The organism is Paenibacillus taichungensis, assembly GCF_047302525.1.
Taxonomy (GTDB): domain Bacteria; phylum Bacillota; class Bacilli; order Paenibacillales; family Paenibacillaceae; genus Paenibacillus; species Paenibacillus taichungensis_B.
In genome coordinates, this window is sequence record NZ_CP168020.1 from 6,799,596 (window position 1) to 6,857,266 (window position 57,671).

Annotated in this window: 50 protein-coding genes, 1 tRNA gene and 1 other RNA gene (2 of these 52 cut by a window edge); 44 read left to right on the forward strand and 8 right to left on the reverse strand. The window is 47.1% G+C overall.

Annotation, left to right across the window (positions count from 1 at the left end; all coding sequences use genetic code 11):
* From ACDJ58_RS30740 to ACDJ58_RS30825, 18 genes are all read left to right on the forward strand, one after another.
* Positions 1-1,013, forward strand: the 3' portion of a protein-coding gene (locus ACDJ58_RS30740) for an ATP phosphoribosyltransferase regulatory subunit (protein WP_413374436.1). Its footprint begins 181 nt before the window's first position; the window shows 1,013 of its 1,194 coding nt (coding positions 182-1,194); its start codon lies beyond the left edge, outside the window; the stop codon is at positions 1,011-1,013.
* 1 nt (position 1,014) lies between these two features.
* Entirely contained in the window at positions 1,015-1,674 is a 660-nt protein-coding gene (gene hisG / locus ACDJ58_RS30745) for an ATP phosphoribosyltransferase (RefSeq protein WP_064641175.1), read from the forward strand.
* A gap of 107 nt (positions 1,675-1,781) precedes the next feature.
* Positions 1,782-3,086 carry a histidinol dehydrogenase gene (gene hisD / locus ACDJ58_RS30750; RefSeq protein ID WP_413374437.1) on the forward strand — a complete coding sequence of 435 codons (1,305 nt, stop codon included), beginning with the start codon at positions 1,782-1,784 and terminating at the stop codon, positions 3,084-3,086.
* The gene (gene hisB / locus ACDJ58_RS30755) at positions 3,079-3,708 is read left to right on the forward strand and encodes an imidazoleglycerol-phosphate dehydratase HisB (RefSeq protein WP_413374438.1); all 630 of its coding nucleotides are present in this window, start codon (positions 3,079-3,081) and stop codon (positions 3,706-3,708) included. Before hisD ends, hisB begins: the two co-directional genes overlap by 8 nt.
* A gap of 3 nt (positions 3,709-3,711) precedes the next feature.
* Positions 3,712-4,332 (forward strand): imidazole glycerol phosphate synthase subunit HisH, encoded by a 621-nt coding sequence (gene hisH / locus ACDJ58_RS30760; protein WP_413374439.1) that lies wholly within the window; start codon positions 3,712-3,714, stop codon positions 4,330-4,332.
* A gap of 113 nt (positions 4,333-4,445) precedes the next feature.
* On the forward strand, positions 4,446-5,180 hold the full coding sequence (gene hisA, locus ACDJ58_RS30765; protein WP_413374440.1) for a 1-(5-phosphoribosyl)-5-[(5-phosphoribosylamino)methylideneamino]imidazole-4-carboxamide isomerase: 735 nt from the start codon (positions 4,446-4,448) through the stop codon (positions 5,178-5,180).
* Positions 5,181-5,248: 68 nt separating this feature from the next.
* Positions 5,249-6,010, forward strand: a complete 762-nt coding sequence (gene hisF, locus ACDJ58_RS30770; protein ID WP_072735753.1) for an imidazole glycerol phosphate synthase subunit HisF — start codon at positions 5,249-5,251, stop codon at positions 6,008-6,010.
* Positions 6,003-6,731 carry a bifunctional phosphoribosyl-AMP cyclohydrolase/phosphoribosyl-ATP diphosphatase HisIE gene (gene hisIE, locus ACDJ58_RS30775; RefSeq protein WP_413374441.1) on the forward strand — a complete coding sequence of 243 codons (729 nt, stop codon included), beginning with the start codon at positions 6,003-6,005 and terminating at the stop codon, positions 6,729-6,731. Before hisF ends, hisIE begins: the two co-directional genes overlap by 8 nt.
* Before the next feature lie 11 nt (positions 6,732-6,742).
* Positions 6,743-7,567 carry a histidinol-phosphatase HisJ gene (gene hisJ, locus ACDJ58_RS30780; RefSeq protein WP_413374442.1) on the forward strand — a complete coding sequence of 275 codons (825 nt, stop codon included), beginning with the start codon at positions 6,743-6,745 and terminating at the stop codon, positions 7,565-7,567.
* Between the two features lie 81 nt (positions 7,568-7,648).
* Positions 7,649-8,596: a ribose-phosphate diphosphokinase gene (locus tag ACDJ58_RS30785; RefSeq protein WP_063566509.1), complete on the forward strand. Its 948-nt coding sequence runs from the start codon at positions 7,649-7,651 to the stop codon at positions 8,594-8,596.
* A 291-nt stretch (positions 8,597-8,887) separates the two neighbouring features.
* The gene (locus tag ACDJ58_RS30790) at positions 8,888-11,140 is read left to right on the forward strand and encodes a helix-turn-helix domain-containing protein (protein ID WP_413374443.1); all 2,253 of its coding nucleotides are present in this window, start codon (positions 8,888-8,890) and stop codon (positions 11,138-11,140) included.
* Between the two features lie 334 nt (positions 11,141-11,474).
* The gene (locus tag ACDJ58_RS30795) at positions 11,475-13,076 is read left to right on the forward strand and encodes an extracellular solute-binding protein (RefSeq protein WP_413374444.1); all 1,602 of its coding nucleotides are present in this window, start codon (positions 11,475-11,477) and stop codon (positions 13,074-13,076) included.
* 132 nt (positions 13,077-13,208) lie between these two features.
* The gene (locus ACDJ58_RS30800) at positions 13,209-14,105 is read left to right on the forward strand and encodes an ABC transporter permease (RefSeq protein WP_063566506.1); all 897 of its coding nucleotides are present in this window, start codon (positions 13,209-13,211) and stop codon (positions 14,103-14,105) included.
* A gap of 62 nt (positions 14,106-14,167) precedes the next feature.
* Positions 14,168-15,040 carry a carbohydrate ABC transporter permease gene (locus tag ACDJ58_RS30805; RefSeq protein WP_413374445.1) on the forward strand — a complete coding sequence of 291 codons (873 nt, stop codon included), beginning with the start codon at positions 14,168-14,170 and terminating at the stop codon, positions 15,038-15,040.
* Between the two features lie 94 nt (positions 15,041-15,134).
* Positions 15,135-16,886, forward strand: a complete 1,752-nt coding sequence (locus ACDJ58_RS30810) for a hypothetical protein (protein WP_413374446.1) — start codon at positions 15,135-15,137, stop codon at positions 16,884-16,886.
* Positions 16,887-17,078: 192 nt separating this feature from the next.
* Complete coding sequence (locus tag ACDJ58_RS30815) at positions 17,079-18,812, forward strand: tetratricopeptide repeat protein (protein ID WP_413374447.1); 1,734 nt, start codon at positions 17,079-17,081, stop codon at positions 18,810-18,812.
* A gap of 170 nt (positions 18,813-18,982) precedes the next feature.
* The gene (gene trxB / locus ACDJ58_RS30820) at positions 18,983-19,942 is read left to right on the forward strand and encodes a thioredoxin-disulfide reductase (protein ID WP_413374448.1); all 960 of its coding nucleotides are present in this window, start codon (positions 18,983-18,985) and stop codon (positions 19,940-19,942) included.
* Between the two features lie 160 nt (positions 19,943-20,102).
* On the forward strand, positions 20,103-21,134 hold the full coding sequence (locus ACDJ58_RS30825; protein WP_413374449.1) for an AI-2E family transporter: 1,032 nt from the start codon (positions 20,103-20,105) through the stop codon (positions 21,132-21,134).
* A 170-nt stretch (positions 21,135-21,304) separates the two neighbouring features.
* Here ACDJ58_RS30825 and ACDJ58_RS30830 read toward each other — a convergent pair whose 3' ends face one another.
* The 4 genes from ACDJ58_RS30830 to ACDJ58_RS30845 are packed head-to-tail and all read right to left on the reverse strand — an operon-like array spanning position 21,305 to position 24,739.
* On the reverse strand, positions 21,305-21,907 hold the full coding sequence (locus ACDJ58_RS30830) for a response regulator transcription factor (protein ID WP_413374450.1): 603 nt from the start codon (positions 21,905-21,907) through the stop codon (positions 21,305-21,307).
* Positions 21,904-23,037 carry a sensor histidine kinase gene (locus ACDJ58_RS30835; protein WP_413374451.1) on the reverse strand — a complete coding sequence of 378 codons (1,134 nt, stop codon included), beginning with the start codon at positions 23,035-23,037 and terminating at the stop codon, positions 21,904-21,906. Before ACDJ58_RS30835 ends, ACDJ58_RS30830 begins: the two co-directional genes overlap by 4 nt.
* 9 nt (positions 23,038-23,046) lie before the next feature.
* Positions 23,047-23,784, reverse strand: a complete 738-nt coding sequence (locus ACDJ58_RS30840; RefSeq protein WP_413374452.1) for an ABC transporter permease — start codon at positions 23,782-23,784, stop codon at positions 23,047-23,049.
* A 1-nt stretch (position 23,785) separates the two neighbouring features.
* Positions 23,786-24,739, reverse strand: a complete 954-nt coding sequence (locus tag ACDJ58_RS30845) for an ABC transporter ATP-binding protein (RefSeq protein WP_413374453.1) — start codon at positions 24,737-24,739, stop codon at positions 23,786-23,788.
* Positions 24,740-25,101: 362 nt separating this feature from the next.
* Between ACDJ58_RS30845 and ACDJ58_RS30850 the strand changes: the two genes are divergently transcribed.
* The 7 genes from ACDJ58_RS30850 to ACDJ58_RS30880 all read left to right on the forward strand — a co-directional run bounded on the left by ACDJ58_RS30850 (position 25,102) and on the right by ACDJ58_RS30880 (position 31,843).
* Complete coding sequence (locus tag ACDJ58_RS30850) at positions 25,102-26,052, forward strand: ROK family glucokinase (protein WP_090811674.1); 951 nt, start codon at positions 25,102-25,104, stop codon at positions 26,050-26,052.
* Between the two features lie 51 nt (positions 26,053-26,103).
* Entirely contained in the window at positions 26,104-27,003 is a 900-nt protein-coding gene (gene rapZ / locus ACDJ58_RS30855) for an RNase adapter RapZ (protein WP_053782949.1), read from the forward strand.
* 13 nt (positions 27,004-27,016) lie between these two features.
* Positions 27,017-28,003: a gluconeogenesis factor YvcK family protein gene (locus ACDJ58_RS30860; RefSeq protein WP_063566496.1), complete on the forward strand. Its 987-nt coding sequence runs from the start codon at positions 27,017-27,019 to the stop codon at positions 28,001-28,003.
* 6 nt (positions 28,004-28,009) lie between these two features.
* Entirely contained in the window at positions 28,010-28,948 is a 939-nt protein-coding gene (gene whiA, locus ACDJ58_RS30865) for a DNA-binding protein WhiA (protein ID WP_413374454.1), read from the forward strand.
* A 259-nt stretch (positions 28,949-29,207) separates the two neighbouring features.
* Positions 29,208-29,477 (forward strand): HPr family phosphocarrier protein, encoded by a 270-nt coding sequence (locus ACDJ58_RS30870; RefSeq protein ID WP_017691248.1) that lies wholly within the window; start codon positions 29,208-29,210, stop codon positions 29,475-29,477.
* Between the two features lie 147 nt (positions 29,478-29,624).
* Entirely contained in the window at positions 29,625-30,380 is a 756-nt protein-coding gene (locus ACDJ58_RS30875) for an SIMPL domain-containing protein (RefSeq protein WP_413374455.1), read from the forward strand.
* 365 nt (positions 30,381-30,745) lie between these two features.
* Complete coding sequence (locus ACDJ58_RS30880; RefSeq protein ID WP_413374456.1) at positions 30,746-31,843, forward strand: PdaC/SigV domain-containing protein; 1,098 nt, start codon at positions 30,746-30,748, stop codon at positions 31,841-31,843.
* Positions 31,844-32,128: 285 nt separating this feature from the next.
* On the opposite strand, the gene clpP is transcribed toward ACDJ58_RS30880, so the two are convergent.
* The gene (gene clpP, locus ACDJ58_RS30885) at positions 32,129-32,725 is read right to left on the reverse strand and encodes an ATP-dependent Clp endopeptidase proteolytic subunit ClpP (protein WP_064641202.1); all 597 of its coding nucleotides are present in this window, start codon (positions 32,723-32,725) and stop codon (positions 32,129-32,131) included.
* A 179-nt stretch (positions 32,726-32,904) separates the two neighbouring features.
* Positions 32,905-32,979: transfer RNA gene (locus ACDJ58_RS30890), tRNA-Arg, on the reverse strand.
* A gap of 483 nt (positions 32,980-33,462) precedes the next feature.
* Here ACDJ58_RS30890 and ACDJ58_RS30895 point away from each other — a divergent pair.
* The 13 genes from ACDJ58_RS30895 to ACDJ58_RS30955 all read left to right on the forward strand — a co-directional run bounded on the left by ACDJ58_RS30895 (position 33,463) and on the right by ACDJ58_RS30955 (position 48,496).
* Positions 33,463-34,488, forward strand: a complete 1,026-nt coding sequence (locus tag ACDJ58_RS30895) for a sugar-binding transcriptional regulator (RefSeq protein ID WP_413374457.1) — start codon at positions 33,463-33,465, stop codon at positions 34,486-34,488.
* 107 nt (positions 34,489-34,595) lie between these two features.
* Positions 34,596-35,603, forward strand: a complete 1,008-nt coding sequence (gene gap / locus ACDJ58_RS30900; protein WP_024629503.1) for a type I glyceraldehyde-3-phosphate dehydrogenase — start codon at positions 34,596-34,598, stop codon at positions 35,601-35,603.
* A gap of 149 nt (positions 35,604-35,752) precedes the next feature.
* Positions 35,753-36,934 (forward strand): phosphoglycerate kinase, encoded by a 1,182-nt coding sequence (locus ACDJ58_RS30905; RefSeq protein WP_413374458.1) that lies wholly within the window; start codon positions 35,753-35,755, stop codon positions 36,932-36,934.
* A 33-nt stretch (positions 36,935-36,967) separates the two neighbouring features.
* On the forward strand, positions 36,968-37,720 hold the full coding sequence (gene tpiA / locus ACDJ58_RS30910; protein ID WP_063566490.1) for a triose-phosphate isomerase: 753 nt from the start codon (positions 36,968-36,970) through the stop codon (positions 37,718-37,720).
* Positions 37,720-39,264: a 2,3-bisphosphoglycerate-independent phosphoglycerate mutase gene (gpmI, locus tag ACDJ58_RS30915; protein WP_413374459.1), complete on the forward strand. Its 1,545-nt coding sequence runs from the start codon at positions 37,720-37,722 to the stop codon at positions 39,262-39,264. Before tpiA ends, gpmI begins: the two co-directional genes overlap by 1 nt.
* A 239-nt stretch (positions 39,265-39,503) precedes the next feature.
* Positions 39,504-40,790, forward strand: a complete 1,287-nt coding sequence (eno, locus tag ACDJ58_RS30920; protein WP_024629499.1) for a phosphopyruvate hydratase — start codon at positions 39,504-39,506, stop codon at positions 40,788-40,790.
* A gap of 218 nt (positions 40,791-41,008) precedes the next feature.
* Complete coding sequence (gene secG / locus ACDJ58_RS30925) at positions 41,009-41,242, forward strand: preprotein translocase subunit SecG (protein ID WP_053782964.1); 234 nt, start codon at positions 41,009-41,011, stop codon at positions 41,240-41,242.
* 451 nt (positions 41,243-41,693) lie between these two features.
* Positions 41,694-44,471, forward strand: a complete 2,778-nt coding sequence (gene rnr / locus ACDJ58_RS30930; protein ID WP_413374460.1) for a ribonuclease R — start codon at positions 41,694-41,696, stop codon at positions 44,469-44,471.
* Between the two features lie 180 nt (positions 44,472-44,651).
* Positions 44,652-45,134 (forward strand): SsrA-binding protein SmpB, encoded by a 483-nt coding sequence (gene smpB, locus ACDJ58_RS30935; protein WP_062326656.1) that lies wholly within the window; start codon positions 44,652-44,654, stop codon positions 45,132-45,134.
* Positions 45,135-45,758: 624 nt separating this feature from the next.
* Positions 45,759-46,123: a transfer-messenger RNA gene (gene ssrA / locus ACDJ58_RS30940) on the forward strand.
* Positions 46,124-46,338: 215 nt separating this feature from the next.
* A complete protein-coding gene (locus ACDJ58_RS30945; protein WP_413374461.1) occupies positions 46,339-46,515 on the forward strand; it encodes a hypothetical protein in 177 nt (58 codons plus the stop codon).
* A 465-nt stretch (positions 46,516-46,980) separates the two neighbouring features.
* Positions 46,981-47,343, forward strand: a complete 363-nt coding sequence (locus ACDJ58_RS30950; RefSeq protein ID WP_413374462.1) for a hypothetical protein — start codon at positions 46,981-46,983, stop codon at positions 47,341-47,343.
* Positions 47,344-47,875: 532 nt separating this feature from the next.
* On the forward strand, positions 47,876-48,496 hold the full coding sequence (locus ACDJ58_RS30955) for a polysaccharide deacetylase family protein (RefSeq protein WP_413374463.1): 621 nt from the start codon (positions 47,876-47,878) through the stop codon (positions 48,494-48,496).
* An 88-nt stretch (positions 48,497-48,584) separates the two neighbouring features.
* On the opposite strand, the gene ACDJ58_RS30960 is transcribed toward ACDJ58_RS30955, so the two are convergent.
* A complete protein-coding gene (locus ACDJ58_RS30960) occupies positions 48,585-49,241 on the reverse strand; it encodes a hypothetical protein (protein WP_413379893.1) in 657 nt (218 codons plus the stop codon).
* A 267-nt stretch (positions 49,242-49,508) separates the two neighbouring features.
* Between ACDJ58_RS30960 and ACDJ58_RS30965 the strand changes: the two genes are divergently transcribed.
* The 3 genes from ACDJ58_RS30965 to ACDJ58_RS30975 all read left to right on the forward strand — a co-directional run bounded on the left by ACDJ58_RS30965 (position 49,509) and on the right by ACDJ58_RS30975 (position 53,257).
* Positions 49,509-50,762 carry a mechanosensitive ion channel family protein gene (locus tag ACDJ58_RS30965; RefSeq protein ID WP_413374464.1) on the forward strand — a complete coding sequence of 418 codons (1,254 nt, stop codon included), beginning with the start codon at positions 49,509-49,511 and terminating at the stop codon, positions 50,760-50,762.
* Positions 50,763-50,988: 226 nt separating this feature from the next.
* On the forward strand, positions 50,989-52,233 hold the full coding sequence (locus tag ACDJ58_RS30970; protein WP_413374465.1) for a macrolide family glycosyltransferase: 1,245 nt from the start codon (positions 50,989-50,991) through the stop codon (positions 52,231-52,233).
* A 169-nt stretch (positions 52,234-52,402) separates the two neighbouring features.
* Positions 52,403-53,257 (forward strand): aldo/keto reductase, encoded by an 855-nt coding sequence (locus ACDJ58_RS30975; protein ID WP_413374466.1) that lies wholly within the window; start codon positions 52,403-52,405, stop codon positions 53,255-53,257.
* Between the two features lie 168 nt (positions 53,258-53,425).
* Here ACDJ58_RS30975 and ACDJ58_RS30980 read toward each other — a convergent pair whose 3' ends face one another.
* The gene (locus ACDJ58_RS30980) at positions 53,426-54,577 is read right to left on the reverse strand and encodes a glycosyltransferase family 2 protein (RefSeq protein WP_413374467.1); all 1,152 of its coding nucleotides are present in this window, start codon (positions 54,575-54,577) and stop codon (positions 53,426-53,428) included.
* 240 nt (positions 54,578-54,817) lie between these two features.
* Between ACDJ58_RS30980 and ACDJ58_RS30985 the strand changes: the two genes are divergently transcribed.
* The 3 genes from ACDJ58_RS30985 to ACDJ58_RS30995 all read left to right on the forward strand — a co-directional run.
* Positions 54,818-56,506 carry an extracellular solute-binding protein gene (locus tag ACDJ58_RS30985; RefSeq protein ID WP_413379895.1) on the forward strand — a complete coding sequence of 563 codons (1,689 nt, stop codon included), beginning with the start codon at positions 54,818-54,820 and terminating at the stop codon, positions 56,504-56,506.
* An 81-nt stretch (positions 56,507-56,587) separates the two neighbouring features.
* Positions 56,588-57,514 carry an ABC transporter permease gene (locus ACDJ58_RS30990; RefSeq protein WP_179262176.1) on the forward strand — a complete coding sequence of 309 codons (927 nt, stop codon included), beginning with the start codon at positions 56,588-56,590 and terminating at the stop codon, positions 57,512-57,514.
* 30 nt (positions 57,515-57,544) lie between these two features.
* Positions 57,545-57,671 carry the 5' end (the start) of a carbohydrate ABC transporter permease gene (locus tag ACDJ58_RS30995; RefSeq protein WP_413374468.1) on the forward strand. The gene runs 758 nt beyond the window's last position, so 127 of the gene's 885 nt are visible here — the first part of the coding sequence; its start codon is at positions 57,545-57,547; its stop codon lies off the right edge, out of view.

Consider the following 57,671-nt stretch of genomic DNA (forward strand, 5'->3'; position numbering starts at 1 on the left):
CGGATCGCAAGCTGTTTAAATTATTGAACAGTCGCGGGACTACGTTGGTGCTAAGATCAGATCTGACAGCTCCGATCGCACGGGTGGTCTCTTCTCTATTGAAGGATGAGGAGCTTCCTCTGCGTCTATCCTATCATGCGAATGTGTTTCGTTCCATTGAAGAGGAAGCAGGACGTGAGGCGGAATTTTTCCAAACGGGTGTAGAGCTTGTCGGTGATGATTCGCCAGAGGCAGATGCAGAAGTTGTAGCACTTGCGATCGCTTCTTTGCAGGCAGCGGGTGTGTCTTCCTTTAAAATTGCGATGGGTCATATGGGATTTCTGAACGGGTTACTGGAAGAAGTCATTCCGGGTCAAACGGTACAACAGGAGCAGTTGAAAGAAGGATTGCTGGGACGCGATTATGTCGGCTATCGCCAATCCATTGAGGCATTGAATCTGGAACCGAAACTGAAGGAGCAGCTTGAAGCCATTTTGCGTCTGCGTGGCGGTAAAGAGGTATGTACACACGCAGCAGAGCTGAGTTCAAGTATTGAAGCAGCACAGTCCATTGCACATCTCTGTGCAGTATTCGAAGTGTTGGAAGCGTACGGTGTGTCTGAGCATGTGTTGATTGATCTGACGATGATTGGTGATTTCTCCTATTATACAGGCATGACGTTTGAGGGGTATGCGGCAGAGCTCGGATCCCCGGTATGCAGTGGCGGACGATATGATAATCTGTTACAGCAGTTTGGTCGTTCATTACCGGCTACAGGGTTTGCACTCAAAACGAACCGGATTATCGATGGTGTTCATGGAATTACGATGGAAGAGAAGAAGCCTGTACTTATTCAATATACCTCGGAACGCCGGGCTGAGGCTCTAACGGAGGCGGCGAGACTACGCAGCATCGGTCAAAATGTAGTAACGCACCTCATTCCTAAAGATGGGGCAGAGGCTCTAACAGGCAACAAATCAATTCAGGGTGAGCAGGATATCACGTACGGATCTGAAAATGGAGGGGGACGCTGAGATGTCGGATATTTTGAAGGTAGCCATGCCGAAGGGCCGAATCTATAAGAAAGCCTCCAAACTGTTCCGTGAAGCAGGGCTTGATATTCCGGTAGACGTGGACGATACGCGCAAGCTGGTCATCGAAGTGCCGGAAGCGGGGATGGAGTTCATCATGGCGAAGCCCGTAGACGTGCCAACGTATGTGGAGTATGGAGTAGCGGATATAGGCATTGTGGGTAAAGACGTTCTGCTTGAGGAAAATCGGGACGTGTACGAATTGTTGAACCTGGGAATCGCACAGTGCCGCATGTCTGTTATTGGACTACCGGACTGGACACCTGGCATTCAGCAGCGAGTGGCAACAAAGTACCCGAGAATCGCTTCCCAATATTTCCGCGAGCAAGGACAGCAGGTGGAAGTTATCAAACTGAATGGTTCCATCGAACTTGCACCGCTGATCGGGCTGGCAGATCGAATCGTCGATCTGGTAGAGACGGGACAGACGTTACGTGAGAACGGACTCGTTGAGATGACGGGTATTCTGGATATCACAAGCCGCCTTATTGCCAACCGGGTCAGCTATCGGATGAAGAACGCACGAATTCAGGCATTATGTGATGCACTCCAGCAGGTCATTCCAGCCTCGAATGAGGTATCGGCGGGAATTTTTCGAGGATAAATGAAGCATGTAAGACGGAACGGAAGTCACTAATCGATGATTGATCATATAGCATAAACGGATATTAGACGCATCACAGGCACTACAGGGATAGGGAGGTTGTACGCATGAAAATTGTACCTGCACGGGAATTTGATCTGAAGCGGGAAGTGGAATATGGTACACCGGAGCAAAATGAAACGGTACGGCGCATTGTCAGCGACATCCGCCGGGAAGGAGATGCGGCACTGCTGCGTTACACAGAGCAGCTGGACCGCACGAAGCTGACGGCCGCGGAGCTTCGCGTGCCGCAGGAAGAGTTGCAGGCGGCTTATGCAGCCGTGGAGCCTTCCTTCGTGACGGCGATCCGGCAAGCCGCCGCTAACATTCGTGCTTTTCATGAGAAGCAGAAACGCAACTCATGGATGGATTGGCAGCCGGACGGCAGTCTGCTGGGCCAGGTGATCCGGCCGCTGAAGCGGGTCGGCGTTTATGTACCTGGCGGCAAAGCAGCGTACCCTTCGTCGGTGCTGATGAATGTGATTCCGGCACAGGTGGCTGGCGTGCCGGAGATTGTTCTGGTAACGCCGCCGTCAACGAACGGCGGTGAAGGTATTAACCCGTACATTCTCGTGGCTGCTGCGGAAGCAGGCGTGAGCGAGATGTATCGGGTTGGCGGCGCTCAGGCGATCGCCGCCCTCGCTTACGGCACGGAGAGTATTGCCCCGGTCGACAAGATCTGTGGACCGGGCAATATTTACGTGGCGCTCGCGAAGCGCGAGGTGTACGGCGCAGTCGATATCGACAGTATCGCCGGGCCGAGTGAGATTGTGGTGCTCGCCGATGATACGGCGAATCCGGTATATGTCGCCGCCGACCTGTTGTCGCAGGCGGAGCATGACGAGATGGCATCGGCCATTCTCGTCACGACCTCGGCCGTACTGGCGGAAGCCGTGCAGGCCGAAGTGCGGCAGCAGCTAGAAGTGCTGCCGCGGCGCGATATCGCTGCTGCTTCCGTGGAGCAGCATGGCGCGATTATTGTGGTCGATTCCATCGATGAGGGAATCGATGTGGTGAACCGGCTCGCACCGGAGCATCTGGAGATCATGGTGCAGGAGCCCTTGGCTTACGCTGGCCGGATCGAGAATGCCGGGGCGATCTTCCTCGGCCCGTATAGCTCGGAGCCGGTAGGGGATTATTTTGCGGGACCGAATCATATTATTCCGACAAATGGAACGGCACGATTCAGCTCACCTGTGGACGTGGATGATTTTATCAAAAAATCGAGTTTGATCTATTACAGCAAGGAAGCGTTGCTCCAAAATGGAGCGGCTATTATAGAGTTGGCCCGGCATGAAGGGCTCGAAGGACACGCCCGTGCAATCGCTGTACGGTTAGAACAGGAAGGAAAGGCGGAATCGGATAATGGATAAGCAGAATAATGGGTTGGATCTTCAGAACAAGGGTGCTTTACGTCAGGCAGAGGTAGACCGCAAAACAAATGAAACGAACATTCAGCTTTCTTTTGCCGTAGATGGAACCGGGCAATCTGAGATTGAAACGGACGTACCTTTCCTGAATCATATGCTCGATCTGTTCACAAAGCATGGACAATTTGACCTGAACGTACAGGCGCGCGGCGATGTTGATATTGATGACCATCACACGGTGGAGGATATCGGGATCTGTCTGGGACAGACTCTTCGTGAAGCATTGGGTGACAAGAGGGGAATCAAACGTTATGCGAGTGTATTTGTACCGATGGATGAGGCTCTCGCTCAGGTAGTCATCGATGTCAGCAACCGCCCTCACTTTGAGTACCGTGCACAATACCCGTCTCAGCAAGTGGGCAGCTTCTCAACAGAGCTGGTACATGAGTTCCTGTGGAAACTGGCGCTGGAAGCGCGCATTACATTGCACGTTATCGTGCACTACGGACAAAATACACACCACATGATCGAGGCGATCTTCAAAGCACTGGGACGTGCACTGGATGAGGCAACAACGATTGATCCACGTGTAACAGGTGTGCCTTCCACGAAGGGAGTGCTGTAGACGATGGCGATTGCAATTGTCGATTACGGTATGGGGAACCTGCACAGCGTCGGCAAAGCGGTCGAACGTCTTGGCTACGAAGCGCTGGTCACAGGTGACCGGGACGCGATTCTTGGTGCAGATGGTGTGATTCTGCCAGGTGTAGGTGCATTTGGCGATGCCATGGTGCACTTGCGAGAGAGTGGATTGGACGCTGTGGTGAAGGAAGCGGCAGCTGGACCAACACCGCTTCTCGGCATCTGTCTGGGCATGCAGCTGTTGTTCAGCTCAAGTGAGGAGCATGGCGAGCATGATGGATTGAATATTTTGCCGGGTAAAGTCGTGCGATTCGCACCGGGAGAATTAAAGGTTCCACATATGGGCTGGAATCGATTGCAGTTCCTGCACCCGGAAAATCCGCTATTCGCGGGGCTTGAGGCAGGTCATGTCTATTTTGTCCATTCATATCATGCACGTACGGACGTAGAGAGCGATCTATTGGCAGTAACGGATTACGGACATCCGGTTACGGCGATTGTTGGCAGAGGCTCCAATTTCGGTATGCAGTTCCACCCGGAGAAGAGCGGAGAGCTGGGTATGAAGCTGCTTGGAAACTTCCTGGCGGTGACTGGATCGAAGGCGTAATCATAATTTGGGATCATATGATTTTTTAATTTCATCCTTATAAAATAATACGTAGCTAAACTATATAGAATGTAGCCTAGAGCACAAATATGAATATATTCAGGAGGCCTTGTATGTCATCTTTTATCATATATCCGGCAATTGATATCCGGGACGGCAAATGTGTAAGACTGGTGCAGGGAGATTACAATCAGGAGACGGTATATAACGATGACCCGGTTCAAGTTGCTCTTTCCTGGGAGAAGCAAGGTGGTACATACGTTCATCTGGTGGATCTGGACGGTGCAAAAGCAGGTCATCCCGTGAATGATGAGCTGATCGGGCGTATTGCTTCGGCCGTGAACGTGCCTGTTCAGGTAGGTGGAGGTCTTCGTACAGTGGCTGATGTAGAACGTTTGCTGGGTCTCGGCGTGAGTCGCCTTATTATCGGAACAGCTGCGATTGAGGATCGTGCTTTTACAGAAGAAGTACTGGGTCGGTATGGAGATAAAGTTGCTATTGGTATTGATGCACGTAACGGCTATGTGGCGACACGTGGATGGCTTGAGACATCGGAAGTTCAGGCTGAGGTACTGGCGAAGGAGCTGGCTGCATTTGGTGCAGAAACCTTTATCTTCACAGACATCTCTCGTGATGGCATGATGCAGGGTCCTAACGTGGAAGCAATCGTGTCTCTTGCGAAGGCGAGTGGCCATACGGTGATTGCTTCCGGGGGAGTTAGTGTCATGGATGATCTGCTTCATTTAAGCAAGCATGCGGAAGATGGTGTCGGAGGAGCAATCGTGGGCAAAGCGCTGTATACTGGCAGTATTGATCTGTCCGAAGCGGTACGTGCGGTAAATAAATAATAGCAGGACTATATATAATCAATTAAACATTTGCACGATAACGATCATCAGGAGAGAGGAAGAGGAGCATGCTGGCAAAAAGAATCATTCCTTGTCTGGACGTGAAGGACGGCCGGGTTGTCAAAGGCGTTAACTTCGTCAATCTCCGCGATGCGGGTGATCCGGTGGAGCTGGCGGCGCTGTATGACCGCGAGGGTGCGGACGAACTGGTGTTTCTCGATATCTCCGCTTCGGTGGAAGGCCGCGAAACGATGGAAGAAGTGGTGCGGCAAACCGCAGGCGAGATCGCCATTCCTTTTACCGTAGGTGGGGGGATCTCCAAAGTAGAAGACATGAAGCGCATTCTGCGTGCAGGAGCGGACAAGATTGCGGTAAATACGGCAGCTGTGCTTAATCCTCAGTTGATTGCAGACGGAGCACGCCGCTTTGGTTCCCAGTGTATCGTCGTTGCAATAGACGCCAAGTATAATGAGGCTTGGGGCGAATGGGAAGTGTATACGCATGGTGGACGTAAACCTTCAGGGATAAAGGCGCTGGACTGGGTTAAACAGGCGGAGACCTTAGGCGCTGGAGAAATTTTGCTGACAAGCATGGACGCGGACGGAACGAAGGACGGATTCGATCTGAAGCTGACTGCAGCGGTATCCGAATCAGTACGTATTCCGGTGATTGCTTCGGGCGGTGCGGGCAAGGAATCCCATTTCTATGATGTGTTCACTACAGGCAAAGCGGATGCAGGACTAGCGGCAACAATATTCCATTACAAAGAAATCGCCGTTCCGGCGTTAAAACAACATTTGAGAGAGCAAGGGGTGGAGATCCGTGACTAACGTAAGCAATGAGATCAAGGAGCAGTTATCCTTGGAACAGGTTGTGGAACACATTCGTTGGAGCGATGGTTTGGTACCTGCCATTGTGCAGGATACAGAGACGCGTCAAGTTCTGATGATGGCTTATATGAATCGGGAATCCCTGAAATTGTCGCTGGAATCCGGTGAAACGTGGTTCTGGTCACGCTCGCGTCAAGAGCTGTGGCATAAGGGCGCAACCTCAGGCAATGTACAGACAATCACTTCATTGAAATACGATTGTGATGGTGACACCTTGTTGGTTGAGGTGAAGCCGAAAGGACCTGCTTGCCACACCGGAGCAGTGACGTGTTTCCATAATGAAATCGTGGGCTTGCCAGAGCAATCCGCAGACCAGGCTTCAGGCGATTCTAGTGCAACGACTGCAAGTGCTAGCTCCGAAAGCCGTTTTGAAGTACTGGCTGAACTGGAATCGGTCATTGCAGAGCGTGAACGCGAGCGTCCGGAAGGTGCATATACGACGTACCTGTTCGATAAAGGCGTTGATAAAATTCTGAAAAAAATCGGTGAAGAAGCGTCCGAGACGATCATCGCCGCCAAAAATAAAGACAATGACGAGCTTCGTCTTGAGGTCAGTGACCTGATGTACCACTTGCTTGTTCTGTTGCAAGAGCGCAAGCTGCCGCTGGATGACATCATGTCAGAGCTGAGCCTTCGGCACGAGCGGCCTCGCCGCGATTAGGAGGCGAACCTGTGCGTATAGACTATCATACACACCATGAGCGGTGTGGCCATGCGGTTGGCAAGCTGGAGGCTTATGTGCAGCGTGGGGTGGAGATTGGCCTGTCGCAGATTGGGCTGTCGGATCACATGCCTTTGCTGCATATAGACCCTGCTCACTATTATCCTGAGATGGCGATGCCCATGGACGAACTGCCGCGTTATGTGGAAGAGTGTTTTTCTCTGAAGGAGCGGTACCGTGGTCAGATCGATGTACGTGTCGGTCTCGAAGGCGACTATATTGAAGGCTGGGAGACAGAAATTCGGGCCATTATTGAGCGGTACCCATGGGACTATGTGATTGGATCGGTTCACTTTCTCGGGGAATGGGACATTACGGATTTTCGCCAGACCCATCATTGGGAAGGCAAAGACGTACTGGAAGTCTATCGTCAGTACTATGATGCTGTGAGCAAAGCAGCAGCGACGGGAATGTACGATATTATGGGTCATACGGATGTAATCAAACGCTTTGGCTTCACTCCGGCACCAGAGCAGACTGAAGAGCGTATAGCCCTTGAAAACGCAGCGCTGCAAGCTATCGCGAAAAGTGGCTGTGCCATGGAGCTCAATGCATCAGGATTATCGAAGCCATGCGCAGAGATGTTCCCTGGTCGCCGGATGTTAACGGAGGCCATTCAATTGGGGATTCCGCTGACGCTTGGCTCTGATGCACATGATCCGCTGAAGCTGGGGGATTATCTGCCTGAGGCCGAGGCGCTCTTGCGTGAGCTGGGCTGTACGGAGGTAGCCGTTTTTGAAGGCCGACAGCGCTCGTTCCTTTCTTTAAATGTATAAGGCAGTGGAGTATAATGAGGGTAGGAAATAACCTTTTTAGATAAAGGATTATATTGGGACTTCAACCCTCGGGAGGGCATTATGCAGCATTCGTTACGTATTTTTTCCGGTTCATCGAACCCTAAGCTGGCAGAACAGGTATGCGACAAGCTGGGTGTACAACTAGGCAAGATCAAACTGTCCCGGTTCAAGAGCGGAGAAATATACGTTCACTACGAAGAGACGATCCGCAACTGTGATGTGTTTCTGATACAATCATTATCTCATCCGATTAACGAGTTGTTCGTTGAACTGCTCGTCATGATTGATGCAGCCAAAAGGGCTTCTGCCCGTACGGTAAATATTATTGTTCCTTATTACGGATATGCCCGTCAGGAACGCAAGTCTGCTCCGCGTGAGCCGATCTCGGCCAAGATGGTTGCGGATGTGTTAACTACCGCCGGAGCAAACCGGGTGGTTACCATTGATCTGCATGCAGCGGCAATTCAAGGATTTTTCAATATTCCTGTGGATCACATGACATCATTGGATCTCATCAGTGATTATTTGCTGAGTAAAGGGATTGAAAATCCAGTAGTTGTCTCCCCTGATGCGGGACGAGCTTCGATGGCGGAGAAACTGGCGAATCGTCTGGATTCCCCTTTTGCCATTATGATCAAGAAGCGGCCAAGCCACAATGAATCGATCATTACGCATGTCATTGGGGATGTTGAGGGTCGAACTCCGATTATTATTGAGGATCTGATCGATACTGGAACGACAATTCTCAACGTTGTTGAAGGGTTGAAGGAGCGAGGCTCCAAAAACGTATATGTATGCGCAACACATGGCCTGTTCTCGGACGGAGCACTAAGTAAACTCAATCACCCGTCTATAGCCGAGGTGGTGGTCACAGACTCCATCGCACTGCCGGATGACCATCCCGAATGCTTCAAAGTGTTGCCCGTAGCTCCAATGCTTGCCCGTGCTGTTCGCATTATTGTGGATGGTGGCTCCATGGCGACGTTGTTTAAAGATTCAGGGATTTAATCATGCAGCACAGATTTGTGTGAATCCAGGTGTACTGTACCGTGTTTGAGTAGTTTGCTGCTCAGCACGGTTTTTATTTTTTATGTTGGATTAGGATAGAGATGCGGATGAGTTAAGGAAAAGGAGAGAATCGTTACTGATTTGCTACCTGGGGGCTTGTGCTATAATAACTTAAAATTGATTTTATGGCTGCGTGTATGGGGAATTCAATCCCAGAGATGTAACTGATGTGATGAACAGTAGAACCACGGCTATTATACAACGGTGTCGTGGAGTGAGGAGTGGGGTCTATTGTCCCGGACTTGGTATTATCGTTTACTGTTTTCTTATTTTCCTATTTTCTTTCTTACCATGACCGTACTCATTTTTATCGCTTTTGTTTTCATTAATGACATCTCCAGGGAAGAAACAAGGAAAGCAGACCGTATCTCCTCCAGCTATTTGGTGGACAGTCTGGACCGGACGATCCGGGATATTGAGTTGTCGGTTATGGAAGCGGTGCAGAGTGAGCAGGCCTATAAATATTATTTTAATAGCCAGAACCAGGTGGGCAAAGAGACCGTGTATAGCATTGCACAAAGCTTGCGTGAGCTGACGAGTTCCAACCCTTGGATCCAATCGATTTATTTGTATGACAAGAAAAATGAAAGCGTTTTAACCTCAAGCGGCTCCAAGGATGTAGATAGCTTTTCAGACAAGGCGTGGATCGACCGGATCGAGTCCGGTTCTCTTACTTCAGGCTGGCAGCCCGTCAGGGAATTCGATGCAGGAGTTAATCAGCGTACGCCTATTCGGGTGTTGACGGTGGATAAGGATATGCCCTTGCCATTCGGCTCCGAGGGTGCGCTTGTCATTAATATCAAGATGAGCAGCATCGAGCAGAGTATTGATAGTATGGTTAATGGACAGCTTTCTTTCATGAGTATTCTTGACCGTGACGGTCGAGTTGTTTACGATGCGCATTCAGATCGTGAAGGTGCTGTAGAAGGCCAGGAGCTGAACACCCTTTCGCTGGAAAGACTGGGTTGGACGATCTCCAGTGGGATCAAGGAGGGGAACTTATATGGTTGGGTCTCGGTGGTTTCCTATGTATGGGTGATTATTGCGGTTGTTACCGTCATTTGTGCGATCGTCTATATTATCTATATCACTCGTCGCAACTATAAACCGATTCAGATTATTATGAATCGGATTGAGGCGCATCAGATTCGGGTGCTGGAGCAATCGGGTTCACGGACCGATGAGATGAAATTGATTGATGGCGTGTTGGAAAACCTAATAAACCATATGATGGATTCGGACAAAAAGAGTAGGGAAAACGTGCTGTTGCAACGAAGCAAACTTTTTAACGATCTGCTGAATGGGGAGAATCTGGATCATGCGGTGGAGCGATTAAAGGATCTTTCCCCGTTAACTGGCGTGGATACTTCGTCATGCTTCGCTGTTGTGGTTGGCGAAATCAACCGATATGAGAAGGGATTCCAGGAACGGTTTACGAGAGGTGAGCAGAATACACTCAAATTTGCGTTGATGAATGTTCTGCAAGAGCTCTCGCGCAATGCGGGTATGCAATGCTGGACGGAATGGGTCAGCTCGGATCAGATTGCGATCCTTTTCCTGTCCAAAGACGGCAGCTCGGACATGACTGAGCAGATTCGCTTAGTTGCGGAGGAATGCCGATCTTGGGTTGAGCAGAATCTGCGTATATCATTGAGTTTCGGTATCGGACCGATCGCAGAGGGCATCAAGGCTATTCGTGAATCATACGTGGCGGCTGAGACTGTGATGCACCGCAGATTGCTGAGGGACGGTGATGTCGCTCTGGCCGGGTATGGAGAAACCCAGCAGCAGCTACTTGATACCTATATTTATTTGCAGATGATTGCTGATTTTGTTAAACGGTTTAGGATGTCGAGCAGTCAGTGGCGTGATCAACTGGAGGAGATCTTCGCGGCTTTTGAACGTGATAAGCTGCCAGATGATGAGATTCACTCCTTGATTCAGGCGATGCTACAGATGCTCAGCCGGGAAGTAGCGGTCATGTCTGAACAGCTGCAGGAGAAATTATCGGAGGAAAACATAAACAAGCGGTTGATGCTGATGAAAGAAGCGGAGACACTTGAAGGTGTCAAAGACATTCTGTTTGATGACCTGACGGACTTGTTCAGAACTTATGTGTCGGTAACTGAAACCAAGAGCTACAAAGCGATGGTCAATGAAATGAAAAACTATATTGAAGAACAGTTTGCGAATCCTGATCTTTCGCTGAAACATCTGAGCGATCGATTCCAGATTACCGGCAAACATGCGAGTTATTTGTTCAAGACAGAGTTCAATATGAAGTTTGTAGACTTCCTTACAGAATTGCGGATGAAGGAAACGGAGCGTCTTCTGCGTAGTACGGATCTTTCCCTACAGGACATTGCCTTGAAGGTGGGGTATGCCAATGGAATTACCTTGGGACGTGTATTCAAACGGGTTGAGGGTATTACACCGGGAGACTATCGCCGTATGAAACGTGAACATCACGATTCCGAGTCGTAATTCAAAGGCTCATGCTACGCATTATACCGTGCTAAGCAGAGGGTGGAATTCATGCAGGTTTTTCTCAGGAGAAGCCATGTAGGAGTCCGCCTTTTTTGCTGCTGGTGTAAACCTGTATTCCGTCTTGGAAGCCTGCGCTTATGCAAGAAACCCTTGATTTACGCCTATTTGTGGCCCCTTCACGAATATAGTCAGTCTGCGAAAATCGTCGCTCGGGATAAACCATTATCCTTATGTAAGCGTTTCCGAAACGAGTTTATTGCCAGAGCACGGAAAGATGTGGAATACTCTGGGCAAGCTTTAAACATTCACGCAATGCTAAGGAGATGACAAAATGACAGGAAAAGCAACCAAAGGGAGTCTAAAGAAATGGATGGGATTGGCGCTTACTATGGTAATGGGAGTTTCCTTGCTAGCCGGCTGTTCATCTGCATCGAATCAGGAATCAGAAGGCAGTGCATCAGGCAATGGCGAGCGTGTCACTTTAAAAGTGGAGGTGTTTGATCGCGGCAATAGTCCTTCCCCTTATACCATTACGAATAACTATTTGTCCAAACTGATACAGGAACGGTTCGGCGACCCGAATAACATTGATATACAATTCGTACCGATTCAGCGCTCGGAGGAAGTAACAAAGCTGAATGTCCTAATGGCGAGTAATACGGATGTTCCGGATATTGTATTTGTATATGACTCAAGTGTATTTTATCGTTACGCCGAACAAGGCGGTCTGACTGATGTGGGAGAGTTGATTGATCAATACGGACCAAACCTGAAAAAATTCCTTGGCGAGGACACCCTTAAGTTTGGTCAATTAGAGGGCCAGCAGTTCGCAGTTCCTGGCAAACGTGCCATCACAGGCAGATATAGCTCTTATATTCGTCAGGATTGGCTGGATAAACTGGGATTGCCAGTACCGAAGACGACGGATGAATTGTATACCACTTTGAAAGCATTTAAAGAGAAGGACCCTGGTGGACTTGGTAGCAAAAACATTCCAATGGGAATGGCACTGGCGCCAGCTCAGTTCGAGACTCTAATCTACTCATTTATCAAGCCAATCAGCGGGGATCTGACTTATGCCCAACGTTATGAATTGCCTCTCCATGAAGGCTTCAAGGATGCCATGAAGTTCATGAACAAGCTATACAATGAAGGTTTGATCAGCAAGGACTTCAGTTTGGATGAAGATAAGGCTCAACTGGTGAAGGATGTACAGAACGGCAACATTGGCTATTGGTCTGAGGATGTCGACGCCATCTTCTATGCAGATGGCACACTGGATAATTTGCTTAAAAATGCGCAGGGCAGTAAAGTGCTTCCGGTCGATGCATATACCAACGCTAACGTAGACAACAAACATATCAAATCCCGTTACGGCTCAAACGGCATGTACATCATGATTCCGAAGAGCAGCAAACGTTCGGTGGAAGCAATTAAATATTTGGATTGGATGGCATCAGACAATAACCTGATTGATATTTACAGCGGCGTGGAAGGAGAGAACTATGATCTGGTAGACGGAATTCCTGTTGTCAAAGAGGATGCTTCACAGGAAGCGAAGGATCGTCTGTTCAACGCAGGGGATACAGCTATTATCTCAAACGGTAAAAATATCGGTGATCAGGCTACCAACGAAAAAGCGTGGATCATGGGCTTCCCGCAAAATAATCAGGAAATGCTCAAACAGTCGATTGATATTGCCAACACCGACACGGTAGGACCCATCATTTTTGACAAACCGATTCAGGCAGAGATGAAGTACAGCACGGCGCTCAAAGATAAGCTTAATGTCATTATCGTAAAAACAGCAATGGCTAAACCGGAAGAGTTCGACGCAGTGTATGAACGGGAAATGAATGATTTCATGTCCCTGGGTGGCACAGAACTGAAGAAGGAACTGGATCAAGCGGTTCAGGAGCTTGCTGCGAAATAGTAGTCGGAGATATGTATGAACGTACGAATCCAAAGAACACAAGCTTGATATCGCATCATTCATGAAGGGACTTGTGCCGTCGGCTGAGGTTAAGGCGGCACAGTGTTTCTTCGTTGTTAGGAGGAGACCGACTTGACCGCATACTTGAAGAGGTATTGGCAATTATACGCGTTGATTTCACTGCCCCTCATCTATTTCGTGGTGTTCCGCTACGGACCGATGTATGGCGTTCAGATCGCATTTAAGGATTTTAATCTGTTTCAAGGTATTAACGGCAGTGAGTGGATCGGTTTTGATGCCTTTCGTGAGGTATTCGGGATGCGAGATTTCTACACCACGTTGCGCAACACCTTTATGCTGAATTTTCTTGATCTGATCGTTTCGTTTCCTGCTCCCATTATATTAGCCATCATGCTCTATGAAATCCGGTTTAAATGGTTTCAAAAAATATCGCAGACGATTCTGTATATCCCTCACTTTATTTCGTGGGTCATTATAGGGGGAATTGTGTACCAGTTATTCGGTAACCAATCCGGTATGGTAAACGGTGTACTTGAAAGTATGGGTTTAAATCCGATACCATTTTTGACGGAAAAAAACCCATGGCTCGTGACCTACCTGTTCACTGGTGTCTGGCAAAGTGCAGGCTGGGGAACTATTCTATATCTGGCTGCGCTGACGGGTGTTAATAAGGAACTGTTCGAAGCGGCAGAGATTGATGGAGCGACGCGGCTGAAGAAAATCTGGCATATAACCCTACCAAGCATCAAGCCCACCATCGTAACTCTGCTCATTCTTAATTTGGGTCACATGGTCAGCATCGGCTTTGATCGTCCTTATATTATCGGAAATACGGCAGTACGTGAATATTCCGATGTGCTCAGTACCTTTGTATACCGGGTCGGGCTGGAATCGGGGCAATATACGCTGGCAACCGTCGTTGGACTGTTCCAGGCAGTCGTTGGACTTATATTTGTACTCGGTTCGAACTATATATCGAAAAAGACAACAGGTGAAGGAATTCTTTAAAAGAACAGAAGGTACGCTAAGCTGCTTTATATGTATACCATCAGTAAAGGAGTTGTGCGCATATGAGTGAACGCACCTCAAACCGGATTTTTGATACCGTTATCATCCTGTTTATTAGCTTGTTCGTCGTGTTCTGTCTCGCTCCGTTTCTGCACACGATTGCCATATCATTAAGCTCCAATCGTGCCATTACATCGGGTGAAGTCACCATTTTTCCTAAGGAGTTCAATTGGGATGCGTATGTCAAGGTGTTCTCGGATCATTCGATGCTGTATTCCCTGGGATATACAACCCTCTTGACGATCGCGACAACAGTGTTATGCATGGTGTTCACAATCGCAGCTGCATACCCATTGACCAAGAAAAAAATGAAGGGCCGCAAGCTCTTCATGTACGTGATCATCATTACGATGTTCTTTAGCGGGGGGATCATTCCCGAGTACTTGCTCATTCGTGACCTGCACTTACTTAATTCGCCGTGGGCGCTAATTCTGCCAGGTCTGGTCAGTCCATTTAACCTGATTATCCTGATCTCATTTTTCAATGGTATACCAGAAAGTCTGGAGGAGTCGGCTGAAATTGATGGCAGTTCACATCTGCACACACTGTTGAAAATCATATTGCCGCTGTCGATGCCGGTCATGGCAACTTTAGCGTTGTTCTATGCTGTTGGACGCTGGAATGGCTTCCAGGATTCCCTGATGTACATTAATGATCCTAAGCTGTACCCACTTCAGCTCAAACTGTTCCAAATGGTGCAAAACAACATGGTGAGTGAGCTCACACAGATGGAAGGTGCCAATCGCGCTCCATTAACCCCGGAAAGTCTTAAGGCTGCCACCGTTATTTTTGCAACCGTACCGATTCTGCTCGTCTATCCATGGCTGCAAAAATATTTTGTTAGCGGTGCCATGCTTGGAGCAGTTAAGGGCTGATCGTAGGTTTTCTTAAGCCAATCGTGATTAACCAAATGACAGAGTTACTGCGCCGAATATTCCGCACATCGGCATTTGTTTGGAGGGACTAGACATGTACAGACAACTGGTGGAAAGCAATGACAGAGCAGTGCAACAAGGGATATCCCGGCAAGTGCTTGATCCGGACAGCCGCTATTTTGGAGGAACGATTGATCCCTCTACAGGTATCGCTTGGGTCAACCATACGACCGGAACACCTACAGACATGTGTTACTGGGGAGCAGCACTCGCCAATCCGGATTCGATCTATTATCGGGATGAAGATCTGTTAAATCGTCTTCAGCTTGCATCGGAGTACGCACTCCGTAATCAGCATGGAGACGGCTCTATCTCCCCCGGTTGGACCAATTCCCATTCTCCGCCGGATACTGCATTTCTTGTCGTGGGATATGCCCAGTTATATCAACTTCTTCAGCAGCAGGACTGGGAGCCACTGCAACCTGTGCTGGATAATATGCGCCTGTTTCTGGAACGAACTGTTCCGGTCTTGCTGACTGGAGGCTGTCATACGCCGAATCATCGCTGGGTGCTATGCGCGGCGCTCGGTTTCCTGCATCAATTGTTTGACATGGAGGAAGCTGTGCAGCGTGCAGAGCAGTGGCTGGCTGAAGGTATGGATCTTACGCCTGATGGGGAGTGGACTGAACGAAGCAACGGAATCTACAGCGCGGTTAGCGACATCATGTTGATTCATGCGGCACGCCTGTTGAACCGTCCCGAATTGCTGGACCCGGTGAGACTCAATCTTCGTATGATGGTGTATCTGGTACATCCAACAGGTGAGGTTGTTACGGATTACTCAGGTCGCCAGGATCTGGGGAGCGTGCATGATTTATCACCGTATTACTTGCCGTATGCCATTTTGGCCCGGTTGGACGGTGATCCGATATTTGCCGGCATGGCCGAATGGGCGGGAGAAATGTTAACAGATCCCGGTGTCTGTTCCGTCAATGCGCTCGTCCGGCTGCTGCTGGAGCCGGAGCTTCAGCAGACAGGTAAGGCACGTGATCAGCTGCCTGAGCGGTACGAGATCATACTGAACGAACGATTTGTGCGGGAGGACTATTTACAGCGAATGGATTCGGCAGGTCATCATGGACGCATCTCACACAGCCGGTTGCATACGGACTTCGGCGCACCTGTAGCACGTATTCGGTCCGGTAATACAAGTGCGACTGTAATGACGGAGGTGCCTTCATTCTTTGCCCTTCGTCATGGCGCGGTACGTCTGCTGGCCGTTCAGTTGGCCTCCTATTTTAATCCAGGGTATGTGCCGATGCAGCACATGTCTCGATTGCCAGCAGGTTACCGTCTGACGGGCGAACAGAAGAAGGGCTACTATGGTCCGATCCCGGATAGCCAACTGCCTGAGACGGCGAGAACAGCTATCAGCCCGTGGTATTTGTTGCCCCATCAGAGTCGAGCACTCACCCATGAGCAGACATTCTTTGTACAGACAGAAGTATTACGCATGGAAAATGGCTGGACCCTGAAATTGGCGGGAGAGCAGCCGGAGCAGATCATGATGCAGCTGTCTTTCGTGTTCGGAAGCGAGGGCGAGCTTTCCCATGGGGAATTACTTGAGACGGATGAAGGCCATTATCTGTGGAAGAGCGGCACATTGCGTTATTCCTGTGGAGATGACTGGATTGAGCTAACCGGGGGAGAGGTGGGGCATTTGGCAGCAACCGTACGTGAGGCAAAGCTGCCTAATAAGTGTAAGGTTGTACTGGTTAATTTTATAACTCCTTTCCACAAGATGGTTCATATCTCTCTTTCACCATCCATGGCGTTGAAGCTGTAATTCTGTTGAATCTCTTTATAAGGAAGAGTCCATGAAGCAAAAAGATGACATTTCATTCGAAAGGGATGAGGGGTGTCATCTTTTTTGCGCATTTTTGGCATAAACGACATGAAACTACATATTGAGAAGTGGGCCTTAAGATGTGGTATACTGGAGAGTATGAATGAAAGCAAAGAGGAGGTGCCTTGGAAGATGAAGGGCAAGCTACTGCGGGCTGAGGGACACCTTGCCAATGTTATACCGATTCACTTGGATGCTTCTTTCTTTTTTGAGAGAGCTGTCCGCTCGCTGGACCGTAATCACGTCGACAAGGCATTAAAATATTTTCGTAAAGCTGTTGAATATGAACCGGAAAATCCGGTGAATCATTGTAATATGGCGGGTATATTATCAGAGAAGGGGGATTACGAGGCTTCTAATGCCGTTCTTGCGCATGTGCTCGACGTGGTAGATCCGTCCATGACGGAATGTTATTTCTACATGGCGAACAATTATGCGAATATGGATCGGTTTGAAGAAGCTGAGCAAGCGCTTGTTACGTATTTGGAGGAGGATACCCAGGGTCAGTTTATGACGGAAGCCGAAGAGATGATGGAGCTTCTGTACTATGAGTTGGATCGACCAGCCAAACTGAACCGGATCAAATCACGTAAAGGTGTCGTTGAGCACGATCAGGCGCGGGAATTGTTGGAACAGGGGAAGTTTGCACAGGCGGCTGAGCTGCTGGAAGGCATGTCACCCGATTATCCTGATTATTTGGCTGCTCGCAACAACTTGGCGCTTGCCTATTATTATATGGGGCTGTTTCCCAAAGCGAAAGAGACGATTGCCGAGGTATTGGAGCAGGAGCCTGGTAATTTGCATGCACTGTGTAATCTGGCGATCTTTCACCAGAACGAGAATCGAGCCGACCAAGTGCTGCTTCTGATCAAAAAATTGCGTGTCATCGTGCCTTTTCAGCACGAACAGGTCTACAAACTGGCTACCACGATGGGTATCCTGGGTCAACATGATACGGCTTATGTACATTTCCGTCGCCTGTTGAAGGATGAAGAAACCGCTGCGGACCCAGCTCTCGCACATTATGCAGCAGTCGCAGCTTATAATACAGGACGTTACGATTCCGCTGAACGTCTGTGGCGTCATGTGGGCAAGCTGGATCCGGGTTCGGAAGTATCCCTGTACTATCTGTCCGGTCTCGAGGCTGTGAGACAGGGAGAAAAAGATCCGGAGAAACTAAGTTATCACTATCATCTGCCATTTGACGAGCAATTCAGACAATGGGAGAACTATGGCAACGGCATACCTGAAGAGATGAAAAATGATCCCTTGATCCGATCCTCTTTCTTCTGGGCGTTGCGACATGGGGATCGGGCAACCAAGCTCCAGGTCATTCATGCTCTTGGCATGATTGGTGATTATGAGGTACAACAGGCCCTGCAATCCTTTATCCAGGAACCTGGTGAAGATCAGGAACTGGTGGAAGCCGCTCGTTCTGTATTAAACGGTCTTGATTCAGAAGGAGCTAAGCAGGATGATTCTCCTGTTCTACGACCGTTAACTGCGTTGAGCAAACGCACTATTCCGAAAATCGAGTCGATGACGGAACAAACGGAAACGAAACCTTCATCGCATTGGCAGGCGGTCGTGGACCGTGCGTTACAGATGTCTGAAGCCAAAGCCGAATTGCAGCAAGAAATGGAGCGGCTGTGGACCGACTATGTATCTCGTGTACACCCGGAGGTGCCTGGCACGAAGCAAATTGAAGGCTTGGCTGCAGGATTGGAATATCTGGCGGCCAAAATTCATAGTCGTCCGGTTACCTACCAAAGCATAGCCGACCGGTACGGCATATCAGCTGCCACAGTCAGCAAATATGCACGGCAAATCAATAAAGTGTGCAATTCCAACCCACCGGTCCAGTAAATGTTCCTTGAAATTCTCGCTTTGGGATAGACTTCATTGCGTGAAGGATACATAGGCCTGGAAAACGGGTAAACTTAACGAATAGGTCTCGACATGCCTGTAGAATATCATCATAGCAAGTTATTCGCCACTCAACACACTCTCAACCTTATTAAGGAGGCTGTATCTATATGTCTAAATACAGAACGATTGTGATCGGAACCGGACCTGCGGGTCTGACAGCAGCGATATATCTGGCTCGTGCTAATCTAAACCCACTGGTTATCGAAGGTCTTCAGCCGGGTGGTCAATTGACGACGACAACGGAAGTTGAGAATTTCCCTGGTTTTCCGCAAGGCATTATGGGTCCGGAACTGATGGACAATATGCGCAAGCAAGCGGAGCGTTTTGGAGCAGAGTTCAAAAATGGTTGGGTGGAAGAAGTGGATTTCAGCAAACCGCCCTTCAAGGTTAAAGTTGGAGGTATCGGTGATTTGGAAGCCGAATCGATCATTATCTCTACTGGTGCATCGGCCCGTTATCTCGGTATTCCGGGAGAGCAGGAGAATGTGGGACGTGGGGTTAGTACATGTGCCACATGTGACGGATTCTTTTTCCGTGGTAAAAAGATCGTTGTTGTCGGCGGTGGAGACTCCGCGATGGAGGAAGCCAGCTTCCTGACCCGTTTTGCAACAGACGTTACCTTGGTTCACCGCCGGGACGAATTACGTGCATCGAAAATTATGCAGGATCGGGCTCGCAGCAACGAGAAGGTGAAATGGGCTTTGAACCGCACACCGCTCGAAGTTGTGCCTGAGGCTCTGGGCGTTAAAGGGCTCAAGGTACGTAATAACGAGACCGGACAGGAAGAATTGCTTGAAGCGGATGGCGTATTCATTGCAATTGGACATACACCGAATACGGGGTTCCTGGGCAACCAGATTACTTTGGATGAACATGGTTATGTTGTCGTTAAACCGGGTACAACCGAGACCAACATTCCGGGTGTGTTCGCCTGCGGTGATGTTCAGGATACGAAGTATCGTCAAGCCATTACAGCAGCAGGTTCAGGGTGTATGGCCGCAATGGACTGCGAGAAATTCCTTGAAGGCAGTATTGTGCATGACTGGAGCGAAACACTGGATAAGTAAGCATGAAAAGGGTATGGTTTGGCATAAATTAAGTAGAAGAGACAACGGGAAGTCTCATGATGTGAGAAGCCGGAAGGCTTCTCTTTTTTTGAAACCAAAGTGGGCATGAGATCGTATACATAATGGGCATATTAGCTGTGAGGTGAAGACTTTGGGGGAAATGATAAAAGATTGGTTAAAGAATGCAACAGTACGGCGATTTCTCATTCTGCTGTTGTTTTGTTTGGTGCTTTTCAGCATGGGGAGTATGCTGCACATGATTTTGCTGTTATTCCTGGTGACGTATGTCATGAACAGGTTGCAGCATTTTATCACAGAGAAGTTGAATCGTTTATTTCCGGTTAACTATAAAGTCGTAGTCATTCTGCTCTATCTTATCGTTATTGCAGCCATTGTACTGGGCATTTCAAGGTATTCACCACGAATTGTGGATCAGGTCGTTCAGTTAACGAATGAGATCATGAAATTTCTTGATACCGCAGACGGGGATAATTTTGCTTCCAAAATTGCAGGTTATCTTCAATCGTTCGATATCAAAAACTATACCAACGATGCATTGAAGTATATTTTTGCGTTAAGCAAATGGTTGGAGTTCATTCTGTTGGTCATCATCCTGAGTCTGTTCTTCTTGTTGCAGAAGCGGGAGATTTCCAAGTTTACCTCCAAGTTCAAAACAAGCAAGATCGGCTGGTTCTATAATGAAGTGGCCTATCTCGGAGATAAGTTTGTATCTTCTTTTGGTAAAGTAATCGAGGCACAATTGATGATTGCTGTGTTTAATACAGCTTTGACGATTCTGGGATTATGGATACTTGGTTTCCCGTACTTGTTCGCCTTGACCATTCTGGTGTTCATGCTGAGTTTGGTACCCGTTGCGGGGGTTATCATCTCACTAGTTCCGCTGTGTCTGATCGGTTATCAACTGGGAGGATTACAGCTCAGCGTGATCGTGATCATTATGATCATCATTATTCATGCGCTGGAGACGTACTTCCTGAATCCGAAGCTGATGGCGCACAAAACCAAATTACCGATGTTCTACACGTTTATCGTACTGATTCTATCTCAACATTTCCTGGGGATCTGGGGGCTTATCATTGGTATTCCGATCTTTGTCTTCCTGCTCGATATTCTGGACGTCAACAAGATGGAAAAAACGGAAGAGCCCGTACGTGTGGAAACGAAGTTGTGACCAGTAGCTGAATAGCTGCTGAAGGATAGGTTTAGGTAATTTTCATAAAAGTAGAGAAACGCCTCCTGTTATGGGAAGGCGTTTTTCTCTGTCCATATTCACTGGAGGAGGTATGGATGGGTATGTAATTAGTCCGATTGTTGGTGCTTATGAACCGAGCGCACTAGTCTCTACAACCATCCTTTCTGCTCTGCAATGCTGACGGCTTCCATGCGGTTCTTGGCATCAAGCTTGTTAAAAGCTTCTGACAGGTAGTTGCGCACGGTTCCATAGGAAAGATGAAGCGAGGCAGCGATAAGATTGGCATTCATGCCAGTGGCTGCGAGCTTAAGCACTTCTTTTTCACGTTCAGTTAACGGATTCGTTTCTTTGGCTGCACCAAAAACGAGCTCTGGGGAAACCTCTCGTCCACCATTCATGACCCGGCGAATGGCTCCCGCCAAACGATCGCTTGGTTCGTCCTTGAGCAAGTATCCCTGTACCCCGGCCTGAATAGCACGCTCCAGAAATCCCGGACGGGCAAAGGTAGTGAGGATGATAATACGGCAGGGCAGACCGAGCTGTTGTATACGTTCTGCTACGTCTAGGCCACTCATAACAGGCATTTCAATATCCATAAGACACAGATCTGGTTGGAGGGAACCAATCTGCTTCAGAGCTTCCTCTCCATTACCTGCTTCACCGATGACCTCTAAATCATCTTCAAGATCTAACAGTGACGCAAGTGCACCTCTCAGCATGCGTTGATCTTCAGCAATCAATATACGAATCATGCTCTAATTCCTCCTTGGTGTTCAGTGGCGATCAGGGGAAAGGAAAAGACAAGGTGGGTTCCTCCAGAGTCCGAGGAAATCTGGAGGGAGCCGTCGATGAGGTTCAGTCGTTCAGACATGCCTTTTAGGCCATTGCCTTGATGTTCATCTGGACTAATGCCATTACCGTTATCTTTAACCCGTATGCTTATGCCATCATGCGTTCGTTCCAGCTTAATTACACAGCAAGTGGCTTTGCTGTGTTTTACAATATTCGTTACGGCTTCAAGCAGACAAAGGCTCGCCATGTTCTGGGTTAGATCGGGAACATCATGAAATGGGCCCTGTTCTCCTACTAATTGAAGCTCGATATCAGCACTCTTCAACATTTCTTTGGTATCGGCGAGTGCTTCAACAATGCTGATTGCCCGCATGTCAGAGACGAGCTGGCGTACTTCCCGCAAAGCCGCACGGGAGGTACGCTCAATCTCCCGTGCTTCCTGTATGGCACGTTCCGGATTTTTGACAATGAGTTTGGTGACCAGCTCACTCTTCAGTGTGATCAGCGAGAGCGTATGTCCCATCGTATCATGCAGATCCCTGGCAATTCGCATTCGCTCTTCACGTTTAATTAATTCCTTGATATGCTGCTGGGCTTCATCCAGCTGGGCCTCCAGCTTTTGTCGATCCAGCATGGAACGGATCCCGAAGGGTGAAGCAAGCATAATGAGATAAAATGGCGTAAAAAACATAAGTTGATAAGCGCTAAGGTATTGAACTTTTAAAGCAATTGGAATGGTCTGGACAATGGCGAATATGACCAAAAACATTCGGAACTGACGTTTCTCCGTGTACCATCCGATAAAATTAGCTGTGAAAAATCCGAGGAAAAACATATTGGGATCGATCACCAGGCTTAGTACCAGAACGCAAAGCATCTGTAGGCTAAGCCAATAGGAGAAGAGTGAGGTACCTGATGCTATGTAGAGCTGCCGATAAGTCAGGACAAATACGATAAAGGAAGTTACGCCGATGTACCATTCATGTCCCTGTGCGTTCCACAAATAATAGATTGGCATAGCCAGATAGATCATCCATATATACGGGTAAAAGCCATATCGCTTTGGAAAAAGCTCGAAATGCTGAAGCATATTTGAAGATTACGCCTCCCTTTGTTTATTGCGGATATATGTGGATAATAACATAAAACACACCAGATATGATGCCAAAATTAGGATATCGCGCAGAGCAGGCACGCCCCCGGCTATAATAATCCACGCTCCATTTCCAAAGCTATGGGAGGGCAGCCAGTTTCCGATCTGTCCGAGCCAGCTCGGCATGATGTCAAGAGGCATCCACATTCCGCCCAGCAAGGCTAGAGATAGATAGAGGGCGTTGCTCAACCCACTGGCCGTGTCCACCCGCCGCAATGTTCCTATACAGGTACCGAGTGCAAGAAAAGGGAGAGATCCAGCCAGAATCCAAAGGGCAGAGCCGATCCATTGAGCAGGAGGAAGTGATACACCATTAATCAGAAATCCAGCTGTAAAGATGACGATGATGGAAAACAGGTGCATTATCGTTTGCCCCACCATTTTGCCTCCAAAATAAATCGAGTTTGGCAATGGAGTCACTTGCAGGTAGGCGACCCAACCCTGTGCTCTTTCTTGGACAAGTCGGATACCGAGTGTCATGATAGAGGATCCCATGATGCTGAAGCAGGTCATAGACATCAAGTAGTGTGCATTCCACTGTTCTGAATCTGTTGTTCCTGTAGTGAATATGCGTGTATAAAGAAAATAGAAGGCGACGGGCATCATCAAGGACCAGAAAATAAAGTAGACATTGCGGGACATGCGGAGCATTTCAACACGAGATTGGGCGAGAAGCATCAACATATCAAATTTCCTCCTTCACGGTTTCCATCAGGTTTGCATAGGCGTCGTCCAGTTGTCCGGTTTCAATTCGAATGTCACTAACGGGAATCCGGCGTTCAATGAGATGACGGAGCAGTACATCCGTATTTTTGGTGTGAAGAATGCAACGATCTTTGTGATATTCGATCCCGTCCACATCAGGCAACTCTTCGATTTGTGCACGGACATCAGCTTCGGATGCCATCTCCGTGTTGGACACATCATCATTGGTGAACATGCTATGCGTAGTTGAAAAGGAAATCGTTCGTATGGTGATTCCGGCCTTGATATTCCCGGGTGTTCCGTCTGCAATAATGGTACCTCGGTTAAAGAGAATGATTCGATCCGCTACTTCATCTGCTTCATGGAGGTAGTGCGTTGTGAAGATTACAGTTTTACCCGCCTGTGCCAGCTGGCGGACTCGTTCCCAGAAATGTCTTCTTGTTTCCGAATCCAGTCCGACTGTAGGTTCATCAAGGAATAGAATTTCGGGATTACCTGCCATGGCGAGGGCAAAATTCAGGCTGCGCTTTTGTCCGCCGGACAGCTTCTCTGCTCTTTTGTTCAAGTCGGCTGGAGGGAGTCCCGTCAGTTCTTCGATATGGTCTGCATGAAGCGGTGCGGGATAATAGCTGCGTACCATGCGTATAATCTCTCGAACGGTAAGTCCATCCATTACACTCACATCCTGCAGCATGACACCAATCTTTTGTCGAACCTGTTTGTGATTCGGTTTCTGGCCAAGCACAGTCACAAGTCCTGATGTAGCAGTGGACAGGCCGAGCACCATTTTCATGGTTGTTGTTTTGCCTGCGCCATTAGGGCCGAGGATCGCAACAACCGAACCGCGGTTGATCTCTAAGGAGATATGGTTGACAACTTCTTTGTTGCCGTACCTTTTGCTTACCTGTTCAAGCTTTATAATGGGTGAGCTCATCTTGAATCACGTCCTTGTTCTGTTCTATAAGATATTTCCATCTTACCGAACAGCCTGAGACGTGATTAGTAAGGATTGTCATGAAATTCAGGTGACAATTGTCATCTTTTACGCATGGAACGAGTGGATATGCAATATCATGAGTTGAGGCTTCCTCCTCTATGGAGGAAGGAATGAAGCCTGCGTTTTTGATAGAGACAAATGAGGTTGTATACGTATTCAAAAATAGCCTGTGATGTTGTTCACAATAGCGGGGAAGCTAATCACAGCAAAGGTCTTATCGTCTTGACCCAGGCGTATCCTTCAATTATAGTTGGTACGTAGGATTAAACTATTATAGATAGATAAAGGTGGCTTGTAGCATGTCTGAGAAAATCTACGTTGGGGTCGATCTCGGCGGAACAGCAATCAAGGTCGGTATATGTGATGAACACGGTCAGCTTATGCATACGTATGAAGGACCGACTGAAGTGGATAAGGGCGTTGACACGGTCATTGCCAACATCGAGAAGTATGTCCGTCATATCGTTGCTGAATCGCCTTACAGCTGGGAACAGCTTGAAGGTGTGGGAGCAGGAGTGGCTGGGTTCACCAATGTACGCGAGGGAATTATCGTTCTTGCCCCTAACATTGGATTTCGGAATGTAGCCATTCGTTCGATATTGGAAGAACGTCTGGGCAAGCCAGTCAAAATAGATAACGATGCAAACGTGGCTGCACTGGGTGAAGCTTGGGCAGGTGCTGGCAAGGGCGTGGACAACTGTGTATGCTATACGCTTGGTACAGGCGTTGGTGGCGGACTGATCTTGAACGGCAAGATCTATCAAGGATTCTCCGGTATGGCTGGTGAGCTTGGTCATGTCAGTGTTGTTCCTGATCTGGAAGCCATTCAGTGCGGATGCGGCAAAATGGGCTGCGTGGAAACTGTATCTTCAGCAACCGGAATTATTCGTATGGCCAAAGACGCTGTAGAGCGTGGAGATCATACATCACTGGCACTCGTGGACAAGATTGCAGCTAAAGAAGTATTTGATGCAGCTAAAGCGGGCGATGAAGTTGCTCTTCGTATCGTCAATCGTGCAGCGTTCTATCTGGGCAAATCAATGGCGGCTGTAGCGGCTGTGATTAATCCTGAGATGTTCATTATCGGTGGCGGTGTATCCAAAGCGGGTAATATTTTGTTTGATGAAGTACGCACTGTATTTGCGAAACTGACACCTGAACCGCTGCAAGAAGGGGTTAATATTCTTGAAGCAACGCTTGGCAATAATGCAGGGATTGTTGGCGCGGCTGGTCTTCTCTTGCGTTCCTAGTAACCTCGTAACAGTATAATCCGACAGCAATATGATAAGGAGGGGACATTTATGCTTGAAGGTGAAGTTTCACCGGGCACAGGCGCCACGCTCATTATCATTACGGGCATGTCCGGAGCAGGCAAGACGATTGCAGTACAAAGCCTGGAGGATCTTGGTTTCTTCTGTGTGGATAATCTTCCACCGGTATTGATTCCAAAATTTGCGGAGTTGATTGAGCAATCGAACGGCAAAATTGGCAAGGTCGCACTGGTTATCGACCTTCGCGGTCGTGAGTTCTTTACGGCTTTGTCCGAGTCACTGAACTATATTAAAGATCATTTTACCATTCATTGTGAAATATTATTCCTGGACGCGACAGACTCTGTATTAGTCCAGCGCTATAAGGAGAGCAGGCGCAGACATCCACTGGCTCCTGAGGGCATGCCGCTGGATGGCATCCGGCTGGAACGTAAGATGCTGGAGGAACTCAAAAATTCCGCCACTCAGGTACTGAATACCAGTACGATGAAGCCTGCTCAACTGAAAGAGCGCATCATATCCCGCTTTTCTCATCTGGAAAGCCATATGCTGTCGGTAAATATTACGTCGTTTGGGTTCAAATACGGTATTCCGATCGATGCGGATCTGGTGTTTGATGTTCGTTTCTTGCCAAATCCGCATTATATTGAACATTTACGTCCGAATACGGGACAGAATAGTGATGTATATGAATATGTTATGAAATGGCCGGAGACGCAGGCGTTTCTGACCAAGCTGCTGGATATGCTGCATTTTCTGATTCCGCAATACCGGAAGGAAGGCAAAAGCCAGGTTATTATTGGAATCGGCTGTACCGGAGGCAAGCATCGTTCGGTAGCAATATCGGAATATTTGGGCAAAATGTTGGGAAGCAGCGAAACTGAGGCTGTCACCGTGAGCCATCGCGACGCCGACCGGGACCGTCATTGAAGAGGGTGAAGGGATGAAAGAAGCCGGACCACGAAGAGAACGTCCGAGAATTGTAGTCATGGGCGGCGGAACCGGATTATCCGTGATGCTGCGCGGTTTGAAGGAAAAGCCGCTGGACATCACGGCCATCGTGACGGTGGCGGATGACGGAGGAAGTTCGGGCATCCTGCGTAATGAGTTGCAAATGCCGCCTCCGGGCGACATCCGTAACGTACTCACGGCGCTGGCAGATGTAGAACCGTTGTTGTCGGATATGCTGAATTATCGCTTCAATACAGGCGCGGGGCTTGCAGGCCACAGCCTGGGTAACTTGATTTTGGCTGCAATGACGGATATATCGGGCGACTTCGTGACCGCTGTGCGGGAACTTAGCCGCGTGTTTGCCGTTCGGGGTGAGGTATTGCCCGCAGCCGGGCAGGCCGTTATACTGCATGCAGAGATGGAGGATGGATCGATTGTTACGGGCGAGTCCAAGATCCCTGAAGCTGGCTTACGGATCAAACGCGTTTTCCTTGAACCGGATCACGTGGAGCCGTTGCCAGAGGCTGTTGAGGCTATTCGTCAGGCAGACGCCATCCTGATTGGGCCAGGTAGTCTCTACACGAGCATTCTGCCCAATCTGCTTGTACCTAAGCTGGCTGAAGCTGTCGTTGAAGCTGACGCAGTAAAAATGTTTATTTGTAATGTGATGACACAGCCGGGAGAGACGGATAATTACACGGTGAGTGACCACCTCAAGGCGGTACATGAACATGTAGGACAACAAATTTTCGACTATGTCATTGTAAATAATGGTGATATTCCGCTGCAGGTGCAGAATAAGTATGCGGAAAAAGGAGCTAAACCAGTTGTGCTGGATATGAATGTGCTGAAGAGTGCCGGCTATCAAGTGGTTGCGGATACGTTGGTCCTATTCCGGACTTATCTGCGTCATGATGCCGACAAGCTGAGCCATCACATCTATCAACTTGTACAAAATTGGATGTTACGGAAGAGGTGAAGTCCCATGTCGTTTGCAGCACAGACCAAAAAAGAACTAACGATGATCGAAAGCGAACCGTGCTGCGAAAAGGCGGAACTTTCAGCCCTCATCCGTATGCTTGGTGCGGTGCAGTTATCGAATAAAAAAGTCATCTTGGATATTTCGACGGAGAATGCCGCCATTGCAAGACGGGCATACTCTCTGCTTAAAAAGCATTTTCAAGTGCATACGGAATTGCTTGTCCGCAAAAAAATGCGGCTGAAAAAGAACAATGTATATATTGTTCGGATTCCAACCATGGTACAGGAGATTTTAAAAGATCTGTACATTGTTTCCGAAGGATTTCTGTTTACTCCCGGGATCAGTGAAGAACTGTTCAATAATAACTGCTGTAAACGTGCTTATCTTCGAGGAGCATTTATGGCAGGAGGCTCAGTCAACAATCCCGAAGGTTCATCCTACCACCTGGAGATTGCGTCCATGTATGAGGAGCACTGTCAGGCCCTGGTGGACCTGGCGAATGAATTTCATCTCAATGCCCGTTGTATAGAACGCAAAAAAGGATTCATCCTATACATTAAGGAAGGCGAGAAAATCATTGAACTGCTCAGTATCATTGGTGCACATCAGGCCCTTTTCAAGTTCGAGGATGTGCGTATCATGCGGGATATGCGTAATTCCGTCAACCGAATCGTCAATTGTGAGACGGCGAATCTGAACAAAACGATTGGAGCAGCCGTCAGACAGATCGATAACATCAGACTGTTGCAAAAGGAAGTTGGTCTGGAGTCGTTGCCCGAAAAGCTTCGTGAAGTGGCTGAAGTCAGACTCGCCCATCCGGATATCAACTTGAAGGAAGTAGGCGAACTGCTTAAGGGTACAGTCAGCAAGTCCGGGGTGAATCACCGGCTCCGCAAGATTGATGAGCTGGCAGAGAAGGTTCGTACCGAGCGTTACGGTTAAATTAAGAGTAGGGTAGCCTGGAAAGCTGATTGTTTTTGATTTTCGCCAAAAGGTCAGTATAAAGTCAGCCCATAAGGATCTTGGAGAGCTGCTCAGGTGTAATGAGGGGTGATGTAAAAAGGCTAAAATGGGTCATAATAATGACATCCCAATCACCCTGAGTTTTTTCTTCTAGTGTCCTGCTCTGGTTATATGGTATAATGTTATAAATATAATTGTGTATTTAATGTCCAGATTTCATAATAGGGGGTAAGTTTCCATGACAAAGCACCCGGTAGTTGTCCGTTTGAAAACGGGTCTCCATGCCAGACCTGCGGCACTGTTCGTTCAAGAAGCGAATAAGTACTCATCTGAAGTGTTCGTCGAGAAGGACGACAAAAAAGTAAATGCAAAAAGTATCATGGGGATCATGAGCCTTGCAATCAGTACTGGTACGGAAATCCAGATTAGTGCAGAGGGCGCGGACGCCGAACAGGCTGTAAACGCTTTAGTTAGTCTGGTAAGCAAGGAAGAGCTTGAGAACCAATAAGATATGATTTGAACCCAATGAAGAAGTCCCGAAAGGGGCTTTTTTGTGTTTTAAGGCTGTCAAGTGCAACATTATGGAATTAAGCCCGTCTGTTAGGTATCAAATCGATTTGAGTTTGAGATGTTAAAACTTAAGGAGGCTAACGTAATGGGTAAATTGTGGATGAAACCGCTGGGCGCGGTGATGGTTGCAGGTACATTGCTTGTTGGAGGTACTGCGTGGGTGGCACCTAGTAATTATGCGTATGCCGCTGAGGTACAGGGGGTACAGCAAAACGTGATTAACGTTGTGGGTACAGGTGAGATTCAGGTGAAGCCAGACATCGCTTATCTTTCCATTGGAGTGAACAGTACGGCAGATACCGCAGCCTCTGCTCAAAAAGCGAATGCAGCGAAAATTCAAAAGGTAAGCAATCTGCTGAAAAGTACGTGGAAAATCAGTGCGGATGATATTCAAACCAGCCAGTTCTACGTACAGCCTAACTACACGTATAGTGAAAAAGACGGACAGAAGATCAAAGGGTACACAGCTCATCACACATTGACTGTAACTTACCGGGAGATGGACAAGATTGGTGAACTCCTGGATGCTGCATCCCAAGCTGGTGCCAACAATATTGAAAATGTTCGTTTTACGGTAGAAAAACCGGAGAACTTTGAAGCTCAAGTGATTGAAAAAGCTGTTGCCAATGCTGATGTGAAAGCTGGAGCTATTGCCAAAGCGGTTAAACGCCAACTGGGCGCTGTTCTTTCTGTGAGCCAAGGTGACGCCAATGTACCTGTGTTCTATGCAAGTGAGGCTCTGATGTCCAAATCGTCAGCTGATTCTGCTGGTAGCACAGAAATTGAAACAGGACAGGTTAAAGTGAGCACAACGCTGAATATTACTTATGAAATGAAATAAGTGAAATAAATAATAGCCGGATGTCCGTTAAAGATAGAATTGAGCGGGCGAAAGGCAATAATGACAAAGACGTTGTCCGATGGATGACGTCTTTTTTGTTACGAAGGCGGACTTTGATGAAGTTTGAAAAGAAGAGATGAAATATGACGAAATAAATTGCTGGTTTTTGGTATCTTTTTTGTCCATTTGTTCGTAACAAAACCTTCATTATAGGCATCTGGATCGAACAACATTGTAACTGGAGCTGTAAACCTTTCCGGAATTGGGTTAATTATAATAAAGAGGTGAGCGTATGAGGCATACGATCAAATCAGGATACATACGCAATGACACTCAAATTTGAATTCGAGAGAGGAGTTTTATATATGACATCATGGAAAAAATGGACTAGTGCACTACTGGCGGCAGGAATTATTGTGGGGAGCGGGGCTGTATGGCAGGATAGTTCTGTACAGGCAGCTTCAGTATCCACGAAAGTGACAACACCTACTGAGGTAACTCTGAAATCGGGAGGCAAAACTCTTACTCAAAAAGGACTCCTTCAAGGTGGCTCCACTTGGGTATCGCTTACCGCAGTGAAAGATGTTGCAGGTGGAAGTTTGAAATATGATGCTAAGGCTAAGGAATACTCCTTATCCGCAGCTAATAATACGATGACCATCAGCCTGATTGATGGGGCACCGAGTGTTAGAATTAATAACTACTATCCACAAGTGGAAGCGAAGCTGATCAATGGCCGATTGTATATTCCGTTTTCTGCAATGAGAGATTATTTGGGTGTTCAGGGCAACTGGGATGGCAAAGCCAAGACACTGACGCTGAGCAAAGTGAAGCAGAATAGCGTGACAGTCAAAGCGGCAACAGTGAAAGTCAGCATCAAGAACGCTGAAGTCGATATTCAATATCCTCAGGTGAGCGGACTGGCTAACGATAAAGCAGAAACAGCTATCAACAAGGTGCTGAAAGATGAAGTCGATGCTTTTGTAGCAGATTTCAAAAAACAAACCAAGGAATTTGGTGACGCAGCAGCGAACCGTCCATATGCATTTGAGAGTTCTTATGTTGTAACATACAACGAAAATGGTGTGCTTGGGCTCATTACGCAAAGTTATCAGGACTATGCAGGCGCACATGGCATGACGTTCCGTGCAGGTCATACCTTTGCTCTGGACTCCGGTAAGGAATTGAGTCTGGATGATGTAATTCAAAATAACAAAACCGTGCGTGAGACAGTGAGCAAAAAAGTGGGAGATCAGCTTAAAGCTCGTGGTGGTTACCTTGAAGGCTATAAAGGTCTGAATAAAGATCAGGATTTCTATGTAACACCAACAGGTGTAGTTGTATTCTTCCAGTTGTATGAGTACACAGCTTATGCGGAGGGTTTCCCAGAATTCCCGTTCACATACAAAGAATTACTTCCTAAAGGCACAGAGCCGTTCAGTGGCTTAACAACAAACAAGTAAAGTATTAGAATTTCATTTCGTTAAAATGTTGGCTAATAGCGTATGCTCGGTTCGTAAATGTACCTTTAGTATTAGTATTAGTGTTGGGCTTATTGCTAGCGTAACGCTATGAGAGTTAAAGGGAATCGATTAAATATTTATCATGCACTTTTAAATTATCTTCAAAAAAAGGACGCCCTCGTCATATTGACGAGAGCGTCCTTTTTTCATATAGCCAACTCAACTGGGCGATGCCGTTTGAGTTGGCTATATGGTATATCCGTTTAATTGGCGATTCGCCTCGGCTTAGATGCCTTGGGAACCTACGTTTTCGATAACTTTATCGATGATACCGTAATCAGCAGCTTCAGCAGCACTCATAAAGTAGTCACGATCGGTATCTTTCTCGATACGCTCCAGCGGTTGGCCTGAGCGCTCAGCGATGATGCGGTTCAAAGTATCACGCATTTTCAGGATGCGGCGGGCACGAATTTCGATGTCCGAAGCTTGACCTTGCGCACCACCAAGTGGTTGGTGAATCATGATTTCGCTGTTAGGCAATGCAAAACGTTTACCTTTGGCACCTGCGTTCAACAGGAATGCACCCATCGAAGCCGCCATACCTACACAGATGGTAGATACATCCGGTTTGATGAATTGCATTGTATCGAAAATCGCCATACCGGCTGTAATGGATCCGCCTGGGCTATTGATGTATAAGTGAATGTCTTTCTCCGGATCTTCCGCAGCTAGGAACAACATCTGTGCCATGATGGCATTCGCCACAACGTCATTTACATCACTGCCAAGGAAGATGATACGATCCTTCAGCAATCTGGAATAGATGTCATAGGCGCGCTCACCGCGGTTGCTCTGTTCAACGACCATTGGAATATAACTCACGTGAAAAACCTCCTCGGAAATGTAAATGTTAAATTGGTGTTTATATATAAACTGTTACCGTATTACCCACATCATAAACAATTTCAAACAAAAAGTCAAAGAAAGTCAAACTAAGTTTGAAAAAAAAGAAACCTATTCGGTTTCGTTGGTTAAGAGTGTTATGAGCTACTAATTAAGAATGGCGCGCCCGCCAAGAATCGAACTTGGATCTCAGGCTTCGGAGGCCTACGTCATATCCATTGGACCACGGGCGCACATTGATTATTGCTGCAAACATAGTTGCATAAAAGCAGTTTTGAAATAGGAGTTTCAAATATGTGACAGCAATAATGATTATAGCTCATGAGTAATTTAATTGCAAGCTGATGTTCGCTGTTTTGGTTTGGATTACCCTGAAATTGATCATGATGAAAATAAGTGGATAAAGAGCGCAAATAGGTAAATGCTAAAAGAGGTTTTGGACATGCCATATGAAAAACAATAGCAAGCAATATGTAGATGAGAATTTTACTTTGCTTCTATATATGGTATCGAACAGGTTGTTCTCGATCATAGTAAATTGACATTGTGAAAATAGGCGCGTACAAACGCCTGAAACGTGTCGAATTAACGCTTCGAAACACTTGCATGTCGCGTCAGTTTTAGGTAGAATAGACGTGGGACTTAAAAAGTTATCCCGGGACGTTTTGGGGCCATGAAAGAAAGCTTGGAACGAGAAGCTTGCGGGAGTGGAAAGCATGCGAACGATTTTAGAAGTGCAAAAGCAGCTTCTGCCTGATCTCATGGATGTCTTGAAGAAGAGGTATACGATTCTGCGCCAGATCATGTTATCGGATGTGATCGGACGAAGAACGTTAGCTAATTCCATGCAGATGACCGAGCGGGTTCTGAGGGCTGAGACTGATTTGTTAAAGGCTCAGGGACTTATTGAAATTGACAGTGCAGGCATGAAGATCAGTGAGGCAGGGCATGAATTGCTGCAGCAGTTGGAACCCGTCGCCAAAGAGCTGTTTGGATTGTCCGAACTGGAAGAGCGCATCAAGCAAGCCTACGGTCTGCAAAAGGTAGTTGTGGTTCCTGGCGATTCGGACATTTCTCCATTTGCCAAACGGGAACTGGGCAGAGCCGGAGCGAAGGCTCTGGGTAATATTATGAGTGATAACGATGTTGTCGCCGTTACTGGCGGTTCAACAACGGCTGAAGTCGCAGAGCAACTGACTCCGCCAACAGTGCTGAAAGGTGTCTGGTTTGTACCGGCACGCGGTGGGCTGGGAGAAAGCCTCGAAATTCAGGCCAATACGATTGCATCCACGATGGCAAAACGGGTAGGAGCCCAATACAAACTCCTGCATGTACCGGATTTGCTTAGTGATCACGCCTACGAATCACTAATCCAGGACCCAAGTGTTCAGGAGATTCTGCAGCTGATCCGAAAATCGCGGATCGTCATTCACGGAATCGGTGATGCCGTAGAGATGGCACGGCGCCGTAAACTTGCGACAGAGATCATAGATGAACTCCAGGAGCAAGGGGCCGTATCTGAATCCTTCGGTTATTACTTTAATGATCAGGGTGAGGTGGTACATACCATGCTTACGCTGGGCATGCGACTCCAGGATATTGAACGAACCGATGTCGTGATTGGGATTGCAGGTGGCAAAAGCAAAGCTGCTGCCATACATTCTGTCCTACGATTTGGTCAGGAAGATATTCTGATTATTGATGAGGCTGCTGCTGAAGTCATCGTCGCCGAAATGGAATAAGGTTTTATTTTGCACCACAACTATTGTTGTCTTGACGGACCTCACCGTCTGTCTTGAATATATAAGCTTCATAAAAAAATTAATCAAAACTTGGGAGGAACTTACTCATGATTAAAGTAGGTATTAACGGTTTTGGACGTATTGGTCGTTTGGCATTCCGCCGTATTCAAAATGTAGAGGGCATTGAAGTTGTAGCAATCAACGACTTGACTGATGCTAAAATGCTGGCTCATTTGCTCAAATATGATACAACTCAAGGTCGCTTCGATGGCGATGTTGAAGTACACGATGGCTTCTTCAAAGTGAACGGCAAAGAAGTTAAAGTATTGGCTAACCGTAACCCAGAAGAACTTCCTTGGGGCGACCTGGGCGTAGATATCGTTCTGGAATGTACTGGTTTCTTCACAACTAAAGAAGCAGCTGAGAAACACTTGAAAGGTGGAGCTAAGAAAGTTGTTATCTCCGCACCAGCTACTGGCGACATGAAAACCATCGTTTACAACGTAAACCATGAAATCCTCGACGGTACTGAAACTGTAATCTCCGGCGCATCTTGCACAACAAACTGCCTGGCACCTATGGCAAAAACACTGCAAGACAAATTCGGAATCGTTCAAGGTTTGATGACTACAATTCACGCTTACACTGGCGACCAAAACACATTGGATGCTCCACACCCTAAAGGTGACTTCCGTCGTGCTCGCGCAGCAGCTGAAAACATCATCCCTAACACAACGGGTGCTGCTAAAGCAATCGGTCTGGTTATTCCAGAACTGCAAGGCATCCTCGACGGTGCAGCTCAACGTGTGCCAGTAGCTACTGGTTCCCTGACTGAGCTCGTAACTGTTTTGAACAAAAAAGTAACTGCTGAAGAAGTTAACGCAGCTATGAAAGAAGCTTCCGATCCACAAACTTTCGGATACACTGAAGACGAAATCGTATCTTCCGATATCCAAGGTATCACTTTCGGTTCCCTGTTTGATGCAACTCAAACTAAAGTTCTGACTGTTGGCGACCAACAATTGGTTAAAACTGTAGCTTGGTATGACAATGAAATGTCCTACACTGCTCAACTGGTTCGCACTTTGGAGCACTTTGCAAAAATGATTAAGTAATATCTGCAATAACATAGAGCGGAAACAGATGCTATTGTTTCCGCTCTTTATATATCAACATTTTGCAAATTTCTCAAAAACACCAGGATTGACAAGGGATTTCAGCTCTTGATTGGTCCAACAAATACATGGGTGCGGAGGAAATACAGATGAACAAAAAAAGTGTACGTGATATCGAATTGACAGGAAAACGGGTGTTTGTCCGTGTAGATTTTAATGTGCCGCTCGAAGATGGTAAAATTACAGATGACAAACGTATTCGTGCAACACTTCCTACGATCAACTACTTGATCGAAAAAGGCGCTAAAGTTATTTTGGCAAGTCACATGGGTCGTCCAAAAGGCGAAGTGGTTGAATCCATGCGTTTGACTCCAGCTGCTGAGCGTTTGTCTGAATTGCTCGGTAAAAAAGTCGTTAAAGCGGATGATTCCGTTGGCGAAAAAGTAAAAGCTCAAATCGCTGAACTGAACAACGGCGACGTATTGTTGCTTGAGAACGTTCGCTTCCACGCAGGTGAAGAGAAAAACGATCCGGAACTCGCAAAACAATTTGCGGAACTGGCTGACGTATTCGTTAACGATGCATTCGGCGCAGCTCACAGAGCACACGCTTCGACAGAAGGTATTGCTCACCTATTGCCAGCAGTATCCGGTCTGTTGATGGAGAAAGAACTTGAAGTGTTGGGCAAAGCAATCTCCAACCCTGAGCGTCCTTTCACAGCAATCATCGGTGGTTCCAAAGTTAAGGACAAAATTGATGTAATCGACAACCTGCTGAACATTGCAGACAACGTAATCATCGGTGGCGGTCTGACTTACACGTTCTTCAAAGCACAAGGACATGAAATTGGACAATCTCTGCTGGATGATTCCAAGTTGGATGTTGCTCTCGGTTTCATTGAAAAAGCGAAAAAATTGGGCAAAAACTTCTACCTGCCGGTAGATATCGTTGTATCTGATGATTTCAGTGCAAATGCAAACACAAAAATTGTTGACATCGACGGCATTCCTGCAGATTGGGAAGGCATCGACATCGGTCCTAAAACACGTGAAATCTACGCTGATGTTATTAAGAACTCCAAACTCGTTGTATGGAACGGGCCAATGGGCGTATTCGAAATTGAACCATTCTCCCATGGTACTCGTGCAGTAGCGGAAGCTTGCGCAGAGACAGAAGCATACACCGTAATTGGTGGTGGTGACTCCGCAGCAGCAGCTGAGAAGTTTAAATTGGCTGATAAAATGAACCACATCTCCACAGGTGGCGGCGCATCACTAGAGTTCATGGAAGGCAAAGTGCTTCCAGGCGTAGTTGCATTGAACGACAAGTAAGCTTTAAGCTAAAGCATGAAGGAGTTGAAAACCATGAGAACACCGATTATCGCAGGTAACTGGAAAATGTTCAAAACGGTTTCCGAATCCAATGACTTCATTCAGGAAGTTAAAGGAAAAGCGGAAGTTGAAGGCGTAGAGACTGTTATTTGCGCACCGTTTACGAATCTGCCATCCCTGGTAGAAGCTGTTAAAGGCACAAACATCAAAATTGGTGCACAAAATCTTCATTTTGAAGACAACGGTGCATTCACAGGTGAAATCAGCGGCGTGATGCTGAAAGACCTGGGTGTGGATTACGTCATTATTGGTCATTCGGAGCGCCGTCAATATTTTGCGGAAACCGATGAGACTGTCAATAAAAAGTTGCATGCAGCATTCCGTCACGGATTGACTCCAATCTTTTGCCTTGGTGAGACGCTTGAAGAGCGCGAAGCTGATCAAACGAAAGACGTGTGCAAAGTGCAAACGGAAGCTGCTTTTGCAGGTCTGTCCGCAGATCAGGCAGCACAAGTGGTTATCGCTTATGAGCCAATCTGGGCGATTGGTACAGGCAAATCCTCCACTTCCCAAGATGCGAATGAAGTTATTGCTTACATTCGTACGCTGGTGAAGGATCTGTACGACCAAAAGGTAGCAGATGCAGTTCGTATTCAATACGGCGGCAGTGTTAAACCTGAGAACGTAACAGAATACCTCGGACAAAGCGACATCGACGGCGCGCTTGTTGGCGGTGCCAGCTTGCAGCCGGCTTCGTTCATCGCGCTTGTTGAGGGGGCGAAGTAATGACAGCTCCAAAACCTGTAGCACTGATCATTATGGACGGCTTTGGTCTTCGTAACACGGTGGAAGGCAACGCGGTAGCGCAAGCCAAGAAACCGAACTATGACCGTTTTATGAGCCAATTCCCACACACAACTCTCACTGCTTGCGGTGAAGCTGTAGGTTTGCCCGAAGGGCAAATGGGGAACTCCGAGGTAGGTCACCTGAACATTGGTGCCGGCCGGATCGTATACCAGGATTTGACTCGTATCTCCAAATCGATTCGTGACGGTGAATTTTACGACAATGAGACACTCGTTAAAGCTGTTCGCGAAGCGAAACAAAGCGGTAAAAAGCTTCACTTGTATGGTTTGTTGTCCGATGGCGGCGTACATAGTCACATCGACCACTTGTTCGCTATGCTGGATCTCGCCAAAAAAGAAGGAATGAATGACGTATACATTCATGCCTTCATGGATGGCCGTGATGTTATGCCAGATAGCGGTAAAGAGTTCATGCAGAAGCTGATTGCCAAAATCGAAGAAGTCGGTGTAGGACAAATCGCAACGGTTCAAGGTCGCTACTATGCGATGGACCGTGACAAACGTTGGGAACGTGTTGAGAAATCATATCGTGCCATCGTTTATGGTGATGGACCAAAATACACTGATCCACTCAAAGCAGTTGAAGAATCGTATGAAAAATCCGTATTTGACGAATTCGTTGAACCAACGGTTATCGTTAAAGCAGATGGCCAGCCAGTAGGTTTGGTGGAGAGCGGCGATTCCGTCATTTTCCTCAACTTCCGTCCTGACCGTGCGATCCAATTGTCGCAAGTATTCACGAACCAGGATTTCCGTGGTTTCGACCGCGGTCCGAAGTTACCTGTGGGCTTGCACTTCGTGTGCCTGACCTTGTTCAGCGAGACCGTTGAAGGTTATGTGGCTTACTCGCCTAAAAACCTCGACAACACGCTGGGTGAAGTTCTGGTACAGAACAACAAGAAACAGTTGCGTATTGCAGAAACCGAGAAATACCCGCACGTAACCTTCTTCTTCAGCGGCGGCCGTGATGTTGAGCTTCCGGGCGAAACTCGTGTGCTGATCAACTCACCAAAAGTTGCAACGTACGACTTGCAGCCGGAGATGAGCGCGTATGAAGTAGCTGACGCATGTGTTCGCGAGATTGAAGCAGACAAACATGACGCCATCATTCTGAACTTCGCTAACCCTGATATGGTTGGACACTCCGGCATGCTGGAGCCTACGATTAAGGCAGTAGAAGTAACGGACGAATGCATGGGCCGTGTTGTGGATGCAGTTCTCGCTAAAGGCGGCGTTGTGCTGATTACTGCGGATCATGGTAACGCGGATATGGTGTTTGATGAGCAAGGACGTCCGTTCACGGCTCACACAACGAACCCGGTTCCACTCATCGTTACAGATGCTAACGTTACCCTGCGTGAAGGCGGAATCCTCGCGGATATCGCTCCAACGATTCTTGACTTGATGCAATTGCCTAAACCGGCTGAAATGACAGGTACATCCGTCATTGCTACCCGTAAATAATATAATTTTAATAGGTTATTGAATAAGGCCTAAGTTGAACCTTAACGAAGCGGGCAGAACCGATCTGTAGAAGCGAAGCGTTCGCCTTTATCACATGATTTCAACTTATTAAAATAAGTTCAAAGAAATCAGGGGATAACAGCGATCGGAAGACGGTACTGCATGCGGAGTGGCCTGGTGAAACTCAACTATCTGAACGTATTAAAATAAAATTCCAAATTAAAAGGAGATTATCACTCATGACTATTATTTCTGACGTGTACGCTCGCGAAGTCCTCGACTCCCGCGGTAACCCTACAGTTGAAGTTGAAGTATACCTGGAGTCCGGCGCAATCGGACGCGCTATCGTTCCATCCGGTGCATCCACTGGTGCCCACGAAGCTGTTGAGCTTCGCGATGGCGACAAATCCCGTTACCTCGGTAAAGGCGTTCTGCAAGCTGTTAAAAACGTAAACGAAACAATCGCTCCAGAAGTAATCGGTATGGATGCATTGGATCAACTGGGTATCGACAAATTGATGATTACTTTGGATGGTACGCCAAACAAAGGTAAACTGGGTGCTAACGCAATCCTGGCTGTATCCATGGCTGTAGCTCGCGCAGCTGCTGACGCTTTGGATCTGCCATTGTATGTTTACCTGGGCGGATTCAACGCTAAAGTACTGCCAGTACCAATGATGAACATCATCAACGGTGGTGAGCATGCTGACAACAACATCGACGTCCAAGAATTCATGGTTCTTCCAGTTGGAGCACCAAGCTTCAAAGAAGCTCTTCGCGTAGGCGCGGAAATCTTCCACAACCTGAAATCCGTACTGAGCTCCAAAGGTCTGAACACAGCTGTAGGTGACGAAGGTGGCTTCGCACCGAACCTTGGTTCGAACGAAGAAGCAATCACTACAATCATCGAAGCTATTGAAAAAGCAGGTTACAAACCAGGCGTTGACGTATTCCTGGGTATGGACGTAGCTTCCACTGAGTTCTACAAAGATGGTAAGTACACACTTGCTGGCGAAGGTAAATCTTACACTTCCGCTGAGTATGTTGACCTTCTGGCTTCATGGGTTGAGAAATACCCAATCATCACAATTGAAGACGGTATGTCCGAAGATGACTGGGATGGTTGGAAATTGCTCACAGAAAAATTGGGAGACAAAGTACAACTCGTTGGTGATGACCTGTTCGTAACGAACACAGAACGTCTGGGTAGAGGTATTGAAGAAGGTATCGGTAACTCCATCCTGATCAAAGTTAACCAAATCGGTACATTGACTGAAACATTCGATGCAATCGAAATGGCTAAACGTGCAGGATACACAGCTGTAATCTCCCACCGTTCCGGTGAGTCCGAGGACAGCACAATCGCTGACATCGCTGTTGCAACAAACGCGGGTCAAATCAAAACGGGTGCTCCTTCCCGTACAGACCGTATCGCGAAGTACAACCAATTGCTCCGCATCGAGGATCAACTGGGTGAACTGGCTCAATACAATGGTCTTAAAGGTTTCTACAACCTCAAAAAATAAGTTGTCTTACGACAACTCACGGGCAAGCCGGGTAACCGGCTTGTCTTTTTTATTAAGTTCATTTTAATCGCTTAAGCATAGAAAGGATTGAAGAAGGTGGCTGTATCTCAGTAATTGAGGAAATGCCACTACTTGTATCACGTTAATAGCTGTGTTACAATTAAAGTAACTGTTTTTATGGTGAGATGTTATGCCCACATGGGTAGGAGGTGGAAAGAATGGATATTGCTTTGAAATTGCTGCTCGTGGTGTTTTCGATCGGTCTAATCACTGTAGTATTGCTGCAGCACGGGAAAAGCGCTGGTTTGGCGGGTGCCATCTCCGGTGGTGCGGAACATCTTTTCGGTAAAACGAAAGCGCGCGGACTGGATCTTTTCCTGCAACGTGCAACGGTTGTACTGGGTGCAGGATTCTTCATTTTGTCTATCGTAGTTACGGTCTTCTCCAAGTAAGAGATGGAGTGCCTTATGTAACGCGATAGTTTCGAGCATGAACGCTTGAATGATTAACCTTCGTTTCGAGAAGAAACGGAGGTTTTTTAATAAATTCATCCATGACCAGTCTTTTCCAATGAACCACACGATTCTGATCTTCGATTTCTTCTCACTTCCGTTCGGTTACCTTCCTACATATTCGCCCTGTTCTGGGCCGATTCTTTTCTGTCTTTTCGAGAGCAAAACACATGTAGCATAAATGCTGTTATGATGCATGAAAGCGCGGTTATGCAAAGGGCCATGCATGCTTGGTTTATTTTGCAGGGTACGGATGCGCCGGATTGAATTCGTGTATACTAGGGTATGAGATAGTGAGGCCAGAGTTAAATGGCTTTTCTATTTGTAAGGTTTCCGGTACATAGAGAGATGAGACAAGATTACACTTTTATGTTTCCCGAGGTGAATATTAATGATAACAGAACAACAATTGCTCGACTTCATGCGGGATACCGCTTATAAACCGATGACTTATCAGGAACTGGAACAGCACTTCGAGATTGAAGAAGCGGCTGATTTCAAAGCCTTTTTAATTATGCTTAATATGCTGGAGGAATCCGGCAAAGTCCTGCTGACCCGCAATAACCGCTACGGTATGCCAGAACGTATGGATTTGGTGCGCGGACGTTTGCAGGCTCATGCGAAGGGGTTTGCTTTCCTCATCCCTGAAGATCGGGAACACCCGGATGTGTACATCCACGCCAATGATATGAAAAGCGCTATGAACGGCGATACGGTGTTTGTTAAAGTGACTTCCCAAGGACCTTCTGGCGGCCGCTTGGAGGGTGAGATTGTCCGTATTGTTACCCGTGCGGTGACACAGGTCGTCGGTGTATTCCAAAGCCATGAGGTGTACGGCTTTGTGATTCCGGATGACAAGCGGATTAACCGTGACATTTTTATCCCACGTACAAACTTCGCTGGAGCTGTTGATGGGCAAAAGGTTGTTGCACGGATTGTCAGCTACCCCGAGGGCCGAGCTGCAGCAGAGGGTGAAGTGATTGAGATCCTCGGTCATAAGGACGAACCGGGTATTGATATCCTGTCCGTGATCCGCAAACATCAGTTGCCGGAAGCATTCCCGGATGAAGTGGTGGAAGAAGCTGAAAAGGCACCGGATGCCATTACGGAAGAAGAAATTATCCAGCAAGGCCGCCGTGATCTGCGTGGGCTGAATATCGTTACGATTGATGGCGAGGACGCCAAGGATCTCGATGACGCCGTCAATGTGGAGAAACTACCTAACGGTAACTATCGTCTAGGCGTTCATATTGCAGATGTAGGCTATTACGTGCAGGAAAACTCCAAGTTGGACCAGGAAGCGTACAACCGCGGATGCAGCGTGTATCTGGTGGACCGTGTTATTCCGATGTTGCCGCAACGTTTGTCCAACGGGATCTGTAGTTTGAACCCACAGGTAGACCGTTTGACCCTGTCTTGTGAGATGGAGTTCAACGACCAGATGAAGGTTGTGAAACATGACATTTTCACAAGTGTGATTAAAACCAAAGAGCGGATGACGTATTCCAACGTCCGCAAGATTTTGGAAGGCGAAGAGCCGGAACTGTTGGAACGCTACAAGGATTTGGTGGATGATTTCCACTTAATGCAAGAAATCGCCTTGAAACTTCGTGCGATGCGTATGCGCCGTGGTGCGGTTGACTTTGATTTTGAAGAATCCAAAATCATCGTGGACGAAGAATGCAAACCGGTAGATATCGTGAAACGGGAGCGTTCGATTGCGGAGCAAATCATTGAGGAATTCATGCTGGCAGCCAATGAAACGGTAGCAGAGCATTTCCACTGGTTGAAGGTTCCGTTCATCTATCGTGTGCATGAAGATCCAGATCAGGAAAAACTGCAAAATTTTCTCGCCTTTGCGGCGAATTTCGGACACCACGTCAAAGGACGTGGCAACGCGATTCATCCACGGGCGCTTCAATCCCTGCTTGAGGATATTAATGGAACGAAGGAACAAACGGTTATCAGTACAATGATGCTGCGTTCCATGAAACAGGCCAAGTATGATTCCGAGATGTCCGGTCACTTTGGTCTGGCAGCAGAGTTCTACAGTCACTTCACATCACCGATCCGTCGTTATCCCGACCTCGTCATTCACCGTGTTATTCGGGAAGTGATTGAGAACAATGGGGCTTTGCCTGAGAACCGTCAGGAGTATTTGGCTGGACGTATGGCAGATATTGCTCAACAGTCTTCGGAACGTGAGCGTGTGGCGGTTGAAGCTGAGCGCGATACGGAGAAAATGAAGAAAGCTGAGTACATGCTCGATAAAGTCGGCGAAGAGTTCGAAGGCATGATCAGCAGTGTAACCAGCTTCGGTATGTTCATTGAACTGGAGAATACGGTAGAGGGTCTGATTCGCCTGAGTGCGCTCACGGACGACTATTACCATTTTGATGATCAACATATGGCTCTGATTGGCGAACGTACCTCTAAAGTCTTCCGCATCGGTGATGAGGTGAAGATTCGTGTGGCGCGTGTGAGCATGGAAGAGTACACAATTGACTTTGAAATGGTCGACATGAAACCTCGCGGCGAACGTCCTGGTGGCTTCGGTGGTGGACGTGGAGGTAAAGGTGGACGTCCTGCTGGTGGTGGAGGACGCGGTGGCGCGAAGAGTGGTTCCGGTGTATTCAGTGGCTCGCGTGGTGCTAAAGGTGCCCCAACTGGTGCTGGAGGCAGCCGTGGTGGCAGATTAGCCGATGAGAGCAGCAAAGGTGGTCGTGGCGGTCGTAGCGGAGCTTCGAACACAGCAGGAAGCGCAGGTGGTAAAGGTGGCGGCAAACCGAGAGGTGAGCGTCGTGCTGGAGATGCTGGCGGATCAGCTGGCCGGAGCAAGGGAGCGGTAAGCTTTGGTTTTGGCTCAGGCAAAGGTGGTTATAGCTCTACAGCGGGTGGCCAGGAAGGCACTTCAGCTAGTGCACAAGGGAATGGTCTGAACAGCGGCAGCAGTCGCAGTGAAGGAAGCTTCAAATCCGGTAAAGGCGGAGGTAAAGGTGGCAAAGGCGGTAGTGGACGCAAAAACACCTCACCTAGCGGTGTGTTTATCGGAGAAGGAGCTACACCAGGCGGTGTTCAGGAAGGTGGAGCGCCACGCCGTAAGCGCAAGAAAAATAAAGGTGCATCTGCCAACGGAACGGCGGCTTTTGTACGGAAGAAGAAAAAGTAATCGCGTTTCGCTAAGCATGGAGTGAGTGTAATGAGAAGGGGCGGCGCAGACCGCCTCTTTCTTGATTTTAACAGCGGTCCTTGCTACAATTAAGGTCTGGCTTGTGGTACCTGAGGAAATGTGTGGTACGCTGCTGTAGAGCATAGGTACCGGCTTATTTTACGGAGAAGGAGTGAGGACATGGGCAAGAGTGATGGACAGAGTAAAGTGCTTGCACAGAATAAAAAGGCTTCCCATGACTACTTCATTGAAGATACGTATGAAGCGGGCATGGTGCTTACCGGAACGGAGATAAAATCTCTTCGTAACGGCCGTGCGAATATTGGTGATGCATTTGCCACGATTCGAAACGGTGAGATTCATATTCACAATATGCATATTAGCCCTTTTGAACAAGGGAACCGTCATAATCCAATTGATCCAACACGTACGCGCAAACTGCTGATGCATAAAGTGCAGATTCACAAGCTACTTGGGCTGTCGAAGCAGGACGGATACAGCATTGTACCGCTGAAGATCTATATTCGTAACGGGTATGCGAAGCTATTGCTCGGACTGGGTAAAGGTAAGAAGCAGTATGATAAACGGGAGTCTGCTGCAAAACGCGATGCACAACGTGATATTCAACGGGTACTGCGCGAGAAGCAGAAAGTTGCTCGTTGATTGGGATTTGCGGATTGCTATGTGTTGAATAGCACATGGTAGTTAGTGAGAAACCCGAGTTTTGTTATAAATCAGGATCTCAGGTTTTACCCGTAGTTGGGTAGAGCTTGGGATTTTTGTTTTGATTAGAGGTCCCAGTTACGGTGGTCTGTCAGATTTTTGTGCCAGGTCTGATAGGAGATACAACAGTTGTTGCCGCATACCCTGTCTAATAAAAATTGTTAGTATGGGTCAGGTAAAACTGTATGGTTTATTGGCAAGGTTGATGGAGTAAGTTTGCAGATGGCTGCGTAGTTTGTTCGGATCGTGGGTAAGATAGTTAAGTGGAACTCTTTGTGAATCGTTGGCATTTGGTACTCAACTTTACTTCCCTTGAGGGACGCGGTATAATATGTAGACGCTTGAGCATCATATGTGTGTTGGTTAAGCTTGCACAGTTGCTCAGCCTGTTGGAACGTCTTCCAACAATCTATACTATATCGGTGATTGTTCCTGTGTTATGATGTTCTTGTAGCAGACAGGAATGCCGAGTTTGAAAGAAGCATCTTTTTACCTTGGAGGAAAAAGATGTGCAGCACCTTTGCTCCGTATTCACGGATTAATCCTGGAGCCCTTCTTATATGAGGGGGCGTTTATGGATTCGACGGGGATAGTTCGAGCATGGGTAGCGGGTAGTGGGGACGCGTCCACTTCATCAACGCTAAAGCCTATTAAACGGCAAACAACAAACAAACTACGCTTTCGCAGCCTAAGAAACTGTGTGCGTGCTTCTAACCTGCATCGCCCATGTGACAGGATTAGGGGCTAACAAGTAGTGGGATACGCTGTCACATCTCCGCCTGGGGTGTGCTGAAGAAGACAATCAGGCTGACCCAACGTATAGCCGGTTACGGGGCGATACTCGGGTGACATCAAAACTGTGACTACACCCGTAGAAGCTTATGTGTCGTTATCTTCGGACAGGGGTTCGACTCCCCTCGCCTCCATTAGAGTCAAGAAACCATCAACCAGTAATCTGGTTGGTGGTTTTTTAGTTTATGATATAATCTTTTTGAAATAAGCTGATGCAAGCCCGATATACTCTGTAATCTCCCAAAGGAGGCAAAAAAGCATGAACCAAACGAAGCAACAGATCGGCGAGTTTGTTGCAGGGATACAAGCATATGTCTAGCCAGTAAATGTGATTAATCCTTGGAGAGATTATGTGACGGGCTATGATATCGGCCCCGAAGCGGTGGGCTATCAAGGGGCGAGGTTCTTCGGCGTACCTTTGACGTCCGAGTGGATGGTTACCGGGAATCACTCGCTGGTGAATCACCAGATGATTTTTTCAGGTGAGGCCGGGCATCCGAACAAGCCTGCCCAGTATCGTCAAACCTAACCGGAGTCAGGAACTGTATGGATTCGCAGAACCGGCAGTATCCATCATATGGTGCGAAGTGTTATCCAGTTTAAGGTGGAAACCAACGGGCTTTATTTTTTGGAACATCTATCCCTTTCATCCTTATCAATCTTCTGAAAACAGGATGACGAATCGAACGCCGACTTTGGCAGAGTTGGAGGATGATGTTTAATTCGCCAGACAGCTTATGCAACTCAATCCTGATGCTCAGATCGTGGCTATTGGCAGAAAGTCAGCAGACACGTTAAGCTCCCATCTCATTAAACATCACCATGTTCCTCATCCTGCAAATGGAATGGCAGTACAATTCCAAAAAGCAGTAAGGTCAATTATCTAGCCCATTTTGAACTGGAGGAATGTAAGGCTAACATATGCACCTTATCGTCCAAGTGCTGTACACATAACGTAATGCCCTATCATATAAAGATTGGTTGGTGAAGCTGAATGAGTGAAAAATACTGGCTTGTGGTGCAATATCCGCTGAAGAGTGCGCAGGGCAGCAAACGAGATTATTGGTTGAAGGAAAAGGTGATGGAATATCTGGGAACCGTTCTAACTCAGGCGGATTTGGGAGAGGTGGATGGATGTGATCTGGGTAGCCGTGTGGCTGATCCAAAGGAATATGTAATGAACATTTTTTGTGTGGTAACGGACGAGGATCGGAGCATAGCGCTAATTAAAAAAGTGCTGAGAGAGAGTCGGCTGGATTACACCCGTATCCAAATCGCTACGATGCCATACGGCATAGAAGGAAGCTACACACTGAAATATGCCTCCAAAAAAGACGTTACCGAATTCTCGCTTTGATCACGATTCGCTGTTTCTTACCATAACGTACTGTACTTCTCCTACCCGAGGGCGGTGTGCCCCCGACACTTTCCCCACTTAAATTCATTATACGGATTTCGCACTTAACCACTCGATCAACGTACTGTCAGTAGCAAGAATTATGCTCGTACATATCGTAATTTTGCTCAAAAGTATGCACATATCGAGGTAGATGTTTCAGCGTCTTTTGTGTATTAAGAACCTCCGCGTCCCGCGCATCACTCTCCATCCGGCACAAACCACAACTTATTTTCTGTACCTCTAAAATTTTATAAATCAGTACTCCTTGCGGGGCATAATTGGTGCGGGACTGATGATTACGACGGTGCCAACGGTAGTCATCTATCTGCTGTTGAACAAACAGGTGCAGAAGAGCATGATCGCAGGTGCGATCAAAGGTTAGATTAGAAGAGCAGGTAAAGGTGTGATCTCTGGACTAGACCGGAGCATATAATGATGGAATAATAAGGGGGGATGTAGACAGGCAGTTGCAGAGAGGGGGCAATGCTTTATGGTTAATATCGCGTTGGTAGAGCAGGGATCTGTTCGGGAAAAGGTTGTGGCGTTCACGTTTGATGATGGGCCCCATCCGGTGTATACACGTCAAGTGCTTGAGATATTCCGCAGTGCGAGTGGGCGGGCGACGTTTTTCATGATTGGCAAAGAGATGGAGGCTCACCCTGAGATTGCGGCGGAGGTGCACCGTGAAGGGCATGAGATCGGAAACCATACGTACACGCATCCGGACCTGACAAAGCTGACGCTGAAGGCAGCCGGAGAGGAACTGCAACGTGCAGAAAGTCTTATTCAAGAAATTACGGGGCAAACTACCCGCTGCTTCCGCCCGCCGTATTTTGGCGTAAACGATGACATTCTGTCTCTGGCGGCGGAGCGCGGATATCAAACGATTGGTGCGGTAAACGGTGATGCGAAGGATTGGGACAATCCCGGCGTTGAGCACATTCTGGAGCATACCCGGTCTGCGGTGAAACCCGGGAGCGTGTTAATATTCCATGACGGGTACGGGGATCGTTCCGAGACAGTGGAGGCAGTTCGAGTGCTGGTAGATGAACTCGTCGCGGAAGGGTACCGATTGGTCACGGTAAGTGAATTGTTGAGATTTTCTTCGTAATCGATAAACAGAAAATTGTTGATTGGGCCCATCATTCATTGGAATGATAGGGTCCTCTTTCTTGTCCAGTATCAACCAACCCCAGAGTTTAATTATTGAACAACGGTTCCGTTCGAAGCAAATAGTTACCCCTTACCTCCGCCGTCCAATTGGCAAAGACCTCTCTCCATTGAACACTGTTAAAGAAATCGTCTACAGATTGGTTGTCGGAATCCCAGTCAACAAATATGTTGAGAGGTGTGATTCCTCCAGCCCAAATCCCATTACTGACGTCAGTTCCCTTTTCTCTAACTAATAAGATTGGAATTCCGAATTGAAAAGCCATGGCAGGCTCAATTTGAGAAAAAGTCGATCCTTCCCAGAACGGGGTGGTCGTTGGGGGCTCCCCTACATTGGATTCAAGAATTTGAACAAAAAATCTTCGGAAGTTGATCGCGAGCAGACCATAGCTTGAAAAAACCAAGCGCCGTATATTCGTTAGAATGTTTTCCGGGTATTGTTCACTAACAGGCAATGTGCGGGGAAAGAGCAATGCATCTTCAATTTCCCTAATCAGACGGTTCAGAAATTGCTCTTGCGGGTCATTTACCGTGTTGGTTGTACTCAAAAATATAGGAATACGAAAAGCACGGTCTACGCATGCATCGATAGCGGATGTTGTGTCCTTTTCATTATGAATGGACTTATTTGGATTTGAGGAAGAGGTTCTTAAATTACCGCGTACGGGTGGAAGCTCCGTTACCATGCTTACGGGAGAAAGCTTTTTCATGGGAAATTGCTGAGTCTTAGCCTTATTTTTTGTATTACTCAATGTTCACATCTCCAATGCAAGAATCTGGTTTATATTTAGCCCAGTCTATGCACATTAGCCTATTTGTGTGACGTGATACTCATGAAAGGGGCATGTACACTGTACCCCATCAACCGATTGCTGTATTTTATTGCAATTTTACTTCGTACTAGAATGTAATTTATAATAATAAGTTAATATAAACCGCGTCAGGAGGATACAATGGACTTTATCAAAAATCAACTAGACGGAACTGGCATGAGTGAACAAACCATTGGATATCTTTCGAATATGATCATGGTGGTATTTATAGCTGTGGTCTCCATACTGGCCAATTTTATAGCTAAAAAAATCGTGTTGAAGATTATTATCCAGATCATCAACAACAATCGGTACACGTGGGATAAAATCATTGTGGAGAAAAAAGTGTTCCACAACCTCTCGCATCTGGTACCGGCGATTATCATTTATTATTCAGCTTATATCTTCCCGTCCTATCAAGCTTTGATTGAAAAAGCAGCTCTAACTTATATGATCGTCATAACCATCACAGTATTAAATGCACTGCTTAATGCCTTTGATACCATATATCGTTCCTATGAAGTCTCCAAGATCAGACCCATTAAGGGATACATTCAGGTAGCCAAGATCATTCTTTTCATCATTGGGGGCATTATCGTCATCTCGAGCCTTATTGGTCAGAATCCGTTGATCATTCTCAGTGGACTTGGTGCTTTATCAGCCGTTCTGATGCTTGTCTTCAAGGATTCCATATTGGGACTGGTGGCAGGCGTGCAATTATCATCGAATGACATGGTGCGTGTTGGTGACTGGATTGAAATGCCCAAATATAATGCCGACGGCGACGTCATCGATATTACGTTAAACACGGTAAAGGTTATGAATTTCGATAAAACGATCACGATGATTCCAAGCTACGCGCTCATCTCGGATTCATTCAAAAATTGGAGAGGCATGCAGGTATCCGGTGGCAGAAGGATTAAGCGAAGCTTCTATATCGATACAAGCAGCATAAGCTTTTGCACCAAGGAAATGATTGGGGAGTTTCAGAAGATCCACTATCTTACGGACTATCTTAAGACAAAATTAAATGAAATTAACGAATACAACATGGAACACCACATTAATACGGAAAGCATTGTGAACGGTAGACAGCTTACGAATGTGGGTGTATTCAGGGAATATATCCATCAATATCTGAGAAATCATCCGAAAATTCATAAGGATATGACGTTGATCGTGAGACAGTTGGCACCGGGAGATAACGGACTACCACTTGAAATCTATGCATTCAGCAATGATATCGCCTGGGGCGTGTATGAATCGGTCCAAGCAGATATTTTTGACCACATCTTCGCCGTTGCGCCGACATTTGGTCTTCGTGCCTTCCAAAATCCAACAGGTCATGATATCGTGCAACTAAAAGAAAGCCCCCAATATTCGAGAGGATATTGAGATATGTTATTTACTCGATTCAATATAAATATGAACAGAGAAAGCACCGTAAAGGTGCTTTTTTTGTTCAAAAAGTGACATATATACTATTTACAAAAATGGAAATAATTAATAGTATATTCATATGGGCATGATTTCCAGATTTTATTTTACACGTATCGTATCTTGAAGCTAGAAATACAATGTCCCGCTTTGAAGATTGGAAAATTTAATGGAGGTGAATCTCTTGGCACGTGTATTAGTTGTAATGATGCCTGCAGAAGGGCATATCAATCCGACGCTCGGAATAATCAAGGAACTGATAGAGAACGGAGATGAAGTTGTCTACTGTTGTACGGAAAAATATCGGACAAAGATTGAAGCATTAGGCGCACAATTTAAAGCATACTCCTTCAACGAGGCAACCCTGCTCAACAACCCAGATATGAAGCCATTTGAAATCAAGCACCCTTACCAATTTTTATATATGGTTTTGAAAAAAATTATTCAACGGTTTATTCCGGATGTTCTGAATCTGATCGAAAATGAAACCTACGATTATTTAGTTTTTGACTCCTTAATAGGCTGGGGAGGACAAATTTTAGGCGAAAAGCTGGGAATACCAGCAGTATGCTCAACCACCACTTTTGTTTTTGTAGAGCCTCTCGGATTAGGTAATCAACTGAAGGATGACGATGAGGAGGTCAAAGAGCTATATAACGGCATCATGGAGATGTCCCAGCAATTAGCTTCCCAGTTCAATGTGGCTGTTCCTTCTCTGGCGGATCTTTCAGGGCACCCAGGACAACTGAAGATTGTTTATACAAGCCGTTATTTTCAACCCATGGGGGACAAGCTGGACGACAGCTTTGTATTCACCGGCCCATCTATTACACCCCGCAAGGATGCACCATCCTTTGCAAACGAATCCCTGCATGCCGTTTATAAACAGGCGGTTTATATTTCGATGGGAACCATTTTAAATAAGGATCTTGATTTTTATAAGCTGTGCTTTACGGCTTTTCGGGATTTGCCTGTGCAATTTATATTATCTTCAGGGAAGGATACCGATTTGGAGCCCATTGCTGATCTCATTCCTGACAACTTCATCATCAGACCCTACCTCCCGCAACTGGAGGTTTTGCAGGGTGTAGATGCTTTTCTGACACATGCAGGCATGAACAGTACAAGCGAAGCTTTGTATTATAATGTACCGTTGGTTTTGCTCCCGTTAACCTCGGATCAGCCGCGTGTAGCAGGCCGGGTGCAGGAGCTCGGAGCAGGGGTCATCGTGGATAAAAATAACCTTACACCCGACGTACTGAGAAACGCGGTATTAGAAGTGCTCGGTAATGCCTCCTACAAGGAACATGCTGAGGTTATTGGGAAAACGTTACGCGATGCTGGCGGGTACAAGCAGGCTGCTATGGCCATTAAGAACTTTATGGGCAAGCAGTCGTTATCGGCCACGCCGATCTCTTCGTTTGAATGAAGAGGCGACTGGCCTCCAATAGAACTAGACGAGAAAGCCACTGCCCCGTTAAACGGGGTGATGGCTCTTTCATTTGATTCATCCGCGTATGGAGGGGTAGAATAAACGAGAGGGCATATCACCTTTTCCATATCGTTTTAGTATATCTTTCGCAAAGGAGAGTTTACAGATGAATCATACAATCCCGGAATATACGTTGAATGATGGTTTAAAAGTACCTGCCATTGGCTTCGGTACTTATAGCTTAAAAGGAGAAAAAGGTGTTAAATCCATAGCGTCTGCGATGGATGCAGGTTACCGACTGATTGACACAGCGTATAACTATGAGAACGAGGCAACTGTCGGAAAGGCCATTAAGCAGAGCTCTGTTTCCAGAGAAGAGTTGCTGATTTCATCCAAACTGCCAGGGCGTTACCATGCTTTTGAAAAGGCGATTGTAGCCATCCAGGAATCCCTGTACCGAGCAGACCTTGATTATTATGATCTATATTTGATTCACTGGCCGAATCCCAAGCAGGATATGTATGTGGAAGCGTGGCAGGCACTCATTGAGGCCAAAAAACGCGGATATATCCGTTCAATCGGAGTTAGCAATTTCCTTCCGGAACATAATGACCGCCTGATTAAAGAGACGGGAGTGGCGCCAAGTCTGAATCAGATTGAGCTGCATCCATTCTTTGACCAAGCCGATCAGCGGAAGAAGGACTCGCAGCATGGTATTGTTAATGAATCCTGGAGTCCTATTGGGCGTGGCAATGATGCAGTACAGGATATCGTAAAAGATGAGCAGATCCTTCGTATTGCCGAAGCTCATGGCAAAACGGGTACTCAGGTTATTTTGCGCTGGCATACCCAACTCGGTTCAATTCCTATCCCTAAGGCAGGCTCTCTTCAACACCAGCAAGAAAATATCGACATTTTCGATTTCGAGCTGAGTGAGAAGGAGATGGAAGTCATTTCTTCTTATAATCGTGAGGATGGACGGTTGTGGAATCAGGACCCGAGTGAATACGAAGAATTTTAAATTATTGAATTTGAAAACGTGCGATTCACCGTAAGGTGAGGAAAACGAGCATGAAGGAAACGTAGCCTCCTATTCTACAAAGATGTAGATAGGGGGCTTTGTGTTGTATAAAAAAAGTGAATGCAATTGGAACAGGAGTAGTATGGGCGAAGTTATTGATACAGCTAACTACTCCACCAGTTTTTCAGACCTCTGCGCCATATCCTGTAAAACGCGAGCCACCCGACTTCTTCTGCCTTTTGCTTTTCTCTGTATTCTTGCGAGAGATTTTTTATACGCTTCCACATCTGTTTGAAGCGCGAAGTGTTTGGCGGCAATCCGTAATGTTTTCTTTAACAATCGTGCGGAAGAACGTGTTGTTCTGGACCGGAAGCCTCTGCGCAAGATTCGCAGCGTTTTTTTGTAGGTTTCCAGGTCAGCTGATGGTGGTACAACGCAGAATAAATTGAGTGCGGAATCATTGAATCCATAGGTTTCAAGCATGATTTTCAGATTCTCTGTGTTGAGCACTTCCCCTCGGAAATGAGTGGGATGTTCCTGATGATAACCCACGACCTCTTTCATGCAGTAGAAGGGCACTTTCAAACGATGCAGCCTGTAGCCCAGATCCCAGTCTTCAAGCCCATAAAGTACAAACCGTTCATTAAAACCACCGACCCGATTCAATAGACTACGCCGAATGGATACGCACCGAGTGACAAGCAACATCCAGGGAGCCACATCGGTGCTGGCAAATTGCTTGATGACACCAATCGGTATTTTGGTTGGGAAAATGACTTTGGACAATGCATCTGTCTGATGAATGATATCTTCCGGTGTAACCAGTGGGATAATTTCATTCGCTGCGTCAAATTCAGGACGCCATAAGTTTGAAGGGGTAAGGATTGAACGGCAATGTTCTTTTTCCGATGGAGAGAAGTCTGGATAGTAGTGGGTATAAGCATCGGCAAAAGAATGCGGAAAACCTGAAACGACTGCTCTGGGATTTTTACGATGATATTGACGCACTGTTCGGATAAATTCAGGTAATGCCAGAAAGTCAGCATCACAGAAGATAACATACAGACCTTTGGCATGCTGAAGCCCCAAATTCCGAATCGCTGATCTGCCACGTTGTTCCGTTTGGGATACGTAGGTCAAAGAATATGAAGACTGGAATGCCTGTACCTGTTCTTTCGTTCCATCAGTGGAACCGTCATCAGCTACGATGACCTCGAAAAGGTGCTTCGGATAGGTTTGTGTCTCGAGGGCTGCCAGTGTAAGCAATAACTGATGAGCCCGATTATAGGTTGGGATAATGACGCTGTAGCGGATCGCCATTCCTGTTTCCTCCTTCACGTTGTTGGACGCTCCTTATGAAAAAATCGAACACGTTCAAGTAAGAAGTGATAATAGTTTATTCCATATAAGTGGCAGCGACTGGTCAAACACCCTATGATTTTGGAAACGGGCTTGATCGATCTCCTTCTTTTGCTTACCGTTCAATCTGGAAATATGATCTTGATCTCTTGCATTCATGTGTAAATCCTGTGCTGCACAAGGAAATATCAAATTTTGGATATGTCGGCAAGAATGGAGGATAGCCAATATAGCGGGCAAACGGTAACTTTATGGAGAGCGATGACAGGGCTGCTTATCCACGATACATATTCAATGGGGGGACGTGAAGTGATGAAAAGGTCATGGAGAAAACGACTGACAATTGGAATCTGCCTAATGATGAGTATTGCTGCTCTTGGGGGCTGTTCAGGAGACAACGGAAGTGCAGGTGAAGCAGGAGGAGATGGACCTACCCCCATTTCAATCTGGATGTCGATGAATACCAATGCTTCCATCACACTCAAGAGCATGAATGAAATTACGGCGATTAAGGAATGGGAGAAGAAAACCAATACCAAAATCGAATTCCAGCATCCCGCTGTGGGTGCCGAGACCGAACAGTTCAATGTCATGATTGCCTCGAATCAGCTGCCTGATGCCATGTTTGTAAATGGAGATTACGCCAAACTATTCAATGATGGTATCATCATTCGACTGAACGAACTCATTGATGAATACGCTCCCAATTTGAAAAAAATCCTGGAGGAGAATCCCGAGGTTGCCAAACAGTTAAAAGCCGACAACGGAGATATCTATGCAATACCGCATCTGCGTCTGGGGGAATACAAAACCTTCGGGGGTACGTTCATCCGTCAGGATTGGTTGGATGAGCTGAAGCTGGAGAAACCGGAAACGATTGAGGAATGGGAGACGGTACTCAAGGCCTTCAAGGAAAAAAAAGGCGTAGCAGCGCCCCTGTTGTTTGGTGCACCTCCCAAAATGAGCACTATGGGACCAGCCGCACCGACATATCTAGAGGCTTACGGCATCACTAATAACACGTTTATGAAAGATGGCAAGGTAGTCTATGGACCAATTGAGCCGGAATATAAGGAATTTCTAACGATGTTCCATCGCTGGTATCAGGAGGGATTGATTGATCCCGATTTTGCTACTAATGACCAGAAAACATACGACGCCAAAATTTTGAGCAGTCAAGCTGGTGCGTTTTTCACCTTCATCGGTGGAGGTGTAGGCCGCTATCTGCCCGCTCTGCAGGAAACGGATCCGAATGCCAATCTGACAGCAACCCAGTATCCGGTGCTGAATAAGGGTGATGAGCCGATGTTTACCGGACGTTCCTGGGAGTGGAGCAGTAGCGGCGTTGTGATCACCAATAGCAACAAACATCCAGAGGAAACGGTCAAAGCACTCGATTATTTCTTCAGTGAAGAAGGACATATGCTCAAAAATTTCGGTGTGGAGGGCCTCACCTATACGATGAAGGACGGTTACCCGACCTATACTGATGAGATTTTGAAAAATCCGGAAGGTCTGTCGGTTGCTCAGGCCATGGCCAAACATTTTATTGCGAACTATCCCTTCGTGGGGGAGGATGACGATCGGTACAACGAGCAATATTATCAGCTCCAACAACAGAAGGATGCGGCGGTTCTGTTCTCCAAATACAGCGATAATACACTGAAGGTAGGCCTTCCTCCTACCAGTCTGACGACAGAAGAATCCACGGAGTACAGCAAAATCATGAGTGATATTGGAACTTACCGGGATGAGATGTTCGTCAAATTTGTCATTGGGGTCGAGCCGATTGAGAACTTTGACAAGTTTGTTGATCAGATCAACAAGTTTAACGTTAAACGGGCTATTGAAATTCAGCAAGCTGCCCTGGACCGTTATAACGCCAGATAAGGAAGAGATGTTCACGGGTGGTGAAGCCTTTTTACGGCTTTGCTGCCGTGGATGCCCTCTTTGGAATGAAAAAGGAAGGGGATGAAGGAGTTGTCGCACAAGCTTTCCTTGTTATGGCTCAATTACAAAAAGAATAAAGCCATCTATTGGATGGCTCTTCCCGTCGTTTTATATTTTCTCGTCTTCAAATACCTGCCGATGTACGGAGCCATTATTGCGTTCAAAGACTACTCGGTGGGCAAAGGCATATGGGGCAGTGATTGGGTCGGATTGCAGCATTTTCGTGATTTCTTTCAGAGCTATTATTTCTGGCGGATTTTGAAGAATACTCTTTTGTTAAGTTTTTATCAACTGTTGTTCGGTTTCCCGGCTCCCATTCTTCTTGCCCTTCTGCTTAATGAGCTTCGACATGAAATCTTCAAACGCACGGTGCAGACGATCTCGTACATTCCCCACTTTATTTCCATTGTCGTCATCTGCGGCATGATTGTTGATTTCTCATCCCGGGATGGACTGTTTAACACCATCATTGGTTATTTTGGTGGACAGAGCAGCGCGCTTCTCAGCGATCCGGCCAATTTCCGTACCATTTATACCGCCTCATCGATCTGGCAGGAGCTTGGCTTCTCCAGCATCATTTATTTGGCTGCGCTTAGCGGCATTAACCCCGAGCTCTACGATGCTGCCAACGTGGACGGAGCGAGTCGGCTTCGCCAGGTGTGGCATATCACGCTTCCCGGCATCATTCCGATGATTATGATTCTCCTCATACTCCGCATTGGTGGACTGATGGAGATTGGGTTCGAGAAAATTATTCTGCTCTATAATCCGAATGTGTATGATACAGCAGATGTGATCTCGACGTTTGTCTACCGCAAAGGGATTAGTGAAAGTGCCGAATTCAGCTATACAACCGCGGTGGGTCTCTTCCAGTCTGTCATTAACTTTGCGCTGCTAATCGGTGCCAACCGCCTGTCTAAGGTGATATCCAATACCAAGCTGTTCTAACCTAGAACGAGGTGAAGGGAGGGATTTCTTTTGCGAATGAAAAGGTCCATTGGAGAGCGGTTGTTTGGCGGTGCGAACGCGATTCTGATGACAGGGTTGATTATCGTAACTTTGTATCCGCTGCTGCATGTGCTGAATGCATCGCTTAGCGACTCAG

Coding starts and splice junctions, on each gene's coding strand:
- hisG (WP_064641175.1), top strand. CDS start 1,015: ATGTCGGATATTTTGAAGGTAGCCATGCCGAAGGGCCGAATCTATAAG.
- hisD (WP_413374437.1), top strand. CDS start 1,782: ATGAAAATTGTACCTGCACGGGAATTTGATCTGAAGCGGGAAGTGGAA.
- hisB (WP_413374438.1), top strand. CDS start 3,079: ATGGATAAGCAGAATAATGGGTTGGATCTTCAGAACAAGGGTGCTTTA.
- hisH (WP_413374439.1), top strand. CDS start 3,712: ATGGCGATTGCAATTGTCGATTACGGTATGGGGAACCTGCACAGCGTC.
- hisA (WP_413374440.1), top strand. CDS start 4,446: ATGTCATCTTTTATCATATATCCGGCAATTGATATCCGGGACGGCAAA.
- hisF (WP_072735753.1), top strand. CDS start 5,249: ATGCTGGCAAAAAGAATCATTCCTTGTCTGGACGTGAAGGACGGCCGG.
- ACDJ58_RS30785 (WP_063566509.1), top strand. CDS start 7,649: ATGCAGCATTCGTTACGTATTTTTTCCGGTTCATCGAACCCTAAGCTG.
- ACDJ58_RS30795 (WP_413374444.1), top strand. CDS start 11,475: ATGACAGGAAAAGCAACCAAAGGGAGTCTAAAGAAATGGATGGGATTG.
- ACDJ58_RS30805 (WP_413374445.1), top strand. CDS start 14,168: ATGAGTGAACGCACCTCAAACCGGATTTTTGATACCGTTATCATCCTG.
- ACDJ58_RS30810 (WP_413374446.1), top strand. CDS start 15,135: ATGTACAGACAACTGGTGGAAAGCAATGACAGAGCAGTGCAACAAGGG.
- ACDJ58_RS30815 (WP_413374447.1), top strand. CDS start 17,079: ATGAAGGGCAAGCTACTGCGGGCTGAGGGACACCTTGCCAATGTTATA.
- trxB (WP_413374448.1), top strand. CDS start 18,983: ATGTCTAAATACAGAACGATTGTGATCGGAACCGGACCTGCGGGTCTG.
- ACDJ58_RS30825 (WP_413374449.1), top strand. CDS start 20,103: ATGATAAAAGATTGGTTAAAGAATGCAACAGTACGGCGATTTCTCATT.
- ACDJ58_RS30830 (WP_413374450.1), bottom strand. CDS start 21,907: ATGATTCGTATATTGATTGCTGAAGATCAACGCATGCTGAGAGGTGCA.
- ACDJ58_RS30835 (WP_413374451.1), bottom strand. CDS start 23,037: ATGCTTCAGCATTTCGAGCTTTTTCCAAAGCGATATGGCTTTTACCCG.
- ACDJ58_RS30840 (WP_413374452.1), bottom strand. CDS start 23,784: ATGTTGATGCTTCTCGCCCAATCTCGTGTTGAAATGCTCCGCATGTCC.
- ACDJ58_RS30845 (WP_413374453.1), bottom strand. CDS start 24,739: ATGAGCTCACCCATTATAAAGCTTGAACAGGTAAGCAAAAGGTACGGC.
- ACDJ58_RS30850 (WP_090811674.1), top strand. CDS start 25,102: ATGTCTGAGAAAATCTACGTTGGGGTCGATCTCGGCGGAACAGCAATC.
- rapZ (WP_053782949.1), top strand. CDS start 26,104: ATGCTTGAAGGTGAAGTTTCACCGGGCACAGGCGCCACGCTCATTATC.
- ACDJ58_RS30860 (WP_063566496.1), top strand. CDS start 27,017: ATGAAAGAAGCCGGACCACGAAGAGAACGTCCGAGAATTGTAGTCATG.
- whiA (WP_413374454.1), top strand. CDS start 28,010: ATGTCGTTTGCAGCACAGACCAAAAAAGAACTAACGATGATCGAAAGC.
- ACDJ58_RS30870 (WP_017691248.1), top strand. CDS start 29,208: ATGACAAAGCACCCGGTAGTTGTCCGTTTGAAAACGGGTCTCCATGCC.
- ACDJ58_RS30875 (WP_413374455.1), top strand. CDS start 29,625: ATGGGTAAATTGTGGATGAAACCGCTGGGCGCGGTGATGGTTGCAGGT.
- ACDJ58_RS30880 (WP_413374456.1), top strand. CDS start 30,746: ATGACATCATGGAAAAAATGGACTAGTGCACTACTGGCGGCAGGAATT.
- ACDJ58_RS30895 (WP_413374457.1), top strand. CDS start 33,463: ATGCGAACGATTTTAGAAGTGCAAAAGCAGCTTCTGCCTGATCTCATG.
- gap (WP_024629503.1), top strand. CDS start 34,596: ATGATTAAAGTAGGTATTAACGGTTTTGGACGTATTGGTCGTTTGGCA.
- ACDJ58_RS30905 (WP_413374458.1), top strand. CDS start 35,753: ATGAACAAAAAAAGTGTACGTGATATCGAATTGACAGGAAAACGGGTG.
- tpiA (WP_063566490.1), top strand. CDS start 36,968: ATGAGAACACCGATTATCGCAGGTAACTGGAAAATGTTCAAAACGGTT.
- gpmI (WP_413374459.1), top strand. CDS start 37,720: ATGACAGCTCCAAAACCTGTAGCACTGATCATTATGGACGGCTTTGGT.
- eno (WP_024629499.1), top strand. CDS start 39,504: ATGACTATTATTTCTGACGTGTACGCTCGCGAAGTCCTCGACTCCCGC.
- secG (WP_053782964.1), top strand. CDS start 41,009: ATGGATATTGCTTTGAAATTGCTGCTCGTGGTGTTTTCGATCGGTCTA.
- rnr (WP_413374460.1), top strand. CDS start 41,694: ATGATAACAGAACAACAATTGCTCGACTTCATGCGGGATACCGCTTAT.
- smpB (WP_062326656.1), top strand. CDS start 44,652: ATGGGCAAGAGTGATGGACAGAGTAAAGTGCTTGCACAGAATAAAAAG.
- ACDJ58_RS30950 (WP_413374462.1), top strand. CDS start 46,981: ATGAGTGAAAAATACTGGCTTGTGGTGCAATATCCGCTGAAGAGTGCG.
- ACDJ58_RS30955 (WP_413374463.1), top strand. CDS start 47,876: ATGGTTAATATCGCGTTGGTAGAGCAGGGATCTGTTCGGGAAAAGGTT.
- ACDJ58_RS30960 (WP_413379893.1), bottom strand. CDS start 49,241: ATGGTAACGGAGCTTCCACCCGTACGCGGTAATTTAAGAACCTCTTCC.
- ACDJ58_RS30965 (WP_413374464.1), top strand. CDS start 49,509: ATGGACTTTATCAAAAATCAACTAGACGGAACTGGCATGAGTGAACAA.
- ACDJ58_RS30975 (WP_413374466.1), top strand. CDS start 52,403: ATGAATCATACAATCCCGGAATATACGTTGAATGATGGTTTAAAAGTA.
- ACDJ58_RS30980 (WP_413374467.1), bottom strand. CDS start 54,577: ATGGCGATCCGCTACAGCGTCATTATCCCAACCTATAATCGGGCTCAT.
- ACDJ58_RS30985 (WP_413379895.1), top strand. CDS start 54,818: ATGTCGGCAAGAATGGAGGATAGCCAATATAGCGGGCAAACGGTAACT.
- ACDJ58_RS30990 (WP_179262176.1), top strand. CDS start 56,588: ATGAAGGAGTTGTCGCACAAGCTTTCCTTGTTATGGCTCAATTACAAA.